This window comes from Dehalogenimonas sp. W, from assembly GCF_037094495.1.
Classification (GTDB): domain Bacteria; phylum Chloroflexota; class Dehalococcoidia; order Dehalococcoidales; family Dehalococcoidaceae; genus Dehalogenimonas; species Dehalogenimonas loeffleri.
Window position 1 is genome coordinate 629,093 of sequence record NZ_CP146612.1, and the last position, 56,528, is coordinate 685,620.

The 56,528-nt window shown below is 53.9% G+C and carries 58 protein-coding genes and 5 tRNA genes; 29 read left to right on the forward strand and 34 right to left on the reverse strand.

Annotated features, from left to right (window positions below; genetic code table 11):
- Window positions 1-85: 85 nt before the first annotated feature.
- The 7 genes from V8247_RS03180 to V8247_RS03210 all read left to right on the forward strand — a co-directional run bounded on the left by V8247_RS03180 (window position 86) and on the right by V8247_RS03210 (window position 2,563).
- A complete protein-coding gene (locus V8247_RS03180) occupies window positions 86-1,072 on the forward strand; it encodes a hypothetical protein (protein WP_338738694.1) in 987 nt (328 codons plus the stop codon).
- Window positions 1,073-1,180: 108 nt separating this feature from the next.
- Window positions 1,181-1,324: a DUF5679 domain-containing protein gene (locus V8247_RS03185; protein ID WP_187286439.1), complete on the forward strand. Its 144-nt coding sequence runs from the start codon at window positions 1,181-1,183 to the stop codon at window positions 1,322-1,324.
- A gap of 111 nt (window positions 1,325-1,435) precedes the next feature.
- Window positions 1,436-2,071, forward strand: a complete 636-nt coding sequence (locus V8247_RS03190) for a TetR/AcrR family transcriptional regulator (protein WP_338738697.1) — start codon at window positions 1,436-1,438, stop codon at window positions 2,069-2,071.
- Window positions 2,072-2,173: 102 nt separating this feature from the next.
- Window positions 2,174-2,249, forward strand: a tRNA-Trp gene (locus tag V8247_RS03195).
- A gap of 3 nt (window positions 2,250-2,252) precedes the next feature.
- Window positions 2,253-2,339, forward strand: a tRNA-Leu gene (locus tag V8247_RS03200).
- A gap of 27 nt (window positions 2,340-2,366) precedes the next feature.
- Window positions 2,367-2,441, forward strand: a tRNA-Gly gene (locus tag V8247_RS03205).
- 47 nt (window positions 2,442-2,488) lie between these two features.
- Window positions 2,489-2,563: transfer RNA gene (locus V8247_RS03210), tRNA-Cys, on the forward strand.
- Window positions 2,564-2,579: 16 nt separating this feature from the next.
- Here V8247_RS03210 and V8247_RS03215 read toward each other — a convergent pair.
- Window positions 2,580-2,990, reverse strand: coding sequence for a hypothetical protein (locus tag V8247_RS03215; protein ID WP_338738699.1), 411 nt, complete (start codon window positions 2,988-2,990; stop codon window positions 2,580-2,582).
- Between the two features lie 61 nt (window positions 2,991-3,051).
- Here V8247_RS03215 and V8247_RS03220 point away from each other — a divergent pair, with 61 nt between their 5' ends.
- Both V8247_RS03220 and V8247_RS03225 read left to right on the forward strand, forming a co-directional pair.
- Window positions 3,052-3,216 carry a hypothetical protein gene (locus tag V8247_RS03220; RefSeq protein ID WP_338738701.1) on the forward strand — a complete coding sequence of 55 codons (165 nt, stop codon included), beginning with the start codon at window positions 3,052-3,054 and terminating at the stop codon, window positions 3,214-3,216.
- Between the two features lie 278 nt (window positions 3,217-3,494).
- Window positions 3,495-3,935 carry a helix-turn-helix domain-containing protein gene (locus V8247_RS03225; protein ID WP_338738703.1) on the forward strand — a complete coding sequence of 147 codons (441 nt, stop codon included), beginning with the start codon at window positions 3,495-3,497 and terminating at the stop codon, window positions 3,933-3,935.
- A gap of 122 nt (window positions 3,936-4,057) precedes the next feature.
- On the opposite strand, the gene V8247_RS03230 is transcribed toward V8247_RS03225, so the two are convergent.
- Window positions 4,058-4,142 (reverse strand) — tRNA-Leu (locus tag V8247_RS03230).
- Between the two features lie 52 nt (window positions 4,143-4,194).
- A complete protein-coding gene (locus V8247_RS03235; RefSeq protein WP_338739302.1) occupies window positions 4,195-4,833 on the reverse strand; it encodes a hemolysin III family protein in 639 nt (212 codons plus the stop codon).
- Window positions 4,834-5,030: 197 nt separating this feature from the next.
- On the opposite strand from V8247_RS03235, the gene V8247_RS03240 reads away from it, so the two are divergent.
- Entirely contained in the window at window positions 5,031-5,420 is a 390-nt protein-coding gene (locus V8247_RS03240) for an FxsA family protein (protein WP_338738705.1), read from the forward strand.
- Window positions 5,421-5,452: 32 nt separating this feature from the next.
- Here V8247_RS03240 and V8247_RS03245 read toward each other — a convergent pair whose 3' ends face one another.
- Window positions 5,453-5,845, reverse strand: coding sequence for a hypothetical protein (locus tag V8247_RS03245; RefSeq protein WP_338738707.1), 393 nt, complete (start codon window positions 5,843-5,845; stop codon window positions 5,453-5,455).
- A gap of 160 nt (window positions 5,846-6,005) precedes the next feature.
- On the opposite strand from V8247_RS03245, the gene V8247_RS03250 reads away from it, so the two are divergent.
- The 3 genes from V8247_RS03250 (at window position 6,006) to V8247_RS03260 (ending at window position 8,979) form a co-directional block, all read left to right on the forward strand.
- On the forward strand, window positions 6,006-6,641 hold the full coding sequence (locus V8247_RS03250; RefSeq protein WP_338738710.1) for a 50S ribosomal protein L25: 636 nt from the start codon (window positions 6,006-6,008) through the stop codon (window positions 6,639-6,641).
- Window positions 6,642-6,859: 218 nt separating this feature from the next.
- The gene (locus tag V8247_RS03255) at window positions 6,860-7,753 is read left to right on the forward strand and encodes an ATP-binding cassette domain-containing protein (protein WP_338738712.1); all 894 of its coding nucleotides are present in this window, start codon (window positions 6,860-6,862) and stop codon (window positions 7,751-7,753) included.
- The gene (locus V8247_RS03260; protein WP_338738714.1) at window positions 7,750-8,979 is read left to right on the forward strand and encodes an ABC transporter permease; all 1,230 of its coding nucleotides are present in this window, start codon (window positions 7,750-7,752) and stop codon (window positions 8,977-8,979) included. The genes V8247_RS03255 and V8247_RS03260 overlap by 4 nt, the downstream gene beginning before the upstream one ends.
- 403 nt (window positions 8,980-9,382) lie before the next feature.
- Here V8247_RS03260 and V8247_RS03265 read toward each other — a convergent pair whose 3' ends face one another.
- The 3 genes from V8247_RS03265 to V8247_RS03275 form a co-directional block, all read right to left on the reverse strand.
- The gene (locus V8247_RS03265) at window positions 9,383-9,994 is read right to left on the reverse strand and encodes a LysE family transporter (protein ID WP_338738716.1); all 612 of its coding nucleotides are present in this window, start codon (window positions 9,992-9,994) and stop codon (window positions 9,383-9,385) included.
- 48 nt (window positions 9,995-10,042) lie between these two features.
- Entirely contained in the window at window positions 10,043-10,663 is a 621-nt protein-coding gene (locus tag V8247_RS03270; protein WP_338738718.1) for a glycerol-3-phosphate acyltransferase, read from the reverse strand.
- A 983-nt stretch (window positions 10,664-11,646) separates the two neighbouring features.
- On the reverse strand, window positions 11,647-12,558 hold the full coding sequence (locus V8247_RS03275) for a branched-chain amino acid transaminase (protein ID WP_338738720.1): 912 nt from the start codon (window positions 12,556-12,558) through the stop codon (window positions 11,647-11,649).
- A gap of 229 nt (window positions 12,559-12,787) precedes the next feature.
- Here V8247_RS03275 and V8247_RS03280 point away from each other — a divergent pair, with 229 nt between their 5' ends.
- Window positions 12,788-13,576, forward strand: a complete 789-nt coding sequence (locus tag V8247_RS03280) for an HNH endonuclease (RefSeq protein WP_338738722.1) — start codon at window positions 12,788-12,790, stop codon at window positions 13,574-13,576.
- A gap of 14 nt (window positions 13,577-13,590) precedes the next feature.
- Here the strand turns inward: V8247_RS03280 and V8247_RS03285 are convergent, their stop codons facing one another.
- Entirely contained in the window at window positions 13,591-14,331 is a 741-nt protein-coding gene (locus V8247_RS03285) for a PmeII family type II restriction endonuclease (RefSeq protein WP_338738724.1), read from the reverse strand.
- A complete protein-coding gene (locus V8247_RS03290; RefSeq protein WP_338738726.1) occupies window positions 14,319-15,152 on the reverse strand; it encodes a site-specific DNA-methyltransferase in 834 nt (277 codons plus the stop codon). The genes V8247_RS03285 and V8247_RS03290 overlap by 13 nt, the downstream gene beginning before the upstream one ends.
- A gap of 216 nt (window positions 15,153-15,368) precedes the next feature.
- Here V8247_RS03290 and V8247_RS03295 point away from each other — a divergent pair, with 216 nt between their 5' ends.
- Window positions 15,369-15,776 carry a hypothetical protein gene (locus V8247_RS03295; protein ID WP_338738728.1) on the forward strand — a complete coding sequence of 136 codons (408 nt, stop codon included), beginning with the start codon at window positions 15,369-15,371 and terminating at the stop codon, window positions 15,774-15,776.
- Window positions 15,777-15,959: 183 nt separating this feature from the next.
- On the opposite strand, the gene V8247_RS03300 is transcribed toward V8247_RS03295, so the two are convergent.
- On the reverse strand, window positions 15,960-17,093 hold the full coding sequence (locus tag V8247_RS03300; protein ID WP_338738730.1) for a Fic family protein: 1,134 nt from the start codon (window positions 17,091-17,093) through the stop codon (window positions 15,960-15,962).
- 154 nt (window positions 17,094-17,247) lie between these two features.
- Between V8247_RS03300 and V8247_RS03305 the strand changes: the two genes are divergently transcribed.
- The gene (locus V8247_RS03305) at window positions 17,248-17,778 is read left to right on the forward strand and encodes a hypothetical protein (protein WP_338738732.1); all 531 of its coding nucleotides are present in this window, start codon (window positions 17,248-17,250) and stop codon (window positions 17,776-17,778) included.
- 142 nt (window positions 17,779-17,920) lie between these two features.
- Here the strand turns inward: V8247_RS03305 and V8247_RS03310 are convergent, their stop codons facing one another.
- From V8247_RS03310 to V8247_RS03375, 14 genes are all read right to left on the reverse strand, one after another.
- On the reverse strand, window positions 17,921-18,256 hold the full coding sequence (locus V8247_RS03310) for a DUF4870 domain-containing protein (protein ID WP_338738734.1): 336 nt from the start codon (window positions 18,254-18,256) through the stop codon (window positions 17,921-17,923).
- 199 nt (window positions 18,257-18,455) lie between these two features.
- The gene (locus V8247_RS03315; protein ID WP_338738736.1) at window positions 18,456-19,025 is read right to left on the reverse strand and encodes an aldolase; all 570 of its coding nucleotides are present in this window, start codon (window positions 19,023-19,025) and stop codon (window positions 18,456-18,458) included.
- Window positions 19,018-19,671 carry a transcriptional repressor LexA gene (gene lexA, locus V8247_RS03320; RefSeq protein WP_338738738.1) on the reverse strand — a complete coding sequence of 218 codons (654 nt, stop codon included), beginning with the start codon at window positions 19,669-19,671 and terminating at the stop codon, window positions 19,018-19,020. The genes V8247_RS03315 and lexA overlap by 8 nt, the downstream gene beginning before the upstream one ends.
- Window positions 19,672-19,769: 98 nt before the next feature.
- Complete coding sequence (gyrA, locus tag V8247_RS03325) at window positions 19,770-22,214, reverse strand: DNA gyrase subunit A (protein ID WP_338738740.1); 2,445 nt, start codon at window positions 22,212-22,214, stop codon at window positions 19,770-19,772.
- A complete protein-coding gene (locus V8247_RS03330; protein ID WP_338738742.1) occupies window positions 22,215-23,045 on the reverse strand; it encodes a tetratricopeptide repeat protein in 831 nt (276 codons plus the stop codon).
- A 199-nt stretch (window positions 23,046-23,244) separates the two neighbouring features.
- Window positions 23,245-24,501, reverse strand: coding sequence for a histidine--tRNA ligase (hisS, locus tag V8247_RS03335; protein ID WP_338738744.1), 1,257 nt, complete (start codon window positions 24,499-24,501; stop codon window positions 23,245-23,247).
- A 76-nt stretch (window positions 24,502-24,577) separates the two neighbouring features.
- Entirely contained in the window at window positions 24,578-25,666 is a 1,089-nt protein-coding gene (gene ychF, locus V8247_RS03340; protein ID WP_338738746.1) for a redox-regulated ATPase YchF, read from the reverse strand.
- Between the two features lie 81 nt (window positions 25,667-25,747).
- On the reverse strand, window positions 25,748-25,972 hold the full coding sequence (locus tag V8247_RS03345) for a hypothetical protein (protein WP_338738750.1): 225 nt from the start codon (window positions 25,970-25,972) through the stop codon (window positions 25,748-25,750).
- Window positions 25,973-26,064: 92 nt separating this feature from the next.
- Window positions 26,065-27,240 carry a tRNA guanosine(34) transglycosylase Tgt gene (tgt, locus tag V8247_RS03350; RefSeq protein WP_338738752.1) on the reverse strand — a complete coding sequence of 392 codons (1,176 nt, stop codon included), beginning with the start codon at window positions 27,238-27,240 and terminating at the stop codon, window positions 26,065-26,067.
- Window positions 27,241-27,247: 7 nt separating this feature from the next.
- Window positions 27,248-27,748 (reverse strand): HPP family protein, encoded by a 501-nt coding sequence (locus V8247_RS03355; protein WP_338738754.1) that lies wholly within the window; start codon window positions 27,746-27,748, stop codon window positions 27,248-27,250.
- A complete protein-coding gene (gene ruvX / locus V8247_RS03360; RefSeq protein WP_338738756.1) occupies window positions 27,739-28,182 on the reverse strand; it encodes a Holliday junction resolvase RuvX in 444 nt (147 codons plus the stop codon). Before ruvX ends, V8247_RS03355 begins: the two co-directional genes overlap by 10 nt.
- 6 nt (window positions 28,183-28,188) lie before the next feature.
- Window positions 28,189-30,759 carry an alanine--tRNA ligase gene (gene alaS / locus V8247_RS03365; RefSeq protein WP_338738758.1) on the reverse strand — a complete coding sequence of 857 codons (2,571 nt, stop codon included), beginning with the start codon at window positions 30,757-30,759 and terminating at the stop codon, window positions 28,189-28,191.
- 108 nt (window positions 30,760-30,867) lie between these two features.
- Window positions 30,868-31,695 (reverse strand): UTP--glucose-1-phosphate uridylyltransferase, encoded by an 828-nt coding sequence (locus V8247_RS03370; protein ID WP_338738760.1) that lies wholly within the window; start codon window positions 31,693-31,695, stop codon window positions 30,868-30,870.
- On the reverse strand, window positions 31,692-32,654 hold the full coding sequence (locus tag V8247_RS03375; protein WP_338738762.1) for an ROK family protein: 963 nt from the start codon (window positions 32,652-32,654) through the stop codon (window positions 31,692-31,694). Before V8247_RS03375 ends, V8247_RS03370 begins: the two co-directional genes overlap by 4 nt.
- A 106-nt stretch (window positions 32,655-32,760) precedes the next feature.
- On the opposite strand from V8247_RS03375, the gene V8247_RS03380 reads away from it, so the two are divergent.
- The 6 genes from V8247_RS03380 (at window position 32,761) to V8247_RS03405 (ending at window position 39,799) form a co-directional block, all read left to right on the forward strand.
- The gene (locus V8247_RS03380) at window positions 32,761-33,903 is read left to right on the forward strand and encodes an iron-containing alcohol dehydrogenase (RefSeq protein ID WP_338738764.1); all 1,143 of its coding nucleotides are present in this window, start codon (window positions 32,761-32,763) and stop codon (window positions 33,901-33,903) included.
- Between the two features lie 72 nt (window positions 33,904-33,975).
- The gene (locus V8247_RS03385) at window positions 33,976-34,314 is read left to right on the forward strand and encodes a hypothetical protein (RefSeq protein ID WP_338738766.1); all 339 of its coding nucleotides are present in this window, start codon (window positions 33,976-33,978) and stop codon (window positions 34,312-34,314) included.
- 314 nt (window positions 34,315-34,628) lie between these two features.
- Window positions 34,629-36,554, forward strand: coding sequence for a DNA topoisomerase (ATP-hydrolyzing) subunit B (gyrB, locus tag V8247_RS03390; protein ID WP_338738767.1), 1,926 nt, complete (start codon window positions 34,629-34,631; stop codon window positions 36,552-36,554).
- Between the two features lie 117 nt (window positions 36,555-36,671).
- Entirely contained in the window at window positions 36,672-37,223 is a 552-nt protein-coding gene (locus tag V8247_RS03395; RefSeq protein ID WP_338738768.1) for a hypothetical protein, read from the forward strand.
- Window position 37,224: 1 nt separating this feature from the next.
- Window positions 37,225-37,497, forward strand: a complete 273-nt coding sequence (locus V8247_RS03400) for a hypothetical protein (protein ID WP_338738770.1) — start codon at window positions 37,225-37,227, stop codon at window positions 37,495-37,497.
- Between the two features lie 97 nt (window positions 37,498-37,594).
- On the forward strand, window positions 37,595-39,799 hold the full coding sequence (locus tag V8247_RS03405; RefSeq protein WP_338738772.1) for a bifunctional (p)ppGpp synthetase/guanosine-3',5'-bis(diphosphate) 3'-pyrophosphohydrolase: 2,205 nt from the start codon (window positions 37,595-37,597) through the stop codon (window positions 39,797-39,799).
- Window positions 39,800-39,818: 19 nt separating this feature from the next.
- On the opposite strand, the gene V8247_RS03410 is transcribed toward V8247_RS03405, so the two are convergent.
- The 4 genes from V8247_RS03410 to V8247_RS03425 all read right to left on the reverse strand — a co-directional run bounded on the left by V8247_RS03410 (window position 39,819) and on the right by V8247_RS03425 (window position 45,611).
- On the reverse strand, window positions 39,819-40,841 hold the full coding sequence (locus V8247_RS03410) for an FAD:protein FMN transferase (RefSeq protein WP_338738774.1): 1,023 nt from the start codon (window positions 40,839-40,841) through the stop codon (window positions 39,819-39,821).
- Between the two features lie 20 nt (window positions 40,842-40,861).
- Complete coding sequence (locus V8247_RS03415; protein WP_338738776.1) at window positions 40,862-42,646, reverse strand: 4Fe-4S binding protein; 1,785 nt, start codon at window positions 42,644-42,646, stop codon at window positions 40,862-40,864.
- A gap of 22 nt (window positions 42,647-42,668) precedes the next feature.
- Window positions 42,669-43,862 (reverse strand): 4Fe-4S binding protein, encoded by a 1,194-nt coding sequence (locus V8247_RS03420; protein WP_338738778.1) that lies wholly within the window; start codon window positions 43,860-43,862, stop codon window positions 42,669-42,671.
- Between the two features lie 243 nt (window positions 43,863-44,105).
- Window positions 44,106-45,611 (reverse strand): reductive dehalogenase, encoded by a 1,506-nt coding sequence (locus V8247_RS03425; protein ID WP_338738780.1) that lies wholly within the window; start codon window positions 45,609-45,611, stop codon window positions 44,106-44,108.
- A gap of 201 nt (window positions 45,612-45,812) precedes the next feature.
- On the opposite strand from V8247_RS03425, the gene V8247_RS03430 reads away from it, so the two are divergent.
- From V8247_RS03430 to V8247_RS03440, 3 genes are all read left to right on the forward strand, one after another.
- On the forward strand, window positions 45,813-47,312 hold the full coding sequence (locus V8247_RS03430; protein ID WP_338738782.1) for a reductive dehalogenase: 1,500 nt from the start codon (window positions 45,813-45,815) through the stop codon (window positions 47,310-47,312).
- A gap of 34 nt (window positions 47,313-47,346) precedes the next feature.
- A complete protein-coding gene (locus V8247_RS03435; RefSeq protein ID WP_338738784.1) occupies window positions 47,347-47,628 on the forward strand; it encodes a dehalogenase in 282 nt (93 codons plus the stop codon).
- A gap of 64 nt (window positions 47,629-47,692) precedes the next feature.
- A complete protein-coding gene (locus V8247_RS03440; RefSeq protein WP_338738786.1) occupies window positions 47,693-49,108 on the forward strand; it encodes a reductive dehalogenase in 1,416 nt (471 codons plus the stop codon).
- A gap of 172 nt (window positions 49,109-49,280) precedes the next feature.
- Here V8247_RS03440 and V8247_RS03445 read toward each other — a convergent pair whose 3' ends face one another.
- The 6 genes from V8247_RS03445 to tatA all read right to left on the reverse strand — a co-directional run bounded on the left by V8247_RS03445 (window position 49,281) and on the right by tatA (window position 52,422).
- A complete protein-coding gene (locus V8247_RS03445; protein WP_338738788.1) occupies window positions 49,281-49,415 on the reverse strand; it encodes a hypothetical protein in 135 nt (44 codons plus the stop codon).
- Window positions 49,361-50,578 carry a 4Fe-4S binding protein gene (locus tag V8247_RS03450; protein WP_338738790.1) on the reverse strand — a complete coding sequence of 406 codons (1,218 nt, stop codon included), beginning with the start codon at window positions 50,576-50,578 and terminating at the stop codon, window positions 49,361-49,363. Before V8247_RS03450 ends, V8247_RS03445 begins: the two co-directional genes overlap by 55 nt.
- A 190-nt stretch (window positions 50,579-50,768) precedes the next feature.
- Window positions 50,769-51,503, reverse strand: a complete 735-nt coding sequence (gene tatC, locus V8247_RS03455) for a twin-arginine translocase subunit TatC (protein WP_338738792.1) — start codon at window positions 51,501-51,503, stop codon at window positions 50,769-50,771.
- A gap of 30 nt (window positions 51,504-51,533) precedes the next feature.
- Window positions 51,534-51,803 (reverse strand): twin-arginine translocase TatA/TatE family subunit, encoded by a 270-nt coding sequence (locus tag V8247_RS03460; protein ID WP_338738794.1) that lies wholly within the window; start codon window positions 51,801-51,803, stop codon window positions 51,534-51,536.
- A 61-nt stretch (window positions 51,804-51,864) separates the two neighbouring features.
- A complete protein-coding gene (locus V8247_RS03465) occupies window positions 51,865-52,095 on the reverse strand; it encodes a twin-arginine translocase TatA/TatE family subunit (RefSeq protein ID WP_338738796.1) in 231 nt (76 codons plus the stop codon).
- 66 nt (window positions 52,096-52,161) lie between these two features.
- Window positions 52,162-52,422, reverse strand: coding sequence for a twin-arginine translocase TatA/TatE family subunit (gene tatA, locus V8247_RS03470; RefSeq protein WP_338738798.1), 261 nt, complete (start codon window positions 52,420-52,422; stop codon window positions 52,162-52,164).
- Between the two features lie 291 nt (window positions 52,423-52,713).
- Here tatA and recA point away from each other — a divergent pair, with 291 nt between their 5' ends.
- The 4 genes from recA to V8247_RS03490 all read left to right on the forward strand — a co-directional run bounded on the left by recA (window position 52,714) and on the right by V8247_RS03490 (window position 56,479).
- Complete coding sequence (recA, locus tag V8247_RS03475) at window positions 52,714-53,742, forward strand: recombinase RecA (protein WP_338738800.1); 1,029 nt, start codon at window positions 52,714-52,716, stop codon at window positions 53,740-53,742.
- A 30-nt stretch (window positions 53,743-53,772) separates the two neighbouring features.
- Window positions 53,773-54,357 (forward strand): regulatory protein RecX, encoded by a 585-nt coding sequence (locus V8247_RS03480; protein ID WP_338738802.1) that lies wholly within the window; start codon window positions 53,773-53,775, stop codon window positions 54,355-54,357.
- A 62-nt stretch (window positions 54,358-54,419) separates the two neighbouring features.
- Window positions 54,420-55,958, forward strand: coding sequence for a ribonuclease Y (gene rny / locus V8247_RS03485; protein ID WP_338738804.1), 1,539 nt, complete (start codon window positions 54,420-54,422; stop codon window positions 55,956-55,958).
- Window positions 55,959-56,071: 113 nt separating this feature from the next.
- Entirely contained in the window at window positions 56,072-56,479 is a 408-nt protein-coding gene (locus V8247_RS03490; RefSeq protein ID WP_338738806.1) for a Fur family transcriptional regulator, read from the forward strand.
- The last annotated feature ends 49 nt before the right edge of the window (window positions 56,480-56,528 follow it).

Sequence of the window (56,528 nt, forward strand, 5' to 3'; positions counted from 1 at the left end):
CCCTTGTCGGCAACCGGCGGCGTTTGACTTTTAGCTTTATGAGCATTATATTGGCGCTGGACGCTGAGATGGAGAAAACCGCCGCATGCGGGCAACCGATGAACCAATCATAATTGAAAGCCTGGGCCGGTTGAATGAATACGGCGCGGATGACCTGTTCATCTGCTGTGCTTCGTTTGAAGAACGCTCAATCTCTGCGGTGGAACGCCTCTCCGGTAACTTCCGGGTCCGTTTTTCCATCATCTTCGTCATTGAAGAGCCGGTCTATCAGCAGCAGATAGACACTAACTTATTCAAGATTCAGGGCATGCTGTCCCGTAAGACTTCGGAGGGCGTCTTCGTCATCCGCTGCCAGCGCGACGACCCGCCAGAAGGCATCTCCCAGCTTAAAGCCGTTTGGAAACGCTGCCGCCCCAAGGACGATGACGAGCCGCACATTACCCTGGACATCAGCGGATTCTCCAAAATTTACCTGCTGGGGCTGATGCACTATCTGGTCGCCGAACTCAACCTGGGCCTGCCGCGCATCCTGCATACCACCCAGACCTATGCCCCGTCGCGCCTGACTCAGGGCGTCCACCAGATTACCACCGTGGCCAATTTCTTTGGTTCCATGTCGCTGGAAAAAGAAACGGTGCTGGTGCTGTTCCTGGGTTTTGAGGCTGAGCGTTCGCAGTCAGTCTGGAAGCAGTTCAATCCGTCACGCACCATCTGCCTGATTACCGTGCCGCGGGACGGCAATGAGGAATACGTGCGCTACGCCGAAAAGAATAATGAACTGCTGCTGGCTCAGCCGAACGTTGAAGTCCGGCACGTCGCCGCGGATTCCCCCTATGAAATCCGTAATACCCTGGAAGCCATCCACGATGAATTCAAGACCACCGCCAATATGATTATCGGCCCCTTCGGCACCAAACCGCAGACAGTGGGGATTTTTGTCTTCTGGCTGGAGCACCCGCGTATCCAGATCGTCTATTCCTTCCCGTCGCAGTACACCAAAAGCTATCTCAACCGCAAGCCGGGCAAGACCCTGATGCTGCCTTTGGCTAACGTGACCCGGGGCGCAGTCTAGTACTTTTGGGCTATATGGACTCCCAGCTTTGAATTTTTCCGCCCAAAGCTCTTGACAATCGCGTCAGCTTGGGCTATCGTATATTCAAATTTACGAAGGAGGTTACTTGTGGAAGGTTATTGCATGAAATGCCGCACCAAGAGGGAAATGAAGGACGCCAAGGCGATTACCATGAAAAACGGCCGTCCCGCCACCCAGGGCGCCTGCCCGGTCTGCGGTACCAAGATGTTCAAAATCGGCAAAGCTGCCTAATTACCCCGATTAGATTTAAACTGATGAGCCGGGTGCAATTGCACCCGGCTCCGGCTTTTTGGACAATAAAGCCCTTGACACCAATTCTGCCCCCACCTATAATCGGCCCGTATGACTGAGCATTCAATTAACCCCTCTGCCCCGAAGCGCGCCACCCAGCGTGATGAGAAAGCCGTGGAACGGCGCACCCAGCTGATTGACACCGCGCTGGAGGTCTTTGCCAAAAAAGGCTTTGACAAGACCAGCGTCCGGGAACTGGCCGCCGCCGCCGGTGTCGCCCAGGGGCTGATGTATCATTATTTCAAGAGCAAGGACCAGTTGCTGGAAGCGGTAGTGGAGCGGCACAGCTTTCTGCCGCAGCTCAAGGCCATGCTGACCACCATGCACAATGAACCGGCGGCTAAGGTGCTCAAGATCACCGGCAATCAGTTCTTTGCTTTGCTGGGCCAGAAAGAAAGCCTGATGAACATCTTCTTTCACGAAACCCAGAGCCATCCCATTGTGCCGCGCATCTGGCGCAATATCCTGAATCAGGGCATCGGCCTGTTCCAGACTTATCTTGACGAGCGGGTCGCCGCCGGCGAGCTGAAACCTCACACCACCGACGTCACCGCCCGCACACTGGCCTATACCATCGTACTGCTGCGGGCTACCAGCGTCGCCTTCCATCACCGCACCCGGCCGGAGGCGTTCATCAACGAAATGGTGGATAACCTGCTGAGCGGCGTAGCCGCCCCCGCCGCCTGAAGAAGGCTCTTTCCGGTCTGCATAATTTTCTCTCCCGCAGGTCTGCCGCCATTGACAATTCCAAACTGCTTGCGCTATGCTATTTACTCGCGCCTGCATTGTAGGAGTGTAGCTCAGTTGGTAGAGCAGTGGTCTCCAAAACCACCGGTCGAGGGTTCGAGTCCTTCCGCTCCTGCCAGTGGCCGAGATGGTGGAATGGTAGACACGCTAGCTTGAGGGGCTAGTGAGTGATGAGCTCGTGGGAGTTCAAATCTCCCTCTCGGCACCATTTTGTGTTAAAATTGCGTTTAAATATGCGGAAGTAGTTCAGTGGTAGAACGCCTCCTTGCCAAGGAGGAGGTCGCGAGTTCGAGCCTCGTCTTCCGCTCCATTAAAGACACCGCGGACTTTCCCCCGAAAGTCCGCTTCAATAACGCCGGCGACGTAGCCAAGTGGCAAGGCGGGGGTCTGCAAAACCCCTATTCACCGGTTCGAATCCGGTCGTCGCCTCCAATTTTCCAACCCCGTATCAGCTGTTCTTGCCCGCCTTCAGATGATAGCCCCAGCTTGCCAGCACCACCGTCACTGTAAAATAACTCAACAGCAGCACATTGCTGTCGGCATTCAGGTTCAGCGGTTCAGCCAGCCCGAATATCAGCACCACGCCCATCACGGCGCCGGCCAGCGCCAGCCAGATGGATCCGGGATACTTGAACACGCGGCCGTAAATCCAAATCCCCAGCACCGCGCCCAGCGGATAGCCAAAAACCATCCCCATGATACCGCCGACCAGGTCGCCGAAGCCGCCGGCATCGTTACCGGATACCAGGGCGGCACCGAGAACGATACCCGGAATCGCTATTAAAAAGCCGGTAAAAGCCCCGGCCAGCAGCATACCGGCGAAGGATTTGAAAGTGCGTTTTGCTATCGGTTTTATCATTGACATCTCCTTGAATCCATTATAGCATTACACAGTTTCAATATTATTACGGGAGGACACAATGAAAAACACCAAATTATGGACCTTAATCACTGCAGGGCTGGCAATTCTGGCCGGCGTCGGCGGTTTCCTGGCGGCGGGTGAAGATGGCAACGCCGAGATTCATGTAATCTTAGGTGTTTTGACGCTTATTTCAGCGTTGATTGCCGCTTACTCAGCCAGATAAACCGGGGAAATGCCACCTGGCAACAGGCAGGAAATTCCTGTCTGCTGTCAGGTGTTGTCTTTCTTCCCCCTAAATCGGAGCCGGGGGTTTTTATCACCATCTTCATCATCGCCGTGTGGGCGGTCTGGCATGCCCAATTCAACTGGCTCAAATTCGGCTGACCGTCCCTTATTTAAAATATTGGTAGTATTTGTTTTTGGTAGTATTGGTATTATTCCGGCTCTGCCGGCCCCTGACCCCTTGACACCCCTTGCCATGATATATAAACTATGGGCACTATGTCTGATACAAGCATGACCATCGCCCAGGCTGCGGAGAAACTCAATGTTTCCACCCGCACCATCCGCCGCTACATCAAGGCCGGCCGGCTCAAGGCTGACCTGATTAACGGCCCCTTTGGTGAAGAATACCGCATCCGGGAACTGCCGGATGACCTGCACAAGACCGAAGGGGTGGACAAGTCCGGACAGACAGCCCTTGACAGCCATGACCCCGCTGCCGGTGCCTCCGGCGACATGCTGGCCGTCTTCCGGGAACTCCAGGAAAAGAATCTGGCGCTGGCGGCTCAGTTAGGCGCCGCTACCGAACGGGTACGGCACCTGGAAGGCCAGCTTAAACAGCTGACCGACGGCAAACCGCCCAAATCCCCGTGGTGGCAGAAATGGTACGCCGATATTAAATCCCGCTTGAACGGCCGTAAAAAAGAAACCGAAGAATAAAATACCGGGCTAACACAAAAAGGCGCTGAAATCAGCGCCTTTTATTATCTCAACTACCCCTGGACAATCCGGTCCGTTTTTTCTACTTGGGCTTGGTTATTTGAGATTTGAAGTCTAGTTAGTGGTGCCGGGAGAGGGGATCGAACCCACATGACCGAAGTCGGCGGATTTTAAGTCCGCTGCGTCTGCCTATTCCGCCATCCCGGCGCCGCCCAGATTATAACACAAGACCCCATCACTTTTGCCAATTCCGCTGCGGTCAGATAACCGAACCCAGCACCACGGCAAAATGAATAGCGGCGCCAATGAGTATCCAGACGTGAAAAATATCGTGAAAGCCAAAGACCCCAGGCAGGGGATTGGGCCGCTTCAAAGCATAAATCACCGCCCCGATGCTGTACGCCACCCCGCCCGCCGCCAGGCCCCAGAAAGCCCACCACGGCATGGCCAGCCACAGTTCCCGCAGCGGTATCAGTGCCAGCCAGCCCATGCCCAGGTAAAGAATGGGCGATAATACCCGCGGCGCCTGCAGCCAGTACAGCTTGAGAAAGACGCCCGCCACCACTATTGACCAGGGGGCAATGATCATCCCCCAGCGCCAGGCCCCTTCCAGGTAGATGTAAACCAGCGGCGTGTAACTGCCGGCGATCATGATGAAAATCGCAATGTGGTCCAGCTTGCGCCAGATGGTAATTTCGTTGTCACGCTTCTTGAGGGCATGATACACGGCGCTGAAAGAAAACAGGGTGGTCACCGCCATCCCGTAAATCAAGGTCACCGCCATGTAATCCCAGCGCCCCCAGGTCAGCACCAGCAGCACCAGCAACCCGATGACCGCCGCGACAGCACCGCCCAGATGGGAGTAATGGGAAAACCGCTCGGTTCTGTTAACTACGATAACTCAGCCTCCGTCAGCACAGGTCTGCCATAGTGAATTATACCAGTTTTCGGCAAACTGAAAGCCAGCTGAAGAACCGGAAATCCGCCGCTGCGCCGCCTGGCGGAGGCATTATTTTTTACCCGTATCCGGTTCAGGTGTTAGAATTAAATGTCCGGCTGTTTTCTGTCGGGCGAGTTAAAGGAGAGGAACAAAAAATGCCCCTCGGTCTGTTGTTCGTCGGCATCCCGCTTATTGAGCTGGCGCTGCTGATTTATATTGGAAATTATCTCGGTGTGTTCAACACCGTACTCCTGGTCATCGTCACCGGCCTGGTGGGAGCCGCGCTGGCCAGAAGTCAGGGTTTCACGGCACTGTCAAAAATCCGCAATAATATGGCCCAGGGCACCCCGCCCGGTGATGACATCCTCCAGGGCGGCCTGATTCTCATCGGCGGCCTGCTGCTGCTGACACCCGGTGTCCTGACCGACCTGATCGGCTTTGCCCTGCTCATTCCGCCGTTCAGAATCCGGGCTGCCGCCGCCCTGAAAGCCTTCATCATGAATAAAATCCGCCGCGGCGATGTCCGCTACCACCGCATCCAATAACGCCCCGCAGTCCCGGTTGTCACCCCTGGCGGTCAGCCGGATACCGCTTTACGCCCGAAATATTCCTTCACTTCCGGCTTCATCAGATAAGCCAGTTGCAGGATACCGATGACCGTACCCACCGGAAACCCCGGCAGCAGCAAGGCTCCCTGAATAATAGCCGTTATCCGGCCGAACTCCCGGCCCCGGAGCAGCCCGACAGCGGAAACCACCGCCAGAGTGATGTAGGCCAGCAGGACAAAGGCCGCGATACTGATGCCGAAGAGCACCCAGATACGATCACCGTCCAGTAGGGGCGTATCCGGATACCACAATGACTCCGGCGCAAAGGCTATCAGCGCCAGCACCAGAATACCGATTGCGGCGAAAAAAGCCGTCGCCAATTCCCAAACCGCGATCAACACCACCAGATCAGGTCTTTTCATTTCTCTGTTCCTCCGAATGATTCTATTCTAAACCTTATGGCAAAAGAATCAATACAGCCGGACCCCGCGTCAATGACTTAACATAATCTTCTTACCCATTGACTAATGGTGTCCGGCTCTGCTTTAATAAACGTTTGTTAAGTTAGAGAGGAAATGAAACATGGACAAGATAGTTCTATCAATCAGCCAGCGTGAGGCCACCGGCCAGAAAAACCGGTTCCTGCGCCGCGACGGGTTCACCCCCTGTCATATTTACGGTCACAACATCGCCTCGGAGACCGTTCAGGCTGATTCCGCCGCCCTGGAGCACGTTATCGCCACCGCCGGCAACACCCGGCTGGTCGCCCTGGAAGAAGCGGGTAAACAACCCCGCATGGTCTTCATCCGGGAGATTCAGCGCACTCCGGTCGGCAGCAATGTACTGCACGTGGATTTTTATCAGGTTAAGATGACGGAAAAACTTACCGCCCGGGTGCCGCTGCATCTGGTCGGCGAAGCCCCGGCGCTCAAGAGCAAAGGCCGCCTCCTGGCCCACCCCATTGATCATGTTGATGTAGAAAGCCTGCCGGCCGACATCCCCGCCAGCATTGCCGTGGACATCTCGGTGCTGGCCACTCTGGACGACGCCATCCACGTCAAAGACCTGCCGCTTAATAAAAAAGTGACCATGCTGACTGACCCCGACGCCCTGGTCGCCAAGGTCAATGAACCCACCGTCAAGGCTGAGGCTGAAGAAGCCGGCGCAACCGCAGAGGCACCTGAAGCCGAGGGTGCCGGAGCTGAGGACAACAGCTAGTTTTTTACAACTCAACCAGCCCATTCATGCGGCTGCAGCGGTAACCATCCTTCGGCTCTCCCTTTACAGGGAGAGCCGAAGTCATTAAATATCCGGAGTTGAAGGATGACAACTGCAAAAACTGGACATCCGGTCAGGTTAAAAACCCACCCGGCGACCGGTGGTTTGCCGGCGGATTTGGTATATTCTTGTCACAAACCTGAAGAAAGGACACAGTCATGCCCACGGTCCAACTAAGTCATATCAACAAGACCTACGGCACCGCCCGGGTGGTTGACGACGTATCGTTTGAAGTTGACGGCGGCGAGATTTTTGCCCTCATCGGCCCCAACGGCGCCGGTAAATCCACTACCATCCGCATGATGATGGACATCATCAAGCCGGACAGCGGTGAGATTCTCATTAACGGTGACCACCTCGGAGAGGCCGCCAAAAACCGTATCGGCTACCTGCCGGAAGAGCGCGGCCTGTACCGTAAGTTAAAGATCATAGATACCATCGTCTACCTGGCCAGTCTGAAGGGCGCCGATACCGCCGCCGCGGTGACGCGGGCGGAGAACATGCTCAGAAAGTTTGACCTTTTTGACCACCGCTTCAAGAAGATTGAAGAACTGTCCAAGGGTATGGGCCAGTTAACCCAGTTTGTGGTTACCGTGGCCCACAATCCCGACCTGATTATTCTGGATGAGCCGTTTGCCGGCCTGGATCCGGTCAATTCCCGCCTGCTCAAGGACACCATCAGAGAGTTGCGGGCTGAAGGCAAGGCCGTCATTCTGTCCACCCACCGCATGAACGAGGTGCAGGAGATGTGTGACCGCCTGTTCATGATTAACAAAGGCCGACGGTTGCTGTACGGCAAACTGGATGACATTCGCCGCCAGTACCGCGCCCATGCCGCCGTGGTGGAAAGCCCGACGCCGCTGCCGGAAAATCTTACCGGCGTGCTCAACCGTCAGGTCAAAGGCAATCTGACCGAACTCCAGCTGGATACCGCCACCTCACCGCAGGCCCTGCTGACGCAACTGGTTTCCGCCGGCGTTGCAGTGGAACGGTTTGAAGTGGTAACCCCCAGTCTGGATGAAATCTTTGTCCGGGTGGTGAAACAGTCATGAACAAAACGATGCTTATCTTCAAACATGAATTCCGCACCCTGGTGCGGCGTACCGGTTTCATCCTCATGACCGTAGCTTTCCCGCTGCTGGGGCTGCTGGCCATCGGCGGCGGCGAACTCATCTCCGGCATCGCCGGCGGCGATGACCCCGGCGAAGTTACCCAGGTCACCATCGGCTATGTTGACGATGCCGGCTTGATCGGTGCTTATGACCAGCAGACCAATTTCACTTTTGAGTCTTTCACCAGTGTTGAAGCCGCCAATCAGGCCCTGGTTGCCGGCGATATCGCCGAATATATCTACATCACCCCGGACTACCTGCAGAACGGTTCGGTCGCCCGCTTCACCGTCTCCCGTGAGCTGGAAACGCCCGGTGACCGCTATGATGCCATCCGTAATTTTGTGTTGCGCAATCTGCTGGGCCCGGAAGCCGACCCGGATATTGTTGACCGGGCGGTTTATCCCCTCAACCTGTCCAACATCGTGATTGATCCGGTCACCGGTCTGCCGGCGGACACTCAGGGCGGCTTTTCGCAGTTCATCCTGCCTTACATCTTCGCCATTTTACTGGTCATGTCCATCTTCACCTCTTCCGGCTACCTGCTCCAGGGCCTGGCCGAGGAGAAGGAAAACCGGGTCATGGAAATCCTGCTGTCGTCGGTCTCCAGTCGCCAGCTCATCACCGGCAAGGTCCTCGGACTGGGGGCCGCCGGACTGTTGCAGATGGCGGTCTGGCTGATTTCGGCGCGTTTCCTGGCCAATATGGCTTCGGAGAATTTCTCCGAAATCCTGGGCACCATTGAGGTGTCCACCACCTTTGTCATCATCGGCCTGGCCTACTTCATCCTGGGCTACCTGCTGTTCGCCATCATCATGGCTGCCGCCGGCAGCATCGGCTCCAACGCCCGGGAAAGCCAGCAGATGGCCACGGTTTTCACCCTGCTGGCGGTGTCGCCGATGTGGGGCATGGTTTTCCTGATTGAAAACCCCGACCACCCGGTCAGTATCTTCCTGACCCTGTTCCCGCTGACCGCGCCGATCACCACCATCGTCCGCATCGGCGTCGCCGACGTGCCGTTGTGGCAGATCGGCCTGAGCATGCTGATCATGGCGTTGTCGGTAGTCGGCTTGCTCTTCCTGGCGGCCAAAATCTTCCGCACCTTCCTGCTGATGTACGGCAAAACACCAAAACTGGGGGAGATTATCCGCCTGATCCGGCAGTCATAGCACCGGCATTGAACCCTTAGCCGAAGAAGAACTAATTGAAAACAACTATTGGAAATTGGTAGTATTTGTAGTATTGGTAGTATTTCTCTGTCTTTGCGAGGATCGCAGCGACGTGGCAATCTAGCAAGAATAGTCCCCCGTTTTCAGTAGGGGAGAGGCATGCCTCTCCCGCCAGGTAAGCTGATGTCTGACTACCGACGGCTGACAGCCCCCCCCCATCGTCATTGCGAGGCCGCCTTGGCGGCCGTGGCAATCTCGGTTCCCCGTTTCGGTCATTTGGTATTGTAATTTTGATATTGTTTAGGATTTAGGTATTAGATATTAGAATTTCCCGCAGGGCAATGCCTGCCCCGCCCGGTATTAAGCTGATGGCTGATGGCTGACCGCTGACAGCTCCGGAGTGTTAGCCTATGGCTAACACTCCGGAAACCACAAACCACCCCCCAAACCCCATCAACAACAACCCGCAAGCCACAAACACCGCCTCATGCAGCGCCGGCGCCCACAACCGGTGCGTTTTATACACCAGCCCCGAAACAATGGAAAGCCATATCAGGTCCACCGCCCAATGCGTCAACACCAGCGCTGTCAGGCCGCCTAAGCCATAATCAGCGATTTTCAGCACCAGCAGGGCCCCGACAGTCGCCCACCAGATAATAAAGAACGGATTTCCCGCTGACAGAATAATGCCGGCAGTAAATGCATTGTAAGGCGTGTCTTTGGTCCCGCCGGCATAAGCCTTGCGGGCGCGCAGCATCCCCAGCCCCATCCAGATAATCATCCCGCCCCCGACGATACCGAGGATGAGATGCGTAATATCGTTCTCAAGGATGGTGGCCGCGCCGAAATAGATCAGCAGGATCAGCGGCACCTCCACCACGGCATGCCCCAGCGATACCTGTGCCCCGGCCCATGGCGATTTATAGCTTTTGGCCAGAACGGTGGCAAACATCGGCCCGGGCATCAGCGCACCGGACATGGAGATAACGAAAACAGAAGCAAGAACAGCCAGCATAATCCGGCATTATAGCACCGCGCCGGGACTCGCCGCACGGCAGGGGAATCACTTTTTTGGCTTGAGGTCGTCCCGTCCCAGAGCGGCCAGCCCCCGCTGCCGGAAATCCACCCGGGCGACCGGGTAATATTTGACGGCAATAACACCGCTGAGAACTGCAGCCAGCCCGGCGACCAGGCCGGAATCGGTAAAATACCAGGTGATAAACGGCAGTAACAGCAGACTGACGGCGTTGCCCAGCACCAGATTGCGGCTCACCAGCCACACTCCCAGAATAACAGCCATCATCGCCGCGATCACCGCCGGATAACCGTAGATGAAAGAAGCCCCGGCCACAGCCCCCACCGCCGCCGCCATCCCCTTGCCGCCGCGGAATCGGAGCCACACCATCCAGTTATGACCCGCCACCGCCGCCACTCCGGCAGCCAATACGAAACCGGTCTCAACATCAAGGACATAGTAAGCCGTCAGCACCGCCGCGGCCCCTTTAGCGACATCAATAAAAGCTACGGCCAGCCCGGCCTTCAGCCCGATGCGCCGGAGGGTGTTCAGCCCGCCGATATTGCCTTCGCCCAGCGCGTCGCCACTGCCGGCAACCTTGCGGGCGATGAGATAAGCGGTCGGAATACTGCCCCAGAGATACCCCAGAAGCAACGCGAGAAATCCCATACCTCAACCTCCAACGGTCAGGTATCCGCCGGCCGAATGATGATTAAGGTAGTTGACGCCGGCCAGGCGGTATCCGGCTATCAGTATAAAACTCCCACCGGCCTTTGTCAGCAAAAAAGAAGCTGAAAGCTGACGGCTGATAGCTGACAGCCCCCCACCAGTCATTGCGAGCCTACGGCGAAGCAATCTCGGTTCCCCTATTCAAATATTGGAAATTGGTAGTATTTGTAGTATTGGTAGTATTTCACTGTCTTTGCGAGGAGCGCAGCGACGTGGCAATCTAAAACCCACTTCCATTCTGTCATCCTCGGCGCAAGCCGGGGATCCACGTCCCTGGTTACTGTCTACTGCCAACTGTTCACTGTAAACTAAAAAGCTGAAAGCTGACCGCTGACAGCTGCCAGCTCGTCCTCCTGCGTCCTTGCGAGCCTACGGCGAAGCAATCTCGGTTTCCCTATTCAAATATTGTAAATTGGTAGTATTTGTAGTATTGGTAGTATTTTCCCGTCTTTGCGAGGAGCGCAGCGACGCGGCAATCTAAAACCCACTTCCATTCTGTCATCCTCGGCGCAAGCCGGGGATCCACGTCCCTGGTTACTGTCTACTGCCAACTGTTCACTGTAAACCAATAAGCTGAAGGCTGACCGCTGATTGCTGACCGCTGCCAGCTCGTCCCCCGTTTCGGTCATTTGGTATTGTAATTTTGAGCTTGTTTGTTATTTGGGTGCTTAGAGCTTGGAATTTCCCCCAGGGCAATGCCTCGCCCCTGCGTCCTTGCGAGCCTACGGCGAAGCAATCTCAGTTCCCCTATTCAAATATTGGAAATTGGTAGTATTTGTAGTATTGGTAGTATTTCACTGTCTTTGCGAGGAGCGCAGCGACGTGGCAATCTAGCAAGAATAGTCCACCGTTTTCAGTAGGGGGCAGGCATGCCTGCCCCGCCTGGTAAGCTGACTGCTGACTGCTGATGGCTGAAAGCTCGCCTAGAAAACGGGCGTGCACCACCCCGCATACTTCGGCAAATTCCCCTTAATCGCCTCAAAATACAGGTCCTTCAACTTCGCCGTAATCGGTCCAACGCCGCCATTCCCCAGCGGATGCCGGTCAATCTCGCACACCGGCGTCAGATGCGCAGCAGTACCGGTCAGGAAGCACTCGTCAGCCACATAAAGCTCATAACGGTCCACCGGCCGTTCCACCACTTCCAGCCCCAGTTCCTGCCGGGCCAGAGTGATGACGGTATCGCGGGTGATGCCGTTCAGTATACTGTTATAAATAGCCGGCGTGATCAGTTTGCCGTTCTGAATCAGGAAGATGTTCTCGCCGCTCCCCTCAGCCACATGGCCGTCCGGTCCCAGCATAATCCCTTCATCAAAGCCGTTCTCAATGGCTTCGGTCTTGGTCAGGGCGTTATTGATATACAGCCCGGTGGCCTTGACGGAAGGCGGGAAGACGTTATCATCCGGTCTGCGCCAGGTAGACACAGCCACCCGACAGGCATCAGTGTCCAGATACCGCCCCCAGGGAATAGCAAACACCAAAAACTCAGACTCCAGATCATGCAGCCGCACCCCCAGCGCTTTGCTGGATTTATAGGCCAGCGGCCGGATATAGGTGTCTTCCTTGAAGCCGCTTCTTTTGGTCACTTCCAGTGTGATCTGCCCCAGTTCAGCAGCCGTCTTCGGAATATTGATCCGCAGCACCTTGGCGCCGTTCTTCATCCGCTCCATATGCTCCTGCAAGCGGAAGATATATACCTGCTGGTGAGCTTCGTTCCAGTTGCCGCGGATGCCTTCAAACAGGGCGGTGCCGTAATGCAGCGCATGAGTCATAACGCTGATCTTGGCGTCCTCCAGGGGAATTATCTGACCCTCAAAATAGCAATATGACGGCATGGCGGCTCTCCTTTTATGGTGGTGTGGCTATGGATTATAGACTGATGGGGGCTAAATTCCAAGTCAATTGGGACAGGCGTTTATCATCAAGGGGCACTGGTTGTTTCTGATTTCAACTTGAATACCTAACCCCGAATTGTTCCAATCGACTGTCCCGAATGTATTACCTGATCTTGAAAACGCGAAGGCCTACCTTTTCCCTTTGAAGTTCCATCTCAATGGGGGTATTATGAACCGCATAATGAATAGTTCAAATTCAAGCTTGAAAAACAAATGGTCAAGAGATGAACTGATTCTCGCTTTTAATCTATATTGCAAAACTCCGTTTGGAAAAATCCATCATAATAACAAGGATATAATTTCCCTTGCCTCGATTATCAAACGTTCTCCGTCAGCGGTATCGTTGAAACTCTCCAATTTTGCACGGCTTGATCCAGCTTTACAAGAGCGAAACATTGCCGGCATGAGTCATGGCAGCAAATCCGAAGTTGATGTGTGGGAGGAGTTTAACAATAATTGGGAAGCACTTGCATATCAAAGCGAAAGTATTCTTGCCCATTACAGAGATATACCTTTAGAAGAATCCGCCAAGATTAACAATACCGATTTGCCACCGGTGGGTAAAGAACGTGAATCCCTGATTAAAATCAGGGTCAATCAAAGCTTTTTCCGCCAAATGGTCATGGCGTCTTACGACAGTAAATGCTGCGTTACAGGTATCTCCGTCCCTGAATTACTGGTCGCCGGCCATATTGTGCCTTGGTCCGTTGATGAATCTAACAGACTGAATCCTTGTAACGGATTATGTTTGAACTCTTTACACGATGCCGCTTTTGATAAAGGCTTAATGACCATCACTCCTGAATACCGGATCAAACTGTCCAGTGTGTTAAAGGAAGATAAGAACACAAGCCTATGGTTCAATCGTTTCGACGGTGCAAAAATAACACTGCCTAAAAAGTTCGTACCTTCCACTGAGTTCATTGAATACCACCACGATCATGTTTTCAAAGGTTGAACGTTCCTGGTTGATTACTTTGAAGAATTAAACCTCACCAGGCATTCCCAATCGATCTTCCCGTCATCAGCGCAGAAATCCTTTTGAAATTCGGCGGTGAATCGGTTGACAACACCAGCATATTCTTCGGCGAATTCATGGTTCTTTTCTTTGGCCTTATGCCCTAATGGTTTGATTAACTTAGTGTATAAATCCGGGTCGCCGGAAATAAACTCCCAAAAAGCCTGTCCACAGTATTTATAATACTCACCTTTGTCAGGCTTAGTTTCCTTCCCGTAAGCACAGCCATTGACCGCAACAATATTATTTGGGGCATCCGTCGTTCTCAAGATACGTTTAGTCCTGGTAAAATCATCTTTCATCTTGCGTATTTGGCTACTGTTGCCCCAGTTCGGACCGGATTTGATGGCCACGATATACCAAATCCCGTCCTTTTCAAATTCCAGGTCAACGCCTTCAGCCCCGGACTTCTTACCGCTGAATACTGCCCCGTTGATATAAATCGCCAATCCTTCCAGAAAACGGCCGAATATCGCTTCTTCCTGTGAAGATAAGTAGGCATCTAGAAGTATTTTCACCAGATCCTGAGCCAGAAGGACATTTTTCGCCTTGAAGAGATAAGGGTTTTTTCTTTTGAGGATATTGCCAAGTTTAAGTTTCCTGATGCTTTGAAGCCGGTTTTGGTGAAAAGTACCGATGTTATTCTCAATGTAGGCGGTAACATCAACGATAGCCAAGGCATTTATTTCTGCCATTCGGTTTCCTCCTCCAACAAGTAACCTGCCGTCTGTGAGAGCGCCAACTCGTAATATTCAGGCTGGATCTCAATGCCGATGGCGTCGCGCCCCATCAGATGCGCAACTTTTAGAGTAGTGCCAGAGCCGGCAAACGGATCCAGAACAGTATCGTTCTCTTTCGTGAATAAATTGATAAACCACCGGGGTAATGATTCCGGGAATACCGCGCTATGGTTTTTATTACTGCATTCAGTTGCCATTCGTAGTACGTTGGTCGGATACACCATGTCTCTACCGACCCAGTTAGAAATGTTTTTACCAAAACCGCTTTTGACCTTGGATTCATCGCGAACCTTGTCAGTGGGGCTTAACTTGGACAAGCGGGTTTTAGCCCAATCTCCCACCGGTACCATCGCCGCGTCCTGATACATGTTGAATTTGGTGTTTTTATTGAACTGAAGCAGTCTCTCCCAGGCATCCCGGAAGCGGTTCGGCCATTTACCTGGATAACAATTCTTTTTATCCCAGATAAACTCTTCCGTCCATAACCAGCCCTGTTTTCTCATTTCCAGAATAAGCTCAAGGACATAGGTGTGACGTTCGCCTGCCACAACCCGTTCTTTGATATTGAGGATAAACGTCCCGGTTGGTTTAAGAACTCTCAACAATTCTGCCGATATCGGCAGAAACCACTCAACGTATTTATCAGGAGCAACTCCCCCATAAGTATGTTGCCGCTGGTCAGCGTAGGGCGGAGATGTTACCACCAGGTCAATACTGTCGGTGGGTATTTCTTTCAGCTTCTCCGCGCAATCGCCTAAAATCACTTTAACTGTCATAGCTATCCTATAAATCTAATACCGTTATTATACCTGTTGATTACCCCTGATACCATGATTTTATATATTCTTGCGCATCCCCGCCGGTGTTAAAGGTAATTTAAATCTACTTACCATAATAGTTTGTGTAAAGTCATTCGCTTTCCAGATACTAACCTTTTACCTCCCGTTACCGTTTTAACCTGTGAAGTAAGAAAAAGGAGAATGGTAACACTAGTGACAAACAGATTTATTGGAAAATTGCTGGTCCCGTTGTTGATTGTAACAGCCTTGACCGCCGTGGGTTGCTCCGCAGCCGCCAGCGGCGCACAGGATGAATTTACCGAAAGTAAGGCGCTGCAACAGGCGGAATTGTATGTTGAATACAGCCCGACTTTTATCTATGACGGCATTGACCAAAGCCTGAAACTGGTAGAGACGCTTTATCCTGACACTGAAAACACCTGGCAGTTTGTATTTCAGTTTGAAAGCCGCCACTCCGGTTACGGAGACAGGGACGGCCAGATACTGCTTCAGGTTATTACCCCGCATGAGGTCATAATTACCATCCAGGACGGCGAGGTGACGACAGCCATCATGGATTCTGTATGGGATATGGTCAACCAGGATCTGATTGACGGATAGTCAGAATCTATCGTACTGGTAACAATAGACTTAAAACTGACATACGGGCTGGGAAATAGATTCCCAGCCCGTATTGTTTTGATGGTATTGGTTAAATAATCACCGAACCTGTCAAACCCGTTGCCCCGTCCATTTTCACATCCCTCCTCAAAAAAACCACTTGTCCACCATCGCCATTCCAAATCATCTGAACAATCTCAAATACTCCTCAAAACTGAAAACACGGTTACGCTGGTAGCCGGTCTTTTCCTTCAGAATATCAGCCTCCACAAAAGCAGATACCAAATCATTTGCGGCTTTAGGTGACAAACCGGTTATTGTTCCGACATCGGTGATCGTGATCCGTGGCTGTGAGAAAAGCGCCGAAAATAAAATAGTGGCATTTTTCTGTCTTTTCCCCATTCTGGGTATTTTCTGGCGTTCAATCTCGTTCATCAGACCGATGATTTTATGCAGGTTTGAGGTGGCATTCTTGGCGGTCTCGATGACACCGGCAAGAAAGAACTTGAACCATTGCCCCAGATCGTTGTTGACTCTTACCCGTTCCAGATTGTCGTAATAAAGTGTCCGGTTCCGGTCGAAGAATTCAGATAGATACAGCAGGGGCAGATCCAGCACGCCATTACTGACAAGATACAGAGTTATCAAAAGGCGTCCGGTTCTACCGTTGCCATCATCGAACGGGTGGATGGTTTCAAATTGATAATGGGCTATCGCAATGCGTATCAGGTGTGGTAGACGGACTTCATCATTGTTCAGAAACCTTTCCAGATCACCCAGTAACTCCGGTAACTCATGGGGCGCCGGGGGAACGAATACGGCATCGTCCAGCGTTGCCCCGCCGATCCAGTTCTGCCCGGTCCTGAACTCACCCGGGTTTTTGTTTTGCCCCCGACCGCTGGACAACAATCTCCGATGAACGTTCTTGATCAGCCTGTTCGACAACGGCAGTCGGTCCAGTTCAGAGATGGCATAGTTCATTGCTTCCACATAATTATTGACCTCTTGCCAGTCTTCTCTCCTTTCAGGGGCAAGGTCTTTTTGTGAAACCACGGCTTCATCGATGCTCGTCATGGTGCCTTCGATATGGCTGGACATGACCGCTTCTTTGAGTACATGCATCTTGATGAACATATCCGAGTCAGGCACGAACCGGGCGAAGGAATTCAGTTCCCCCAGTCTCAACGATGCTTTCTCCACCATTTCGTTAATGATATCGTCTTCCCAATAGAAGGAATGGTTTATCTTCTCTGGAAGGAAGTATTTATATCCGGTGGTTCGTCGCCATGTCCCGGATTTGAATTCGGCAATATCCATGAAAATATCCTTGGCAAATTCTTATTTTACTTTAATACCTTAAAGTAAAATATACTCTCGCATATTTTACTTTGTCAATACCTTTGCCGGGATGGCTGGCCGATACTATGCCTCCTCCCCCAAAAATAAACCTCCGAAATGAGACATCTGCCTATTGACAATTTTGGAACTATATAGTATCTTTATCAGTATGATTTTTGAGAACACTAGTACACATCCAACGCCGCCGAATGAATCTGGCGAAGCGCCAAACCCGGAGCCGTTGCGCCGGAAGCGCGGCGGCCAGGCGGGAAATCAGAACGCCCGCAAGCACGGTTTCTATGCCCAGTACCACCGCTGCCTCCGGGAAACCAAAGAAGCCAGAATACGCAAAGTCCGGGCAATGCCGGCTATTGACCGGGAGATCGCCGAGGCCCGGGCCAAACTGGCTGACATTGTCAGCAAGACCCCTGACAATTACCGCGTCTTTCTGCTGGCCGTGGCTTCGCTGGGGCGCTTAGTGTCGGAAAGGGAGAAGCTGGACCGTGAGCAATTAAACGATAAGCTGCGGCGAATACTGGCAGACTTGCCTGTTTCGGCCGAACTGGAAGCCGCCGGCCTGAATGTTGCTGCAGCCGGATTGACATTCGTCTCAAATATTGAATCCCACGAAGGGCCCAAAGCTGAAGAAAATGATTCGTCTTGAAAAAGTATTTCGCTGATTTTGCACAAAACAATGTTTGCCGGCGTGCCGGAGAGCAAAAAGATACCCGAACCGGGTAAAACCTTACCCTGATCCGGGTATCGTCAGCATAAAAAGGCCGTCAGTGCCGGCGGGAACTCCGGTGTTAAACCTTCTTCGCCGCCCACTGCTCCGCCAGATCACCGGCGATGGGCAGTTTATACTTCTCTCCCTGGTAGGCCTTAACCATCAGCACCAGCCACAGGACAAAAGCCACGATACCGAGAAAAGCGTTAATCACCCAGCCAATGAAAGGGATGACCGTAAATATCGCGGTAACAATACTCAGACCGCCGAAGACAATAATTGACTGGGCGGCGTGAAACCGCACGAACTGGCTCTTGGTCTCAACCAGATAGAAGATTAACCCGCTGACCCAGGCCGCCAGATAGCAGAGCAAACCGGCGACATTGCTTTTTAGCCCGGTAGAACTATCATCCATAAACCGCCTCCAACTCTCAGTTTCAATTGAATATAAGAATATACTTGGTGACTGCCGGGGTCAAGACATTATTTGAAAAAAGAAAAGCCCCGTCAATGCGGGGCATTTACCTGGCGCTGATTTGAGTTATTCCAAATTTATTCAGTCAGGGCTAAAACTGCCCTGTCGCTACTGATAGCTGATAGCTGATGGCTGACAGCTACTTGGTCCGGAGCGTCTTCACCAGCCACAACACCTGACAGGCCTCTTCCAGACCGGCGGTGTACTTGCAGGCTTCTTCCAGGTCGGCGCCGATGGCGAAGGTGCCGTGGCCGTACACCAGGGCCAGCTTCTGGGTTTTAAGCGTCTCGGCGATGGCCTCGGCCATGGCTCCGGGTTTGACGTTCTCATTCCAGCCCAGCACCTTGATGGTGCCCAGTTCATAAAGCTCCGCCTGTTCGGAGACAATCTCCGGCTCGGTCATGGACAGGGCGATAGCGTGGGGCGGGTGGGCATGGACAATAGCGCCGGCGCCGGTGGCTTCCAGAATGGCGCGGTGTACCGGCAGTTCCACCGAGGCCAGTTGCGTCTGGTCATCATCGGTGCTGATACCGGTAACAATGATATCCTGGTCCCGGAGCGCGCCGAGTTGAGAACCCCGCCGGGTGATGGCCATGCGACCGCCGTCCAGCCGGACCGACAGATTGCCGCTGTGAGAGGACACCAGACCGCGGGTGAACAGGGACTTACCGATTTTTTTAAACTGGGCGTTAGGAACAGATCTACTCAACTTTTCGCAGCACTCCGATAACCCGCCCCTGGATGACCACGTTCTTGGCATTTTCGTACATCGGGGTCATCAGCGCATTAGCCGGCTGCAGGCGAATCTTGCCGTCATCCTGCTTGAAAACGCGCTTGAGCGTGGCTTCCTTTTCGGATTTCAGCCACACCGCCGCCATCTGGCCATTTTCCACATCATTGGCGGCCTGCATGATGACGATGTCGCCGTCATTGACCAGGGCATCAATCATGGAATTGCCGCGCACCTTAAGGGCAAAGACGTTCTTGCGGTGGCCGATCATGGTTTCCGGCACATCCACGTTTTCGGCGGCCAGTTCCGGCTTCCAGGTGTCAACATCAGGCACCGGTATCGGCCGGCCGGCGGCGATTTTACCCAGCAGCGGCACCAGCTGGCGGGGACGGCCTTCGGCCCCCAGCAGTTCAATACCGCGGGAGACATCCTTGTGGCGGCGGATATAGCCGGCGCGCTCCAGATGTTTCAGATTATAGTCGGCCACCGAAGTGGAGCTGATTTTGCACCCGGTCACGATGTCCCGGATGCTGGGAGGGATGCCGAAGTCATTAAAATACCCCCGGATGAAATCCAGCATTTTGAGCTGTCTCTCGGACATGGTTTTTCTGGCTGTTCTAGGCATAATTCCCCCCTGTCTGGACATTTGTTCTTTATAACTCTACTCTACGGCACGATGGTTGTCAAGAGGTACCGCGAATAATCCGAACTAACGGCGTTTTTTTATTCTACCATGGTGGCAAAAGTGACCACACGGTCGTTCTCATCCGGCCGGATAACAATGACTCCCTGGGTACTGCGCCCCATGACGATAATACCTTTTTCTTCGTCCTCGGTACCCACCGGGGTGCGGATAACCACTCCTTCGGCGGTGGCAATCATCACCTGGTGTTCACGGTCCACGACCTTGCCGGCCACGACCTTGCCGGTCTTGTCCACCACTTTGAAGGTCAGCACGCCGGAACCGGCGCGGTGCTGCAACGGATATTCTTCTACCGGCGTCAGCTTGCCGTACCCGCCGGCAGTGACCACCAGCACGAAGTGATCCGGTCGGGCCACATCCAGGCCGACCACCCGGTCGTCCACTTCCAGAGTCATACCCTTGACGCCGCCGGAAGCCCGCTGGGAAACCCGCAGGTCCTCGGCCGGGAAGTGAATGGACTGGCCGTTGTGGGTGATAAGGAGAATATTCTGATCGGCATTGACCAGGACGGCGCCGATAAGTTCGTCGTTCTTGGGCAGGTCCATGGCGATTAAACCGCTGGAACGTACCGCGGCGAAGTCAGCCACCAGAGTACGCTTGACCTCACCGCCGGCGGTTGCCATGACCAGCGAGGTGTTTTCGCTGAATTCAGACACCGCAATCATGGAGGTAATCCGTTCGTTTTCCGCCAGCGGCACCAGATTGATAATGGCCAGGCCCTTGGCGGTCCGCAGCATGTCGCAGGGGATCTCATGGCAGCGGATGGAGAAGATCTTGCCGCGGTTGGTGAAGAGCAGCACGCTGTCGTGGGTGTCAGCCACCATGATGAAGCGCACCGAATCCTCTTCGCGGGTCTTGATGATGCTCTTGCCGCGGCCGGCGCGGTGTTGTAGCCGATAGACATCGGACGGCACCCGCTTGATGAAGCCGCGCTCGGTCAGGGTCACCACCATGCTCTCGTGAGGGATCAGGTCTTCCTCACGGAACTCAATGACCCCCTGAGACTGGATCTCAGTCCGGCGGGCGTCGCCGTATTTGGTTTTGATTTCGCTGATATCGGATTTGACCAGCGCCAGCACCTTGCGCGGATTGGCCAGCAAATCCTCAAGGTAGGAAATCTGCTTGAGCACCTCGGCGTATTCGTCCAGAATCTTCTGGCGTTCCAGATTGGCCAGGCGACGCAGCTGGAGGTCCAGAATGGCCTGAGCCTGAAGCTGGGACAGCTCAAATTTGGTCATCAGGTCACGACGGGCGGAGTCGCCGCTCTCGGCGTGGCGGATGAGTTTAATAATTGCGTCAAGATTATCCAGGGCGATCTTGAGACCTTCCAAAATATGAGCCCTGGCTTTGGCCGCCTTGAGTTCAAACTTAGAGCGGCGGGTAATGATCTCCTGGCGGAATTCAATGTAGTGGACCAGCGCTTCCTTGAGGTTGAGCACCACCGGGCGGTTGTCCACCAGCGCCAGCATATTGATGAAGAAAGAGGTCTGAAGGTTAGTATGCTTATAGAGGTTATTGAGAATCTGCTGCGGTTCGCCGTCGCGCTTGAGTTCAATGACCATCCGCATGCCCTGACGGTCGGATTCGTCCCGGACTTCGGCAATACCGTTGACCTTGCGCTCGCGGGCCAGGGTCACAATGCGCTTGACCAGGTCGGCCTTATTCACCTGGTAAGGCAGTTCGCTGATGATGATCTGACGCCGGCCGCCGGTTTCCGCCACGTCGGCCACGTGGGCCCGGGCGCGGATAACCACCTTGCCGTGGCCGGTGGCATAGGCGCTGCGGATGCCGTCCCGGCCCAGAATCAAGCCGCCGGTGGGGAAGTCGGGTCCCTTGACGAACTGCAACAGGTCGTCAAGACCGCATTCAGGGTTATCAATCAGATAGGAGATGGCGTCACAGAGTTCAGTCAGATTGTGGGGCGGAATATTGGTCGCCATACCCACGGCGATACCGGACGCGCCGTTCATCAGCAGGACCGGCAAACGCGACGGCAGCACCGTCGGTTCCTTGAGCGAGGCGTCAAAGTTGGGCATGAACTCAACGGTTTCTTTGTCAATATCCACCAGCAGTTCACCGGCCAGCCGCATCAAGCGCGCCTCGGTGTAACGCATGGCAGCCGGGGGATCGCCGTCAACGGAACCGAAGTTACCCTGACCGTCCACCAGCATATAACGCAGGGAGAAGTTCTGGGCCATGCGCACCATGGCGTCATAAACCGAGGTGTCGCCGTGGGGATGATATTTACCGAGGACTTCACCGACGATACGGGCGCTTTTCTTGTACGACGTGTTGTAGTGCATGCCCAGATCGCTCATGGCGTAGAGAATCCGCCGGTGTACCGGTTTCAACCCGTCCCGAACATCAGGCAGCGCCCGGGATACGATTACGCTCATGGCGTAATCCAGGTACGAGCTTTTCATCTCGTCCTCAATGTTTATGGGACGGATATTACCGATTACCATCTAGACCTCCAGTTCGTCGTCATCGTCGTCGTCATCATCGTCATCGTTATCTTCATCATCTTCAGCGAAGGCTTCCCCGTCGGCTACGGCCGGTTTTTCAGTTCCTTCCACGCTGTGGTCAACTTCTTCCTCATCCGCCAGGGAATCATCCAGGTCCGGTTTGCGGGCGGCGGTGGCGGAAAGGCGGGCCGGGAAGGATATTTGTCCCGCCTGAGACGGGTGCTGATAGATTTCCCGGATCATGATCGCCAGCTTATTGTCATCAGAGCTGACTACGGTCGCCGAATAACGGTTGCCGCCCTTCATCAGCTTGAGTAGGCGCAGTGCGGTGCGGGTATCCACAACGCCGAGGTATTCTCCGTTCAGGCTGTCCACGAACAAAACACCGGGGCCGGGACGCAGGCTGACGTTATCGCCGGCATCCACCCGGGCCAGGACTTCCCGGGCGGCCAGCTTGGACAACACCGCCACGCCGGCCTTGCCGATTTCCTCAATAAAGGCCTGCGCCGGCACTCCCTGGCCGTCGCCCCGGGTCGGCCGGACACCGGAAGCCATCAGAACTTCCAGCCGCTTCAAATTGCGGTCGGCAATGCTGTTATAAGGGTCCAGATCCCGGGACCTGGTGTAGGCCTTGCGGGCTTCTTCGTATTCACCCAGTTCCATCTGCGCCCGCCCGAGACGGTTCAAGGCTTCCAGGTCATTGGAGAAGATTTCCAGGATAGCCTGATTGGCTTCCGCTGCCTCTTTCCAGCGCCCGGATATGGCGAATTCAATGGCCGCCTGGGCATTGCTCTTCTTGAGCTTGGCCTGTTCATCGTCGTTGTAAGCCATCAATCGCTCCTGTTACCAGATTTAGATGTGAGATTTTACTTGATTGGCGCAACGCGGGCAAATTGAGGCACCAACGACGTCTAACATAATGCCCTATTATAGCATTTTTGGTCTTCAAACGTCAGCCGAAAACGGCGAACCGGGGACTGGTTTCAGGTCCGGGCAAGAACGGACAGGCGGTGTCAGGTGAAGTGCCGGGCTATAATGCTGACAGCGTCGCAGCCAGGCCGTCCAGCGGCAACGGCCGTTGTTCGGAGTTGCCCATGTCCCGCAGAATGATGGTCCCCTCAGCCAGTTCTGATTCACCCAGAATCAGCGTATAGCTGACGCCGAGGGCAGAGGCCTGGCGCAGTTGGGCCTTTAAGCTGCGGCTGCCGAGCGACTGGGCCAGCGGTACGCCGGCGCGCCGGAGTTCGGCGCCAAGCGTGAAAGCCGGGACAGCGGCGGCCTCGCCCAGCCAGGCTAAAAAGAAACGGGGTGCACTCAGCGGCGGCACGGCAATCTCCTGCCGCTTGAGATTCAGGATGATTCGCTCAATGCCGGTAGCGAAACCGACCGCCGGGGTAGCCTCACCGCCGAGTTGGCCTATCAGGCCGTCATAGCGGCCGCCGCCGCCGATGGTGGACTGGGCGCCCTCTTCCAGCGGCTGAATCTCAAAGACCGTGCGGCGGTAATAGTCCAGACCGCGCACCAGCCGGTGATTGACGGCAAAGGGGATGTTCACCGCCCCCAGCAACGCTTTCAGGCGTTCAAAATGCGTCAGACAGTCCGGACAGAGGTAATCAGCGGAATGAGGCGCACCGGCGGCCGCAGCGCTGCAATCCGGTTTCTTACAGTCCAGCAGCCGCAGCGGGTTGTTGTCATAACGGGTACGGCAATCCTGACACTGGCCGGCGACACCGGCGGCATAATAATCCTTGAGCGCGGTCGTGTAGGCTTTGCGGCAGTCCGGACAACCGATAGAATTGAGCTGCACCGGCAGGGTCGTCAATCCCAGTTCCCGGTAGAAGCTCCAGGCCATATCAATCACCTCGGCATCCGCTGCGGCATCGGCATCACCGATCAGCTCAAAACCGAACTGATGATGCTCCCGGTAACGGCCGGCCTGAGGCCGGTCATAACGGAAAATATTGGCCAGATAATACAGTTTGACCGGCTTGGGACGTGACCCCATGCCGTGCTCAATATAAGCGCGGGCCACCGGAGCGGTGCCTTCCGGACGCAGCGTCAGGTCCGAGCCGCCGCGGTCGGCAAAGGTATACATTTCCTTGCTGACAATATCAGTCTCCTCACCCACGGTGCGGGTGAAAAGACGGGCATCCTCAAAGGTGGGGGTATCAATGCGGGCGTAACCGTAACGGGCGGCGATATCCGCCGCCTTGTCCTGGATAAAGCGCCAGTACGGCTGCTCCTCCGGCAGGATGTCCTGGGTACCCCGGGGTGACTGATAATCCATGCGGCTCCTTTAACGCCTGATAATACTATTGCAGCGGGCTTGCTGTAAACAGGAGCTTGTTTTCACCGGTCCGGCCTTAAACGTTAAACAGGAAGTGCGCGATATCGCCGTCTTTCACGATATAGGTCTTGCCTTCCAGCCGCAGGACGCCCTGTTTCTTAGCCTCGGCCATGGAGCCGGTGCGGATGAGGTCATCATAGGCCACCACCTCGGCGCGAATAAAGCCGCGTTCAATATCCGAGTGGATCTTGCCGGCTGCCTGTTGGGCCGGCAAGCCGGCCGAGATACTCCAGGCCCGGACTTCGTCCGGCCCGACGGTAAAGAAAGAAATCAGCTCCAGCAGCTCATAGGAAGCCCGGACGGTCCGCGCCAGACCGGTCTCTACCAGCCCGTAATCGGAACGGAACTCCGCGGCGGAGTCTGCGTCCATGGCTGCCAGTTCGGCCTCCAGCCGGCCGCACATGGCGATAACCCGGCAGCCTTTGCCTGAAAAGCGCGCTGACAGGTCTTGTTCTATCTCCGCAACGCGGGCGAGGTCTTCCTCGCCGATATTAACCACAATAAGCAGCGGTTTAGCCGACAGGAACTGATAACCGGAAATGGTTCGTTCCTCCTCGGCATCCAGCGGGACATCCCGCAGCGGAATATCCTTTTCCAGCTCACCCTTGAGGCGGGCTAAAAGGTCCTGTTCCGCGATGAACTTGGGACGTTCAATGGCCTTGGCGCTTTTGAGCGACTGCTCAATGCGGCCGAGGCGGCGTTCCAGGATGGCCAGGTCGGAAAAGGTGAGTTCCAGATTCATGGCTTCAATGTCCCGCGCCGCATCTACGGTGATCTGAGGATGGGGCACGGTTTCATCTTCAAAGGCCCGCACCACGTTGATGAGTTCATCCATGTTGGACAGTTCCCTTAGTGCCTCACCGCCGACACCGGACTGCGCCAGACTTTTGACCGAGGCGCCCAGGTCCAGATACTTCACTTCAGCGAAGGTGGTTTTTTTGGGATTGAACATCCCCGTCAGCTTATCTATGCGGGCGTCAGGCACCCGGGCCACCCCCACGTGGGCTGCCTCGCCTGATTTCGCCGCCGCGCCGCCGGTGGCGGCTTGAAAGATGGTGGTCCGGCCGCTCTGGGCCAGTCCGATGATACCGATATCTAAGGACATGGTTTCCCCTTTTGTAAATAGTCAACGGTGAAAAGAAAGATGTGATATCCGATGGCGGTGCCGGCAGCCGCCCGGCCGGGATTATTTTTCGTTGCTGATGATGTCCCGGGCACTCACCAGAGCCTGGTCCCGTATCTCGTAGTCCGCGTCCTTGTTCGCGGCAATATCCAGCAAAGCCAGGAACGCCTGACGGCTGCCGAGGCGGGCGATGTCGGCGATAGCCTGAGAGCGCATCCCGGCGGACAGGCCGGTGTCCTGGGCGATATTCATCAATTTCTTAAGTTCCGGGCTGAACGTCTCCGCCATAACCGGCCTCCTAGTATTACTGGGGATTATTGTTACACAACCCCGCGGCGAGTTCAATACACCGGTTTTTTGATCCGCGCCCACCGCCGCGTTTAAGCACTGTCCGCGGCCTTGTTCCGGTCATTCAGCCACTGGCGCTTCTGACTGAGGCGCACTGTTTCATCGGTCGGCCGGTAGTCGGCAAGGAAATCCCGGGCAAAATCGCCGTAGCGGCCGGCCACAATAGCCTGCCGGATATCAGCCATCAAACGGCTCATGAAATACAGATTATGCAGCGTCGCCAGACGATGGCCCAGCAATTCCTTAGCCCGGAACAGATGATGGACGTAGCCGGCGGAAAAAGACGTACAGGCCGGACAGGCGCAGCCGGTCTCAATGGGATTTTTGTCACCCTGGTAGCGGGCATTGACGATATCAATGCGCCCCTGCCGGGTGAATAACGCTCCGTTGCGGGCCACCCGCGTCGGCAGCGCCGAGTCAAACATGTCAACGCCGGCTGCTACCGCCCGGATAATATCTTCGGGTGAGCCGACGCCCATCAGGTAGCGCGGTTTGTCCACCGGTAAAACATCAGTAACCGCCGCGGTGATTTCTATGGTCTGGTCTTTGCTTTCACCGATCGCCAGCCCGCCGACGGCATAGCCGGGAAAATCCAGGGCCACCAGCCCTTCCGCCGAACGAAGCCGCAAGTCGGTATGCAAGCCGCCCTGGATAATGGGGAACAGCGCCTGGTCAGTGCGGGTTTTGGCTTTTAAACAACGTTCCGCCCAGTCGTGGGTGCGGGCCACGGCGGCAGTAATAACGTCACGGGACCCTTCCACCGGCGGGCACTCGTCCAGCGCCATGATGATATCGGCCCCGAATGATTCCTGGTATTTAATCGCCAGTTCGGGACTGAAAAAGTGTTCCGAACCGTCAATATGCGAGCGAAAGGTAACGCCGGCATCAGTCACCTTCCGGAGCGGCGACAGGGAAAATACCTGGTAGCCGCCGGAATCGGTCAGCAGCGCACCGTCCCAACCCATGAATTGGTGCAGTCCGCCGTAACCTTCAACGACTTCGGTGCCGGGGCGCAGGTACAGGTGGTAATTATTGGCCAGAATCAGTTTATAACCGATTGCCGCCACCTCATCCGGCGTCAGTGTCTTGATGGTAGCCTGGGAGCCGACGGGCATGAAACAGGGCGTCTCCACTTCAGCATGAGGCAGACGCAAACGGCCGGTCCTGGCGGAGCCTGATTTTTCCAGTTTAAAAGATAGTGCGGTCATAAATTCCTCAAAATAAGTCTACCAGATAGCGCCCCAACGCCCGGCGGGTCAAGGCCAGAGCAACGGCGAAAATAATAATAGCCGGTATGGCTAAAAGAGCTCCGTCATAAATCAGCATCCCCAGCGCCGTCGCCGCAGCCGGCGGGTGTTCCGTATTGGTGGCCGCCATCAGAAACATCGCTACAGCCACCGACGCGGCGTAGGTGAAAACTGTCAACACCAGCGGCGCATCACCGGCTATTAAACCCGTCTGATAAAAGATAAATTGGCAGCCGGTGCCGGCGATAATGCCGACAATATGTCCGCCTACCAGCCGTCGCGGCTGAGCAGTAATGGAGTGCGGCATGGAAAATACCACAAAGGTGGAAGCCCCCAAGGCTGCCACAATAACGGCCTGAGTCAGGCTTTCCACAAAGAACAGGATGACAAACAAAGCGGCCAGCGCCATCAAACTCTGGACAATGTATGGCCGGGGATTTTTCTTGAAATGAGGGTCTATTATTTCCATGGTAAAGTCATCGGCCGGTTTTCGTCCAGCCAGTCCTGCAGAATCACCGCCGCCGCCACCGCGTCGTCCCGCTCCCGGGAATAAAAACCCTTTTTCCGCTTGCGGTTAGCCTTCATGATTTCCTGGGCACCGGCGGTAGAAAACCGTTCATCCTGAAAAAGCACCGGCGTATCGGTCAGCGAGGCCAGCCGTTGGGCAAAGCCCTGCACCCGTTCGGCCTGCGTGCCGACAACCCCGGTCAATAACCGCGGCAGACCGACGATGACTTTAGCGGCCTGATACTGGCTGATGATTTTGACAACCGCCTCAGCATCAGTCAGTTCGTCGCAGCGCTCCAGAATCGTCAGCGGGCGGGCAATGATGCCCATCGGATCCGACAAAGCCACCCCGACCCATTTATCCCCGACGTCCAGACCAATGACGCGCTCAAGCACGGTATCCTACCTGACGAACTCGCTGACGGCATCCAGGGCTTCCTGGAGTTTGTCTTTATCGCGCCCGCCGCCCTGGGCCAGATTAGGTTTACCGCCGCCGCCGCCGCCGGCAATCTGAGATAATCGCTTGATGATGTTACCGGCGTGATAGCCCCTGGTCACCAGTTCGGGACTGACCGCGGCCAGAAAAACCGGCTTATCCGCCCAGACCGAACCCAAAACGATAACCGCGGCACCAAGTTTAGGCCGCAGTTCATCAATCATGTCCCGCAGCGTGTCCATGTTGACTTCATGCACCGCCGCCGCCAATAGTTTACCGCCATCAATTTCCCGCGCACTGCTGATAAGGGCAGCCGCGTCCTGCCGGGCCAATTCCCGTTCCAGCGCGGTCACAGTATGCCGGCCGGCATCAATTTCTGCCTGAAAACGGGCGGTTTTTTCTTCAAATGCCTTGAACTGCTCCCGGAGCCAGGCTTCAGCCCCGCGGCCGGTGACCGCTTCAATGCGCCGGAGTCCGGCGCCGACGCTGGATTCACTGATAATCTTGAAATACCCGATTTCACCAGTCGTCTTGATGTGAGTGCCGCCGCACAGCTCAGCAGACACTGGTTCGTCGCCGCCAATCGCCAGCACCCGCACCGTCTCACCGTACTTTTCACCGAACAGCGCAGTGACGCCGGATTTCAGGGCCTCCTGGTAACCGGTTTCGGCAGCAGTGACGGGATGATTCTCGCGAATACGCTCATTAACGATATCCTCAACCCGGGCGAGCTCTTCCGGCGCAACCGCCTTCAGATGGGAAAAGTCAAAACGCAATCGCTCCGGCGCCACTACCGAACCCCGTTGCTGGACGTGTTCACCCAGCACTTCTCTCAGAGCCGCCTGCAGTAAATGGGTAGCTGTGTGGTTACGGGCAGTGTCGTAGCGACGGGATGGGTCCACACTGGTCAGCGCCTCGTCGCCGATACCGAAGCCGCCCTGACTGACATAACCCTGATGCAGCGTCACTCCTGGTGACAGCAGCACCGTACCGGTCACTACAAAGATGTTGTCACCGGCGGTAATGCGGCCAGTATCTCCGGTCTGGCCGCCCATCTCAGCATAGAAGGCGGTTTTGTCCAGTATCAAGCCGCCCTGCTCACCGTCGGCAATGGCATCAGCCTGGTTATTGTGCTTGATGATACCGTTAACCGTGCCGTATTGTGCCAACTGGTCGTAACCGGTAAAGCAGGTGGCGTTGAACGAGTGACTGCCATGACCGGCCTTGTCCAGCACAAATTTAGCTCCGGCCCGGGCCTTCTCCCGCTGCCGCTCCATTTCCTGCTGGAAACCTGCCGCGTCAACTTCAAAGCCATTGCCGGCGGCTATTTCAACGGTCAGATCCAGCGGAAAACCGAAGGTATCATACAACTTGAAGGCCTGTTCGCCGGTAATACGGCGGTCGCCGGCAGCCGCCGCCATCATGTCCTCCAGCAACTGCATGCCGGTTTGAAGCGTTTCTGCAAAGCGGGACTCTTCCCGCGCCACCAGTTCAATGATGAAATCCCGGCGGCTTTTAAGTTCGGGGTAAACCTGCCCCATATGAGCTATAACCGCCTCCACCAGCGGCACCATAAAGGGCTTTTCCAGACCCAGCATCCGGCCGAAAAGGGCTGTCCGGCGCAACAGCCGCCGCAGCACATAGCCCCGGCTTTCGTTGGACGGTATAACGCCGTCAGCGATGAGGAAGGTGATGCCGCGTGAATGCTCGGCGACAATGCGCATGGCGCGGTCGGTTTCAACGTCGGCCCCGTATTTTTTCCCGGACACTTCAGCCACTTTATTCAAGAGGTAGTCAAACCGGTCAGTCTGATAAACGGTGGATTTGCCCTGCATGATGGCCGACAGTCGTTCCAGGCCCATGCCGGTATCAATATTGGGCCGGGGCAGCGGCGTACGGGCGCCGCCGGTATCCTGATTAAACTGCATAAACACCAGATTCCAGATTTCGCAGAAGCGGCCGCAGGAACAGGCCGGGCCGCAGTCAGGCTTACCGCAACCCACTGCCTCACCGAAGTCATAATGAATCTCGGAGCAGGGGCCGCAGGGACCAGAATCTCCGGCCGGGCCCCAGAAATTATCCTTCTCTCCCAGCCGCACGATACGCTCCGCCGGGACCCCCTTGTCACGCCAGAAACGGATGGCTTCATCGTCATCCAGAAAAACCGTGACCCACAAACGCTCTTCCGGCAGCCGGAGACGGTCGGTCACGAATTCCCAGGCGAAGTCAATGGCCTCTTTCTTAAAATAATCCCCAACCGAGAAATTGCCCAGCATTTCAAAGAAGGTCAGATGGGAAGAGTCCCCGACCGAGTCAATATCGGTGGTGCGGAAGCATTTCTGCGTGGTGGTCAGTCGGGTCGCCGGAGGCTTTTCCTTGCCCAGAAAATAGGGCTTAAACTGCACCATGCCCGCCGTGGTTAACAGCAGGGTCGGGTCGCCATGGGGAATAAGCGACGCGGAAGGCATGACCTTATGGCCTTTCTCCGCGAAATAATCCAGAAAAAGTCTGCGTAACTCATCACCATTCATGGGCATGATAATCTAACACCTGTCTTGAATAATATAGCTTTAGATTGTAGGCGAGGGGTATGGGGATGTCAATTCATCCATCGGGCGGAATGTCCGTTGAAAAGCCAACTGTTATCAGTGCGGTTTTAACTTATCAGCCCAGGCATTATTGGCCGCCAGCCAGCCCTCCGGGGTACCGGTGTCATAACGGGTGCCTTCAAATTCACAGGCGAAGACCGGCTGGTCTTCCAGAAGCAATTGAATGGCGTCAGTCAATTGAATCTCGCCGCCTTTGCCCGGCTTGACCCTGGAGAGCGCCTCAAATATCTGCGGCATCAGCAGGTAGCGGCCGACAATAGCCAGGTTGGAAGGCGCGTCCTGCGGCCTGGGTTTCTCCACCAAACCTTTCACCCGGTATACCCCCGGCGCCGTTGTTTCGGCATCAATAATACCGTAATGCCCAGTATCTTCCGGACGGCACTTTTCCACCAGCAGAATATTGCCGGGGTGCCTTTTGTACACTTCCAGCATCTGCTTGAGCACCGGCTCTTTGGCGTCAATAACATCATCGGGCAGCACCAGAGCGAATGGCTCGTCACCCACCGTCTCCGCCGCCAACCCGGCGGCATGACCCAGCCCCAGCGGTGCTGACTGATACACCCGGCTGAAATGCGCCATCCGGGACAGGCCACGAACCTGTCGCAGGCTTGAGGCGTCACCCCGAGCCACCAGTAAGGTTTCCAGCCCCGGGTCCGGGCTGAAATAGTCCACGACAGACTCCTTGCCGTGAGCGATGACAAAAGTAATATCTTTAATGCCGGACGCTGTTATTTCCTCCACCGCGTATTGGACTACCGGCTTGGCCGCCAGTGGCAGCATTTCCTTGGGAACACTTTTGGTAATCGGCAGGAACCGGGTGCCGGCGCCGCCGGCGGCAATGACCGCTTTCTTGAAATGACTCATAAACCGAGCTCCTCCCTGGCGAACAGCGCCGCGCCGACTGCGCCAGCTTCATCGCCTAAAGCGGCCGGCACAATCTTCACCCGTGACGCCGGCAGCTTGTAGGCGTGTTCGGCCACCGCCCGGCGCACCGGCGCAAAGAGCTGCTCCCCGGTCTGGCTGACGCCGCCGCCGATAACAATTAGCTCCGGATTAAAGACATTGACAATACTGATAATACCTGTACCCAGTGCCCGCATAGCGGCGTCAAAAACCTCTTTGGCCAGCGGGTCGCCGCTCAAAGCCGCGGCAGCCACATCCGCCGCGGTAATCCGGCCCTGTCGCGCCAGCACATCAGCCAGACTGGACGCCACGCCGGAATTGAGTAAATTGACCGCCTTCCGCGCTATGGCGGTGCCGGAAGCGTATTGTTCCAGACAACCGTAGCCGCCGCAGGTATCTGCCGGGCCGTTAAGATCAATGATCGTATGGCCGAATTCACCGGCGGTGCCGTCCGCGCCCTGATAAAGCTTATTATCTACGATAATGCCGCCGCCGATACCGGTGGACACTGTCAGAAAAATCATGTCGCGGCTACCCCGCCCGGCACCCAGATGGTGTTCCGCCAGCGCCGCGGCGCTGGCGTCATTAAGCATCACCGCCGGGATACCGTAGCGCTGAGATAAGAGTTCCCGCAGCGGGGCACCATTCACCGCCATCATATTGGGCGAATGGGTGACAACGCCCTTTTTCAGGTCAATCGCCCCGGCAGAGGCCAGTGCCACCGCCGCCGGAGATGAAGCCGCAGCGGCCAGCACGTCATCAAGGGCGGCGTAGAGGTTGGCGAGAATGTCTTTCAGCTCGCCGTCACCCGCCGATTCCCGTTTGCGCCGGTGTTGCAGCTTGCCGTCACCGCTCACAATACCGGCCAGCACCTTGGTTCCGCCCAGGTCGGCCACCAAAATCTTCGGCACTTCTTTCATCGCTTAAAATTATAAGCCCCACCTTCGGCACCGCGCAAACCTGCATCATTGACTCATCCGGCGCCTCAGGCATATATTGGTAGGCAATACGCAATTGGAGGCTGACATGGCTGTATCGGAATTCAATCTACCCACCAAAGTAATCTTCGGCGAGGGCTCATTCAACCGCCTTGCCGATGAGGCGGCAGGGCTGGGCCAGCGTGCGGTGATTGTTTCCGGCATGAAAAACCTGCGCCGTCTTGGTGTTTTGGATAAGGCAGCCGATATGCTGGAGCGCGCCGGAGTCCAGGCTTTTCTGTTTGATAAAATTGAGCCTAACCCGCGGGCGGCCACCATTGATGAAGGTGCAGCGCTGGTCCGCAGTGAGCATATAGACCTGGTTATTGCCCTGGGCGGCGGTAGTGCCATGGACGCCGCCAAAGGCATCGCCCTTGCCGGCGCCGACACCCACCCGGTCTGGCACTATATCACTACCCATGACAATCCCGCCGGTAAGGTGCCGCCGCTGTTGACGGTGCCGACAGTGGCCGCCTCCGGCTCCGAAGTCAATTCCGGAGCTGTCATCACCGATTGGGAGAGTCACCAGAAACGGGTATTATCCCGCCCTTCATTACAACCCCGGACCGCCATTATTGACCCCGAACTGACACTGTCTTTACCGCTGAAACCGACCCTCCAGGGCGGCGTAGATATTTTCTGCCACGCCCTTGAGCCATACATCACGGCATCCGAACCTGAAGACCTCAACGACGGGTGGCGTGAGGCCATGATGCGCAACGTGGTCAAGTATTTGCCGATACTTTGCGATAATCTACATGACCTTGAAGCCCGGCGCGCTCTGGCCTGGACTTCCACCATGGCTTGTTCCGCCTTTTCCGGCCTGGGCGGGGGCAACGGCGCCATGACCCTGCACGGTATGGAACATCCGGTTTCCGGGCTGTATGATATCGCCCACGGCGATGGTCTGGCCGCCATGCTGCCGGCCTGGCTGGCTGATGTTGCCCGGGTTAAGGCTGACCGGATAAACCTGCTTGGTGAGCGCGTCTTCGGCGCCGGTAATGGACTCAGTGCCGTTGAAGACTGGCTGAAAGGCATCGGCATGCGGCTGCGGCTGGAAGGTTTGGGGGTGGCCAAAAGCGCCATTCCGGAACTTGCCCGGCTGGCGCCGGTCTCCTCGCCATGGATTGTCAATAACCCCACTGAAGTCAGTAAGGCTGATTTGGAACGCCTCTACCGCATGGCGTGGTAACGTCAACCGTTGTTTTTTGTACGGGGGGGGGTAAAATAGCCCGATACTATGAATCGGGGAAAGGTTAATATTATGGCGGCTAAAAAAACACCCACCAAAGGGGACCTTCAGTCCCTGCTGCTAATAAATATCCTGGCTACCGTCGTTTTCATCGGAATCATCATCGCCGTAGGACACTACCGCCATTTTGAGTTCTGGCTGGTAGCCGCCGCTTACATCGCCTTCGCCTACATCGTTGCCCGGATTCCTGCTCGGTGGGGCAACTGGCGATGGGTACTGATCGTTGCTGGTTATCTTGCTGCCATGTTGATGGGGCAGTATATTCCCATTGAACCCGATATTTCTTCGGTCAACATCATCTTGCTGCTGGCGCTGTTCTGGCTGCCGTTCATGAACGGCTATCGTCAGTAAAAGACCGCTTAAGGTTGAGCACAAGTGCCTTTCTCACCCTTGCGTGGTGAATTGTGGCATCCAGGAGGAGATGTTGCCTCCTTCGCCGCACTGCCGCTAAGGCGATACCAACCGCACATCACCAACGCGAAGCAGGCTGTTAATTACTGTTACGGCTCCCTCTTTCTTTGCCCCTTACGTTCCTAAAATGTTATAATACTCGGGCTTGAAGCACATGATTTACGAACATTCATCCCCTCTGACATTCCTGCCCGGCGCGGTTTTCGCCCGGTGCTTCCCGGCCAGACCGTCAAATTTCGTTTTAAGGTAGAACTATGGCTGAAGAAAAGCTCACTGATACTCAAAAAGCAGACAGCTACACCGCTGAAGATATCCAGGTTCTCGGCGGACGGGAAGCCGTACGCAAACGCCCGGGCATGTACATCGGCTCCACCGATTACCGCGGTCTGCACCACCTGGTCTATGAAGTAGTCTATAACTCCGTTGATGAGTCCATGGCCGGCTATTGCGACAAAATCAACGTCATTATCCACAGTGATGAATCCATTTCCGTTGAGGATAACGGCCGCGGCATCCCGGTTGATATCCAGAAGAAAACCGGGGTTTCAGCGCTGGAAACGGTGATGACCGTGCTGCACGCCGGGGCTAAATTCGGCGGTAAGACCTACCAGGTATCCGGCGGCTTGCACGGCGTCGGCGCCTCAGTGGTTAATGCGCTGTCGGAATGGGTTTCGGTGGAAGTCCGCCGCGATGGCAATCTCTATCGCCAGCAGTACCGGGAAGGTATCCCGGAGGCCCCGGTGGCGATTGTCGGCGAATCCTGCGGCACCGGCACCACCACCACGTTCAAATTTGACCCCAAGATTTTTAATGATGCCAGCTACGATTTCAAGACCCTGACCGAGCGGATGCGGGAAATCGCCTACCTCAATAAAGGGTTGGAGATTTCCATCACCGATCGCCGGGTTGATAAGGAACAAACTTATTACTTTGAGGGCGGCATCACCGGTTTCGTACGCCACCTTAATCACAACCGTATAACCATCCACCGGTTGCCCATCGCCATCTACAAGAAAGTAGATTCCTCCATGGTAGAAGTGGCCATCCAATACAATGACGGCTACTCCGAGACCAATTTCAGCTTTGCCAATTGTATCAATACTCAGGATGGCGGCACCCACCTGACCGGCTTCCGTTCGGCTATGACCCGCGTCATCAACGACTATGCTTATAAGAATAAAATGGTCAAGGATTCCGACCCCAGCATCATGGGCGATGACTGCCGCGAGGGTCTGGTCAGTATCGTGTCGGTTAAACTGCCGGAGCCGCAGTTTGAAGGCCAGACCAAGGGCAAACTGGGCAATGCGGAGATGAAGAGTATGGTGGAAAGCGTGGTCGTTGACCAGCTGGCGCTGTACTTTGAAGAGCATCCGGACGAAGCCAAGAAAATTATTGATAAAGTACTGACCTCCGCCCGCGCCCGGGATGCGGCCCGCAAAGCGCGCGACCTGATCATCAAGAAGAACTCACTGGACGGCGGTTCACTGCCGGGCAAACTGGCCGAGTGTTCAGAAAAAGAGCCGTCACTGTGTGAGCTTTTCCTGGTTGAGGGTGACTCTGCCGGCGGCTCGGCCAAGCAGGGGCGCAACCGCCGCTTTCAGGCAATCCTACCGCTCCGCGGTAAGATTCTGAACGTGGAAAAGGCTGCCCCGGACAAGATGTTGTCCCACGAGGAAATCCGGGCCATCATCACCGCCCTCGGGGCCGGCATTGACGATGATTTTGATTTCAATCGGTTGCGTTACCACCGGGTGGTACTAATGACCGATGCCGATGTTGATGGTTCTCACATCCGCACGCTGCTGTTGACCTTCTTCTTCCGTCACATGAGTAAGCTCATCGCCAACGGCGGGCTTTACATCGCTCAGCCGCCGCTGTATCGCATCAAGCAGGGGCAAAATGAACGCTGGGTCTACAACGACGCGGAAAAAGAGGAAGTCCTTAAGGAGTTCAAAGGCAAAAGCGTTGACATCCAGCGGTACAAAGGTCTGGGTGAAATGTCCGCCGAACAGCTCTGGAACACCACTATGAACCCGGCCACCCGCACCATGCTGACCGTTGAGGTAGAGGATGCCGTCGGTGCCGACGCCACTTTCAACCTGCTGATGGGCGACCAGGTCCCACCGCGCAAGGCCTTTATTCAGGCTCACGCCAAGCAGGTTAAAAATCTGGATATATAATTCATCGTAACGCTTTATGACAAATAAAAGGGGCTTACAGCCCCTTTTATTGTATCGCCCGACCGGCGGTGACCCATTGAAATAACCACCCCCTTGGAGTATGCTGGAAGCCGTAATATGACTGCTATTGAAACCGAAAATAAAGACGCCCCGCCTGACAAGGAAGAGCATCAGGAGCTGCCGAGTTTAGAGCTGGTTTACACTGAGGTCAAGGACCGGCTGGAGGTACAGCTGGCGCAGATTGACGCCCTGGACGGCAAGTTCGGCACGCTGATGTTTGTCTCCAGTGTCGTTATCGGTATGGGGGCTGCGGCTCAGGCGGCCATTCTGGGCACCATTCATGAAACTATTCCGATGGTGCTGTTCTCGGTTCCGATTATCTTTTACGTGATTACGGTTATTTTGGCGATGCAAAGCTGGGTCAGACGGCCTTATTTTCGGGACCCGGAGCCCCGGCCATTGCGTGACTATTATATATCCCAGCCTTATGAGTTCACAAAACGGCGGCTGACCACTCACTTCATTTCGTCGTATGAGTGGAATGCGGTGGTAATGAGAAAAAAGGTGAACGGCCTGCGCATTGCAGTCTGGTTCTTCCTGCTTCAGGTGGTCTCGCTGACTCTGGTGCTGGCCAGCCGCCCGTGGATAAGTCAAATATTTGGAGACTAACATGCCCAACGATAAAGCGGATTTCCCTCAGCAAAAGTCGGAAACCGAAAACCAGACTGATAAATCAACGAAATCGGAAGATAAAGAAGCCCCGGGCGAAATCCATCCGGAAACCGATAATCCGGATGAACTGGATCCGCGGCTTTTCAGCCCGTTGCAGGCTGCCGATGCGGCGCCGCCTGAAGAACGTATTCCGGAAATTGTGCCAACCGAAGAGCCTTCCACCGATAATGAAAGTGAAGAGGAAACCGATCAGCCACCAAGTGGATCCTGACCTGTCGACCACGAAACATTCCTAACGATTAGACTGACGGCTGACAGGAGTCAGCCGTTTTGTTATACTTAAGAATCAACCATTTTATGGTAAATACATGGAAATAACCGTCCTTCTTGATGCCTGTGCCCGCTACCTGCCGCCTGAGAAACTGGAAATTATCCAGGCGGCCTATGATTTTGCGGCCGAAGCGCACCTGGGACAAACCCGCCGCTCCGGCGAACCCTACATTGAACACCCCCTGGCCGTCGCCCTGGAACTGGCCGATCTTCAGTTGGACACCACCGCTATCGCCGCCGCCCTGCTGCACGACGTCCCGGAAGATTCCAATGTTACACTGGCCAAAATTGAGGCGAGTTTCGGCCCGGACGTCGCCCGGTTGGTTGACGGGGTAACCAAGCTGGCCAAGCTGTCATTGGCCGCCCCCGGTGAAACCCGATTTTCCGGCAATACCACCTACGAACGCCAGGCGGAAAACCTGCGTAAAATGCTGGTGGCGATGGCCGAAGACCTGCGGGTAGTGTTTATCAAGCTGTCTGACCGTCTCCATAATATGCGCACACTGGATGCCATGCCGCCGGACAAACAGAAGGACATCGCCCGGGAAACGATGGAAATATACGCCCCGCTGGCCCATCGGCTGGGTATCTGGGAGATCAAGTGGCAGCTTGAAGACCTTTCTTTCCGCTTTCTGGAGCCGGTACGCTATAAACAATTGGCCCGCCTCATCGCCGGCAAACGCGGGCAGCGCGAAGAGTTTATCGCCAAAGTTATTGATATCTTAAAGGCCGAATTTGAAAATTCCGGCCTCAAGCCGGAAGTCAACGGCCGGGCTAAGCACATCTTCTCGCTACACCAGAAAGCCGAAAAATACGCCGCTCAGGGACGGCATTTTGACGAAATTTATGACCTGTCGGCCATCCGGGTGCTGGTGAACTCCGTCCACGAATGTTATTCCGCCCTGGGCGCCGTTCATAATCTGTGGCATCCCATTCCCGGTTCTTTTGATGACTATATCGCCAACCCCAAACCCAACGGCTACCAGTCGCTCCACACCGCCGTACTTTCCCTTAACGGCACGCCGCTGGAGATTCAGATCCGCACTTATGAGATGCACCGGCTGGCTGAATACGGTGTGGCTGCACACTGGCGCTATAAGGCCAATGAACGCTCCGCCAGCCATAATGAAGACCGTATTTCCTGGTTGCGACAGTTGGTAGACTGGCACCGTGACTTGTCCGGCGCCGAGGAGTTTCTGGAATCGGTCAAGACCGACATCTTCAATGACCAGGTATTTGTCTTTACCCCGGGCGGTGAGATCAAGGACATGCCGAAAGGGGCAACCCCGCTGGATTTCGCCTACCGGGTACATACCGAACTGGGCAACCGTTGCATCGGGGCTAAAGTCAACGGTAAACTGGTCAGCCTGGACTATCAGCTCAAAAACGGTGAGGTCGTGGAGATTGTCACCACCCGCAAAAATAAGGGGCCGTCACGAGACTGGCTCAATCCAAATCTGGGCTATGTCAAGACCTCGCACGCCATTACCAAGATACGCCAGTGGTTTAAAAAACAGGAACGCACCGAAAACATAGAAAAAGGCAAGGAGATACTGGAGAAAGAGTTCCGCCACATGGGACTCAAGTTTCCGGAACTCAAGTCTCTGGCCGCCGGATATAACTACGATACCACCGATGATTTTCTGGCAGCCATCGGTTACGGCGGTCTTTCCGCCCATTCGGTGGCACTGACCCAGGTGCCGGTAGTTGACACGCCGAAAACAACCACACCGGAGGTGACCCAGCCGGTTAACCCACCGCCGGGGAAAGTGATTGATACCGGTATCTCTGTCATGGGCCTGGGTGACATTCTGACCAGGATGGCCGGGTGTTGCCAGCCGCTGCCGGGGGACGACATTGTGGGTTACGTCACCCGTTCTCAGGGCGTAACCATCCACCGGGCGGACTGTCATAACGTGACCAAGGAAGACGAGCCGGAACGCCTGATTCGGGTAGCCTGGGGCAGGAATGACCGCCTGTACCCGGCGCGCCTTCAGATTACGGCCTGGGACCGGGTTGGCCTGGTACGTGATATTTCCACGCTGATCGCCGATGAAAAGGTTAACATCACCAGCATGACCGTCTCAGAAAGCCCGGACCACGTCACCACCGTCGTGTTGTTCATTGAAACCAAGAGTCTTTCCCAGGTTGCCCGCCTGATTTCCAAGACAGAAGGCATCAAAGGCGTAACCAGTGTCATCCGGTTGGGAGAAGACGTAAAACGGCCTAAAGCCGATAGTTAACCGGCTCTGAGCCTTGAGGCTAACCTACCACTGCTCCGAAATTACTGGTGGCGTGCCGTTTCATGCCTTTATCAATGAGTAAGGCTTGAACACCCGGCAGCGTCTCAAATAGTGCCAGCGACTCCGAAACACCCATGACCATGGCGGCAGTAGCCAGGGCATCGGCATAGGCAGTATCGGCGGCAATGACAGTGGCGGAAGCCACTTCCCGCGGTGAATGTCCGACTCTGGGGTCAATTATATGGTGCCAGGAATAATCAGCAGTAAAAGCGTTCTCGTAATCACCGGATGTCGCCAGGCAGTCATTGGATGTTTGGATAACTTCATAGTAACCAGCCAGCGCCCGCGGATGAGTCAGACCAATCTTCCAAGCCTGACCATCCTCTCGCATCCCCCGTAGCGACATATCGCCCCCGGCTTCAACCATCACCTGGGTCAGGCCCCGGGCTTTCAACAGCGCCGCAGCCTGGTCAACCACATAGCCCTTGGCGATACCGTCAAGGGTCAGTCCCATGCCCGGCGCGGCCAGTGTAATACTCCGGTCTTTGGTTTCAATCAAACGGTAATCAACCGCTGCCCGGGTTGCTTCAATGTCACGTTCAGCCGGCGGGGAGCCGCCCTCAGCGAAACTCTGCGAGTAGAGTTTCAGCAAAGGCAGAACACTCACATCAAAGGCACCGGAACTTAGTTCAGAAAACGCCCGGGCTTTTTGAATAACCCCCACCAGTTCCGGGGAGGCATTGGCGATGGCGCCGGTTTTATTCAGAATGGACAGTTCACTTGCCGGGTCATGCCGTGACAGAATAAGTGACAAGCGCTGGATCTCGGCAAAAGCGTCTTCAATGGCACCGTTGGCCCGCTCAGCTTCGGTCTCAATCAGTTTGATGGTGATGAAAGTGCCCAACAAGGGCCTGGTTTCGGCAAACTCCCGAGCGCTTCCGGATTCAATGAGTTCCTTTATTCCGAACCCGCCGAGTGCCAGAACCCCGGCACCGACAGCGGTAATACGGACGAAATCCCTGCGGTTGATATTATTCTTCATATTCCAGACTCCCGATGGTATTAGGCTAGTATATCAGTCAATTTCATAAAAGTAACGGCCGCAATCAACACCACGCCGATTGCCACCAGTACCGTCAAAACAGTAGCAAAGCGTTTGTCCTTGGCGGAAACCGCCTCAGCGACCTGCCGGGCTTGTTCATAGCCGGCACCCGGCGTGATGGCGTTCCAATAGCAGGCCTCAATACAGCGGCCGCAATACACACAGACACCGGTTTCCAGCTGGTAATCCTTGAGATTATAACTCAAATCACACTTGAGGCACCGCTTGGCGTCAGCTACCGCCGCGGCATCAGGCAGAGTCTGTTCCGAGGCCGCCTGACTGCCGTCCGCAGCCCGAACATATTTTACCGGTACCGGGGAGGGGAACTTGCTTTTCAGGTCTTTGAGCGGCGTCACCGCTGCGTCTGACTCCGGCACGGCCAGCGTCTGGGTTAAATCGCCGGAACCGCCCAGATACCGGTCAACCGCCGCAGCCACCCACCGCGCAGCGGCGATGGATTCAATAACTGAGCGTTGCTCGTTAACGGCATCGCCGGCGGCAAAAACCCCCGGGCTGACCCCCATCGGCTCGCGGGAAATATCCTCACTGCTGATGGTTGATACCACACTGTCAGCCTCAAAGAATTGCTCGTCAAGCGGCAACGGGTCATAACAGGCCTGATTATCGCTGTCATATCCCAAAGCACGAATCTTCAAACCCGCCACACCCTGAACCTTGCCATCCGCCGATACTACCCGGTAGAACAGCGATGAGGAATGAACGGTGACCCCCTCAGCTAGGGCCTGGTCAACTTCCCAGGCGTCGGCGTCCGTACCGCCTGTGTGTTCCTGCCCGAAGATATGGACCTCGGCTCCTTCACGAGCGGCAGCCAGAGCAATGCGGAACGCATCAGTCCCGCCGCCCAACACCATAACCCTGCTGCCCAGTTCCAGCGGCCATTCAGCCGCTATTTTCTTTAGCAGTTCCGACCCGGCGACAACCCCCTCGGCATCACACCCCGGAATCGGCAGTTTGATGGATTTGCCCCAGCCCTTGACCCCGATGGCCAGCGCTACGGCCTCAAACCCCTGGGCGAACAAGCTCGCTGTTGAATCAACGCTGGAGTTGGTTTTCACCTCAACCCCCAGGCTTTCAATAATACCGATTTCGGCAGCCACAACATCTTTAGGCAGTTGATAATCCGGGATGCTGGAGAGCATCTTACCGCCCTTATCTGGTAAGGATTCAAAAACGGTGACATCATGCCCCAGTATTTTCAAGAAGTAAGCGATAGACATACCGGCCGGACCAGAGCCGACCACGGCAACCTTTTTTCCCGAATCCGGCGCAATATTCAGCCGCTCCCGCCACACCCCATCATCTTTGGCCGCGGCAAAGCGCTTCAACGCACGGAGTTGCAATGAACCTTCATATTTACCGCGCTGACACTCTGATTCACAGGGACGTTTGCAGATATGCCCCAGCACCAGTGGCAGGGGCGCCCGTTCCCTGATAACCGCCGCCGCTTCAGAATACTTGCCTTCTCCGATAAAGCGGGCATAGCGGGATCCGTCAAGCCCGGCGGGACAAGCCTGCGAGCAGGGCGCGGCACGCATCCGCTTGGTCAGTTCGTCCGTACGATCAATCGTGATAGCGTCAACCGGACAGATACGGCTGCAACGACCGCAGGCCGTACAATGGCTTTCCGTCCATTTAAATTCTTCCTGACGTCCAAAAGTTTTAGCCCTGCGGCTGACCTGGTCTTCAGTTACTATCGTGATGTTTTTCATTTTTTGCTTCGTCATTTCTGCTATCCTTTCCAGCGGCCTAACGAGAGGTCAGCCGCCCGAAAGCGCCGGCAAACCAGGCTCTGATTTTCAACACTATGTCCATGGTAGCGCCTACCGGGCACAGGTAGTGGCACCAAAAGTCGTGGATAAACATGGCAATCCCAATCGTGACCGCAACCAGCAGCCACTGAATTACACTACCTTCAAGACTAAACAGCGTATTCCACGGTTCAAACACCGCCAGTTGCGGCTGACGGAAGATCAGCACCATCAGCACCACCACCCAAAGGATAATGTATCTGGTATTCCGCAGCATCAATTGACGCCGGGTAACCGGACGGGCCTTACTGCCGCCGATAAAATGAGCTGTCTCCTGAACAGCGCAGTAAGGACAGATCCAAAAACACCAGAAGTTCTTTCCGAAAATCAGTGCGAGTCCGATGATACCGAAGACGATGAGATAAAGGTATAGATTAGTTATCGGAGATGGTGCATAGCCGATAGGGAAGAGAATAAAATTGATGAGTGAGAGCATTCCGGAGAGTGCAATACCGAAGATGATGAAACCAAAGGCCAGCATAACTCCCCGGGTCCATCGCAATTTCCGTAAGGCCGGCACCAGTCGGAACAACATCACCAGTCCAAGACCGACCAGCAATAAGATTTCCGGGGAACCAAATTTGATCGGCACCTTAGGCCCAACATAGGGCTGCCCCAGATGTTCAGCCAAGAGCAATCGGGAATTATAGACACCCTGCGCCACCCCGGTTGATGACCTGGTGGCCCCGCTGACCTTATCAATATCTTCACCAAGAGTGAACGGCTCAGAAAAAGTGCGTCCGATATACTGAATAAAATGTTCATTTTCAGCTAGGCGCCCATACCACGCCTCAGTTTCCTGATGCTCCGGCACCAGCACATTCAGAATAGTGCCATCCATGCCCCAGGCCACCTCAATCAGCATTGGACCGCCGTAGCCCTGCCCCTGACCGGTGGTAATAAAACCCACCTGGGTACCGTCGGCACTGGCGGAGTAAAGGTATTGATTTTCCGAGGGAGCACTGGCTATAAGTTCAAATGTTGTCGCTTCCGGCATGACTTCTGGAAAATACTGTTCAACATCAGTACTGAGGTTAATCTCCCCGTATGTCCAAGCACCAATCAGGCTTAAAATAACGCCAATGACCAGAACTTTTTTTCCATGCAATTGCCAAAATGCGTTTTTTACCAATTATGCGCCCTCGCTTTCCATTCAATGGCAACCCGGCAACTAAAGCGTCCGATCATCCTTAGGTCAGGTGAATATTTATCACTATACCCGGGACAATTTTAAGATTTAAGGGGAATATTACCGCTAACTCAATTTTTGTGCAAGGTAAGAACTGGAGCTAAACCTGAATCCTTATTATGATTATACAGTCAGGAGGGGCTTTTTACAGCCCCTCCCAACCCTAATCTCTACAAAAGCCGTAACTTACCACCAGCGCCCGGATGTAGCGTCATATTTAAACGGAATTTCTCGGTTCCACCAATCATCCGTATCGTAATTATTGTATCCGAAAGCATCATCCATATTTCGGAAGAACCCATTGAATATTGTTGTCGTTCCCACTACTCCTTTAACCACTTCATGCACACTTGCAGCATCCAATTTCGAGAACACACATATTCCCTGGCAGTTACCACACAAGCCTGGATATCTCATGTTCCTATATGGCAGACATGTTTTCCAATTTGCATACCAGGTTCGTACGCCACCAGCATTCCAAGGTCCCGCCGTATCCCAACTCGGCTCTTTTTCAGTGCTTATTGAACCGCTGGGACAGGTGTCAGCACACTTCATGCAGGTTTCGCAGAACTTGAAGGCTCCGAAATCAATCGGCTTTTCATTCGGCACCGGCAAATCGGTGAGCAACATATTTGGTACCCGCCCGACCATCCCATACACCGGATGAATCATAATATTTGCACGCCCCAGCTCACCCTGACCACCCAGTACTGCAAATCCATTCACGTGTCCTGGGTTACTCCCTACGCCGGTATACCCTAGGGTACGCACAAAGGTCATAACCCGCCCCTGCAAAAAGTTCAATTCTGAATAAGCTTTAGCGACTGCCGCCCCACCAATATAGCTATCCCAGCTTTGGCCCACTTTATTTGAATAAAGGTTCTGGACAACGAGATAACTTATAACGTATTTACACTTCTTGGGAATAACGTACTTTTCCGGAGTAGCATAAGGCTGTTCAACATCCTCAAAAACATAGGGCCGACCGCCGCTGTCGTTGGCATAAATCAATTTCAAGGTATTGTCGTCAAGTTCTTGAAAGGATACATGCGCTGCTCCAAAATAATGAAATGCAGCTCTAATCATCCTCGCATTTTCTTCCGCGGAACCCTGATGCTTTGGAATTCCCACTTCCTGTGGTGTTTGAAAACCGCCTGGTAAGACTACCGGGAAATTTGAATCAGTAAAAAAACTATAGTAGCGATGAGCTTCGTGAATCCAACCCCATTGGGAACCCAATGCTATTCCCAAATCTTTCAGTTCAGCGCCTTTTTTGCCTGATTTTGCGTAGTCGATCATGCTGGCACGTTGTTCAGCCGCCCACTTTGCGGCAACATTCGGATACCCCTCAGCGCCCTCGGTATCTGCACCAGGATTGTATTGCTTCCTCAGGTCATACCTGGACATGGCGCTCCAGTCAATTTCTGCCGTAGGTGTATCCTTCTGTTTAACATACCACGGCAGCTTGTGACCGGCCTTTTGACTCGCCGCCAACTCATCTAAATCATGAAAAGATGGACCGACCGCTGAAGCGACTCCTAACCCAACACCCGTTACACCGAGTGCTTTCATGAAATCCCTCCGGGAAACTGTGTTGTGGAATTGAGACATGAACTTCACTCCTAAAAATAAAGAATGGTCATATATTACCATCTGAATACTTATCTGACATCGTACTAATAGCCTAATCATATATAGTCCTTTGGTATACTTTTATATACTTCTGTATATATACTTTCGTATATATACCTTATATACTAAATGCTTAGTCAAACTAGTCCTTTAGTACGATGTTATTTTTCGCAACTTAGCGCATAATTCCTCTCGTACCATCCATCATCTTGATGAAAACAGGAGGGCCTTTGGTTTTTGACCTCCGGGAGAGACCGGAAATTGTTTGCCGTAGTACCTTTGAAGTTTTTTAAAAATGGAGGTCGTTCGATGTCAAATTTTCACAGTACATTAAGCCGCCGTGAGTTTATGAAGGGATTGGGATTGGCAGGGGCTGGTTTGGGTGCGGTGGCTGCGGTTGCCCCACAATTCCAAGACTTGGATGAAGCAACCGGCTCAGAGAAAGCTGGCTGGAAAAGAGCATGGTGGGTTAAAAGTGTTGATGAGCCTTCAAACCCCATTGATTGGTCGCTGATGCAGCGATTAGACCAACGCCAGGTCAATGACTGGATGCCAGGCGGAAAATTCAATGACTCCCCAGAAATGAAGGCTATCCGCGAAAACAATACTGAGTATGTGGAAAAGTGGAGTACTGAGCGGTTTTATCCCGAGTACAAAGGTACGTCAACCAGAGACAACGCGATGAATCTGGTAGCCGGCGTGTCTACATCCATATATTCCACCGGTTACACCACACCATTCGATGGGATACAAATAGTCAAAACACCAGAACAACTTGGAATCCCTAAATGGGAGGGTACACCAGAAGAAAATCTGAAAACCCTCAGAGCCGCGTTCCGCACTTTCGGAGCTGCCGACGTCGCATGTATTGAAATAACGCCTGAAAAAACCAGGAAAATTATATTTAGCTACCAGCAACAATGCGCTGAACGACCCTACCCATATAAGGTAGCTAGGAACAAAAGATACGACTTTGAAAATATTGATCAGGCGTATTACACGGATGAAAAAATGGTAATTCCAGAAAAATGTCGCTATTTGATCGTATGGACCACTCTGATGCCACCGGAATTAACACTGAGAGAAGGTGTCCCGCTGGGAAAATCAAGCACTAGTCTGGCTTATGCGCGGTCTCAAACGATCAATACCAATGTCATGGAATTCATCAGAGCCCTTGGATACCAGACTTTAAGTGCATTCCGCGCAACCATGACACCGGCTGCCCCTAGGGGCATTCTATCTGGGATTGGTGAACACAATCGTATGTGCTTGCCAACCATGAGCCCGGAATACGGCATGTTTATCAGGACGGTAAACGGGATTTTAACCGATATGCCGATAGAAACCACCAAACCGATAGACGCTGGCATGTATCGTTTCTGCGAAAAATGCGGTATTTGCTCTGTCTCTTGCCCTTACGGCGCGCTACCGCAGGGTGATCCCTCTTGGGATACTGAATTTACCGGTCGCAACCCAGATCATCATATTTTCAACGGTAATACCCCCGGCTATGAAGGCTATCGAATGTATGTCAGTTTGTGTACCAAATGTGGTGTTTGCCAGGGCAATTGTCCGTTCAACACAATTAACCAGTCTTGGGTGCATAGTCTGGTAAAGGCTACAACAAGTACAACTTCATTATTTAATAGTTTCTTCCATTCAATGCAGAACAACATGGGATACGGAATCAAAAATCCGGCCGAATGGTGGGACCTTAAGGAGCATTGGAGTTGGGGATATCCCCCTAATTTCGTTGGATAAACCCTGAAACAAATTAATCGTGAGAGGTTTTTTTATGGAGTGGATAATATTTGCATTTATATTTGGCGCAGCGCTTGTATGGTTCATCGTCTGGCTAAGAAACAAACAATTATCATTGAAATGGTATGAATGGCTGGTTGGTGGGTTGGGAATTTTGTTGTTGATAGGCTCTGTTCAGCATTACTTGGGATCGCTTCGCGAGGATTATGCAACTCCAGGGGCTATCGGTGCCTTAATATTTGGACTGCCCGCATTGATTTTGTTAGCTCTGGCTTGGCAACTGGTTGTTAGACGAACCAAAACTCAACCAAACTAAACCACCAAGCGGTTGTGTGAATAAACCGAAACGTCCAGACAAAATAATGAGAGGAAGCAATAAAATGTCAAAATTTCACAGTAGTGTAAGCAGAAGGGATTTCATGAAAGGTCTTGGCCTCGCAGGAGCAAGTATCGGGGCTTTATCAGCAGTGGCGCCCATGTTTAGTGATATGGATGAGGTGATGGGAGCTCCCGCCGGGGATCTCAAACGACCTTGGTACGTAAAAGAAAAGGATACGCCAGCTGTTGAAATTGATTGGTCGCTAATGAAACGTTATGACAAAAGGATTTTTAGCACCGGTGATTTTCAAAAAATCAATGACGCATCAAAGGATTTGGTTCTCAAGCTTGAAGGCACGACTGACATAAATGAAGCCCATAGTAAATGGGCCAAAGCCAATACCCCAGGGATGACACTGAGAGACCAGGCTTTATGGAACGGGACTCAAATCAGTCGCAGCTTTGAACCTCCATATACTTTCTTAGGCCCCCAGAAATCAAAAACCCCGGAAATCCTCGGAGTACCGAAATGGTCTGCAACACCCGAGGAAAACACGCGTATTTTGAGAGTAGCCGGAAGATTGTTTGGCGCCTTCACCGTGGGCGTTGCCGAACTCAATGAACAAAACATCAAAATCATTTGGTCAAACAATGGCAAACAAGACATTGTGTTCGAAGATGTTGACGAACCGTATACTACGGCAACAAAATATGTAGTTCCCCGTAAGTGTAAATATGTCTTTGTTGCCGATACTCGTCATGGAGAACATGCGACCAAGACAGCTCCCGGAGCAATAATCAATTCCGCCCAACAGATAGCATATTTTACCGCGGCCCATATGGATTCAAGATTCCAGGAATTCTTGCGGACACTTGGTTACTCCTGCCTGGGTACCAGCCCTGCAGGCTCGGCATCATGGCCTGTGATGACAGGCGTAGGTGAGCTAGGGCGTGGAGCCAATGTTATTACACCCGAGCATGGGGCAATGCACCGGAAATTCAACTTCTTTTTCACCGACATGCCTCTGGCGCCCACTAAACCAATCGACGCAGGAATGAATCGTTTTTGTTATACATGTAAAAAATGCGGTATTCAATGCCCAACCAGTACCATTCCTATTGAGACAGAACCTACCTGGGAAGGTCATGGAGCATGGAATAATTCCGGCGTAAAGGCTTGGTTCCTCAATTACCCAACTTGTGGTGGTAAATTTGACTACAAGAGTACTTGGGGGCCAGGATACTGCGGTATGTGTATGGCCAATTGTGTCTTCTCAAAATTCGATGATGCCAACGTTCATGAGATTGTAAAGGCAGTCGCGTCCACCACCTCAGTATTTAATGCCTTCTTCAATAACATGGACGATACCTTCCAATATGGACAAAATTGGCGGGCGCATCAAATGGGCGACACATATATTGAGGACTGGTGGAATACTATGGGACCTGAATTCGGTTATCTCACTAGAACCGGATAAAATAATAAATTCCGACTAATAAGGGAAGAGGGGGTTAACCCCCTCTTCCCTTATTTAAACCAAAGTATTTCAAATCAGCCACCCAACCTCAATATCACGAGAAAATCAATATCGGGTGGTTCTTTGAAACGCGCTAAAATTAATATAAATGAGCTTGATCATTTTTTGATTGCTACACCTGTCCCAGCACCTCAGCCATCTTGTTAATAATAACAATCATGACCATGACGGCGCCGGTCAGCACCAGCAACCCTACAAAGATGTTGGAGGCGTAACGCGGTTTTGGACTGGTTTGTTTTTTGACCATTTTTCAACAATCCCCCGGCGGACTTTCAGAATAATATCCATTACGGCGCCGATTGGGCACAGATAATGGCACCAGAAATCGTATACAAACATGGAACCAGCCAGCGCAAAGAACATCAACACCCACTGGTCTTGAGTGCCCTTGAGGCTGAACAATACATTCCAGGGTTCAAACACCGATACGGACGGGTTCTTCAACGCAAGCACCAGAAACAGTGCTATGAACAACAGGACATAGCGCATATTCCTAAAGACCTTAAACCACTTTGCATCCGGCTGGATGCGCATGCGGAAGACCGTATGGATGAACTCCTGTACAGCCACGTAAGGGCAGAGCCAGAAACAGTAGAAGTTCTTGCCCAGTATTACCGCCAGGCCTAAAAAGCCAAAAACGACAATATATATGATAATAAATGTTTCCAGGTGCGGTGAATACCCGATTAGCCATGAAGCAATGTTGGTCAGACTGAGCGGAACGGAAAGCCAGATGCCGAAAACGATCAAGCCATAGGCCAAGCTGTAATTACGCAACCAGGTATAGCGCCGCAACCGGGGCGTCAGCCGCAGCAGTACCACCGAGAGAATGCCGAAGACAACCGCGATTTCTGGCCAGCCGAATTGGATGGGATCACCCGGTCCGGTATACGGCTGGCCCAGATATGATGCCATTATGGCACGGCCGTCACGAATACCGACCGCCACGCCGTTGGACGAAACCGTTGACCCGGTTACATTGTCTATGTCATCAAAAAGCCGCAGCGGCTCGCTGAAGCTTCGCCCAACATACTGCCCGAAGAAGTTATTGCGCTCCAACGCCCGCCACCAGGGCAGGTCCTCATGGTGTTGGGGAATGTTGACGGCAGTAATCGTGCCTTCCAGTGTCCAGTTTACCAGCACCGCCATCGGCCCGCCGTACCCGGGTCCTTCGGAGGCGGTGATATAACCAATTTCCTGACCTTCGGCATCTTTAGCCGCATAGACAGTCGCGCCACCGCTTGAGCGCACTGCGCTGAAGCTGTCAGCTTCGGGCATCGCATCGGGCAGAAACTGCTCATAACCGGTCAGCCCATGGCTGGCCTGACCATATATAGCCGCGCCAATAAGAGCAATCACCGCCAGGCCTAAAAATACCCGGGAAGTGTGCTTTCTAAAATAATTATTCAAGGATGACGCAACTTTCCGGATAGCGGCACGCGTTCAGCCTCAAGCCTGCTAATATGGTACTTCCGATACATAACCTGCTAATCACCGGTTTGTTTTCTCAATGTTTGCTCACAATAAAAATCCCGGCCTGCCCGCACGGGTAAGCCGGGACCACGGCGATATTATATGCTCCGGATTGACAGCTTACAAATCAGCTTTTGGCCTTTTTGCCCTTTTTGACAATCTTAGTCAGCCAGATACTGAGTTCATACAGAACAATCAGCGGTCCGGCTACAATTGCCTGATTGATGGGATCCATGGTCGGTGTGATAAAGGCAGCCAATACAAAAGCCATTACTAACCATATTTTCCGTTTTGAAGCCAACCATTTTGATGTAACAATCCCCACCGCCGAGAGAGCAGTCAAAATAATTGGCAGTTCAAAAGCCAGGCCAATACCTACCAGCAAGCGGAGTACCACATCAATATAATTAGAAACCCGCGGCATTACTTCAATTGTCTCGGCACCAAACCCAAAGAGAAATTGCACCGCTGGAGGCATTGCCACCCAATACGCAAAAGCAACACCGGAGAGGAACATGATGACAATAAAGGGGAAGAAAGTGAAAATGAACCGCTTCTCTTTTTGAGTGAAGGCAGGCATCAGGAAAGCGAAGAACTGATACAGCACCCATGGCATAGCCAAGATGAAACCGGCGGTCAAAGAAACCCGAAAATACAGGCTGATCATTTCCAGCATCTCGATAGCCACAAGCTGACCAGCGAGATCCCCTGCGGGACCTTTCAAGACTTCAATAATGTCAAACCCAAAGAAAATAGCGATTGCTGTACCAACGCCAATACCCGCAAGAGAACGAATGAAGCGTTGCCGCATCTCGGTAAAATGCTGGGTGATGGGCAAACGATGTTCTTCTGCGGTGGTCATGTTTTCGGTTTAATCCTTCTGTTCAGCTGGTTATTTTTTATCGCTGCCGCTCAGGAAATTATCCAGTGTTTTACTGCCGGTAGAAGTACTTGATGGCTTTGAGGTGCTGGAAGGTTTGGTGGGGGAACTGTCAATGGCCTTGGTAAATTCCTTGGTCATGTCAGAAGTGACCTTACGGAAACCACGCAGGAACTCACCCGCCTTCTTGGCAAATTCCGGAATTCTGTTGGGACCAAAAATGAGAGTGGCGACAATGAGTATCGTAATGATCTCAAATGTACCCATACCGAAAAAATTCATCTAGCTACCTTACGCCTCAGCACTTGATTGATTTTACCACAATTGGCTGACATCAGCCGGATTATGAACTACTCTTACCCTTGGCCCGGCGGTTGATTTCTTGAGCGGCTTCACCATCCTCAAGTTTGGTGATCACCTTCGGGCTGTCATCGTTCTCTTTGCCGCCAAGGGCCTGCCGTAACTGCCGCACACCCTTGCCCAGATTCTTACTCACCGCGGGAACAAAGGCCGCCCCGGTGATCAGTAATATAATAACGACAACCAGTATGATTTCTAAAACACCAAACCGCATCTGTCACCCCCTGGGTTGGGGAGATACCTCCCCTTAAGAAAGAGATTACCGGTTAATACCGGACTATCAGGCCTTCTCGGAAGATTCCGGCTTGGGGGCTTCAGCTTCGGGCTTTGCCTCAATAACCTCAGCCTTGGGGGCTTCCGCCGGCTTTTCAGCCTTAACTTCTTCCTTTTTCTCTTCTTCTTCATCCTCACCGGAAGAGGCCTTCTGGAAGGATTTCAAGCCTTTGCCCAGCGCCTCACCGACCTGCGGCAATTTGCCGACACCGAAAATCAAGAGAACTATCACCAGGATAATGATCAGCTCCATTGGTCCTAAACGCATTTCTAACCTCCTGAGTTAGTGCAGGTAATTTCTGCTAACTGAGAATAAATGATACCCCGCCACCCGGACTCCTGTCAATCGTCACCGGACATAAAACCGCCCAAAACGGCCATAAATTAGCAAACTCTTACTTTGACTGCTAATTTTGACTGCCGCGCCACATCGGGTGATAATTACAGTGGTTAAACCCATGGGTTATACTAGAACACTTGTGTAATTAGCCGGGCTGTGATATTATGCCGGTAGCCACCCTGATTGAAACTATATAATATAAAGGAACGAATTGAATTTATGAGTACGGAAAAACAAAACGCGGAAAGGGATAAAGCCCTGGAGGTTGCCTTCGGACTGATTGAGAAACAGTTCGGCAAAGGCGCCATCATGAAGCTTACGGATGCCGCCTCAACCGTGGCCGTTGACGTTATCCCCACCGGCTCACTGGCGCTGGATCTGGCGTTGGGCGTCGGCGGCATCCCCCGTGGCCGGGTCACCGAAATCTACGGTCCGGAAGGCTCCGGCAAAACGACGCTGGCCCAGCACATCATCGCCGAATGCCAGAAAGCCGGCGGCAAGGCGTTCTACATTGACGTTGAACACGCCTTTGATCCCAAATACGCCAAAATCTGCGGCATCAATCTGGATGAGTTCTTCATCGCCCAACCCGACGCCGGTGAAGAAGCGCTGGATATCTGTGAAAAACTGGTCAGAAGCGGCGGGGCAGACCTGGTGGTCGTAGACAGCGTCGCTGCCCTGGTACCCAAAGCTGAATTGGAAGGGGACATGGGTGATTCTCATGTCGGCCTGCAAGCCCGCCTGATGAGTCAGGCCCTGCGTAAGCTGACAGCTACCATCGGCAACACCGGGACCGCTGTTATCTTCATCAACCAGTTGCGGGAAAAAGTGGGCGTCATGTTCGGTAATCCGGAAGTCACTCCCGGCGGCCGGGCACTCAAGTTCTATTCATCGGTGCGCCTGGATATCCGCCGGATGGAAACACTGAAAGCCGGCAACGTGGCCATCGGCAGCCATGTCAAGGCCAGAGTAGTAAAAAACAAAGTAGCACCGCCGTTCCGTGTGGCTGAATTTGATATCATGTTTGATTCCGGCATTTCCAAGGAAGGCAATCTGCTGGATCTGGGAGTGGAAAGCGGAATCGTTAAAAAATCCGGTGCCTTTTTCTCCTGGGGCGAAACCCGCCTGGGTCAGGGCCGGGAAGCTGCCCGGACTTTCCTGTCGCAGAATAAAGATATCGCCGAAACCATTGAACAGGAAATCAGGGCTAACGCCGGCGGCTGCAAGCTGGACACAGACATAGACTAACCAGTCGGTAAAAACAAAGGCAGATTAACTATGCCGAAACGGCAGACAGGCGCCAGGCCGCTTGCCGATGGCGCTGAAGACAATATTAACTCACCTGCGGGTGAATCCGGGCAGCGGGCAAAGTCTGAAACAGATAATGCCTGTTTCCAGGCAGCTGTCAGGCTCCTGGCTCACCGGGCGCGTACTGAGACCGAAATGCGACAGCGCCTGACTCGAAAGAAGTTTGAACCTGAGACTGTCGACCGAGTCATAGACCGTCTGAAGCAATCAGGGCTAATTGACGATGCCGCTTTTGCCCGGGCCTGGAGTGACAGCCGGTCATTCGCCAGCCCGCGCTCAACCTACGTTATTAAACAGGAATTGCGGTTGAAAGGCATCCCTGTTGATACCGCAGAAGCCGCCGTTGAAGACCTGGATGACGCAGCATCAGCCATGAAGGCCGCCGCCGGGCGGGCAGGGCGGCTGGCCAATTTACCGGCAGAGGAAGCCAAACAGAAACTGGCTGATTTTCTGCGCCGCCGCGGCTTCGGCTGGGAACTGACCCGCCAAACACTGGAACAACTGGAGTCCGAAGGACTGCTGGGGCAGGTTGACACTACAGAGGGAACACCTTAGTATAAGCCGGCTACCCCCAGGTAACGGCAGCCAATTAAATATATATCGGGGGTTTTTTATATATGGGTCTTGACAACGTACTGGCAATCTTTTTTAGTTTTGTAATCGGCGCCATCTTCGGCGGCATGGCCATTTTCATTTCCCGGGGCACCATGATTTCCCGTCAATTGAAAGTTGCCCAACGCAAGGCGTCCCACACCATTGCCGAATCCCGTTCTGAATCCAGAAACATCATTCAGGAAGCCCGGGACGAGGCCGACAAACTGCGGCAGACCGCGGAGGGAGAACTTCGCGAACGCCGCACCGAACTGGTCAAACAGGAAAACCGGGTTACTCAGAAGGTAGAAACCCTGGAGCGTAAGCTGGAGAATCTGGATCAGCGCGAACGCGCCCTGCTTAACCGTGAAAAGTCCATTGAGGAAGAGCTGGAGAAGGTTGAAGATCTCCGCTCTCAGGAACAACAGAAACTGGAAGCAGTCGCCGGCCTGACTACTCAGGAAGCCAAAGATCACCTGCTTGAGATGGTTGAATCTGAAATGCAGCAGGAGACTTCCCGCCGCATCCGTCAGTGGGAACAGAAAATCAAAGAAGAGTCAGATGAAAAAGCGCGGGAAATTATCATTCAGGCGATTCAGCGCTGCGCCTCTGATGTCGTCGCCGAAACTACCGTCAGCGTCGTGCCCATCCCTTCGGATGAAATGAAGGGCCGCCTGATCGGCCGGGAAGGCCGCAATATCCGCGCCCTGGAACAGGCTACCGGCGTTGACCTGATTATTGACGATACCCCGGAAGCGGTGACCGTCAGCAGCTTTGACCCGGTGCGGCGCGAAATCGCCCGTTTGGCCCTGTCCAAACTGGTCCTTGACGGCCGCATTCACCCGGCCCGCATTGAGGAAGTGGTAGTTAAAGCCAAGGAAGAGGTGGACGTGGCTATTCAGGCTGCCGGTGAACAGGCTGCTTATGCCGCCGGAGTCCACGGGTTGCGTCCGGAATTGATTAAGATTATGGGTCGGTTGAAATACCGCACCAGTTACGGGCAAAACGTGTTGCAGCACAGCGTTGAAGTTGCCCAGTTGGCCGGTCTGGTCGCCACTGAGTTAGGTGTTAACGTCAATATCGCCAAACGCGCCGGCTTCCTGCATGACATCGGCAAGGCGGTTGACCGTGAAGTTGAGGGCACCCACGCCGCCCTCGGTGCTGATTTGGTCAAACAGTGGGATAAATCTGCTGACGTCGTCCGCGGTGTCGCCGAACATCATTTGGACATGCCTGACACCTCCATCTGGGGTTTCATCATTTCCGCCACCGATGCCATCTCCAGCGCCAGACCCGGCGCCCGCCGCGAATCACTGGAAAATTACATCAAGCGGCTTAAAGCGCTGGAGGAAATCGCCAACAGCTTTGAAGGTGTGGAACGCTCTTATGCCATTCAAGCGGGCCGCGAGGTCCGCATCATGGTCAAACCGGAGGTCGTGGATGACCTGGGTGCCATGCGCCTGGCCCGTGACATCGTCAAGAAGATTGAGGACGGCCTGGACTACCCCGGCCAGATCAAGGTGACGGTACTCCGGGAGACCCGGGCCACCGACTACGCCAGATAAGCGTCGCTAATCACAAATAAAAGGGGAGAGGCTTCCGGCCTCTCCCCTTTTTTGTTATCCCTTGACCTCGCCGTTCTCGCATGTCATAATTATTGCAAAAGGTCGCAATAACAATGAGTTGCAATACCATACTTAAAGCCAAAGGCTACCGCCTGACGCCGCAGCGCCGGGTGATTCTGGACATTCTCCATGGCGGAGATGCCCACTTAACCGCCGACATCATCTATGAACAGGTCAGGGACAAGGTGGCCGGTGTCAACCGCTCCACGGTTTACCGTACTCTGGAACTTATGGAAAGCCTGGGGCTGGTCGTCAAAGCGGAACTCCATGGTACTCATGTATACCACCATTCCGAAGAAGGCCACCATCATCATCTCAAGTGCCGCCAATGCGGCCGGGTGGTGGAACTGCCGGAAGAGTCAATGTCACTGCTCAGAGAAACTTTACTGGAAAAGCAGGGTTTTGCCGCCGACCTGAACCACCACGTTATCACCGGTTTGTGCCGGGAGTGCCGGGAATAACCCTTTAAGAATCGGAGATTGCCCATTTGTTTTATCTGGAAATTGGAAT

Coding starts and splice junctions, on each gene's coding strand:
- V8247_RS03285 (WP_338738724.1), bottom strand. CDS start 14,331: ATGGCAGAAATAAATGCCTTGGCTATCGTTGATGTTACCGCCTACATT.
- V8247_RS03480 (WP_338738802.1), top strand. CDS start 53,773: ATGCCGAAACGGCAGACAGGCGCCAGGCCGCTTGCCGATGGCGCTGAA.
- tatC (WP_338738792.1), bottom strand. CDS start 51,503: ATGACCACCGCAGAAGAACATCGTTTGCCCATCACCCAGCATTTTACC.
- V8247_RS03215 (WP_338738699.1), bottom strand. CDS start 2,990: ATGATAAAACCGATAGCAAAACGCACTTTCAAATCCTTCGCCGGTATG.
- V8247_RS03240 (WP_338738705.1), top strand. CDS start 5,031: ATGCCCCTCGGTCTGTTGTTCGTCGGCATCCCGCTTATTGAGCTGGCG.
- hisS (WP_338738744.1), bottom strand. CDS start 24,501: ATGGATTATCAGTCACCCCGGGGTACCCAGGACATCCTGCCGGAGGAG.
- tgt (WP_338738752.1), bottom strand. CDS start 27,240: ATGACCGCACTATCTTTTAAACTGGAAAAATCAGGCTCCGCCAGGACC.
- V8247_RS03300 (WP_338738730.1), bottom strand. CDS start 17,093: ATGGATATTGCCGAATTCAAATCCGGGACATGGCGACGAACCACCGGA.
- tatA (WP_338738798.1), bottom strand. CDS start 52,422: ATGCGTTTAGGACCAATGGAGCTGATCATTATCCTGGTGATAGTTCTC.
- ychF (WP_338738746.1), bottom strand. CDS start 25,666: ATGTCCTTAGATATCGGTATCATCGGACTGGCCCAGAGCGGCCGGACC.
- V8247_RS03380 (WP_338738764.1), top strand. CDS start 32,761: ATGGCTGTATCGGAATTCAATCTACCCACCAAAGTAATCTTCGGCGAG.
- recA (WP_338738800.1), top strand. CDS start 52,714: ATGAGTACGGAAAAACAAAACGCGGAAAGGGATAAAGCCCTGGAGGTT.
- V8247_RS03275 (WP_338738720.1), bottom strand. CDS start 12,558: ATGCCGTCATATTGCTATTTTGAGGGTCAGATAATTCCCCTGGAGGAC.
- V8247_RS03375 (WP_338738762.1), bottom strand. CDS start 32,654: ATGAAAGAAGTGCCGAAGATTTTGGTGGCCGACCTGGGCGGAACCAAG.
- V8247_RS03250 (WP_338738710.1), top strand. CDS start 6,006: ATGGACAAGATAGTTCTATCAATCAGCCAGCGTGAGGCCACCGGCCAG.
- V8247_RS03345 (WP_338738750.1), bottom strand. CDS start 25,972: ATGGCGGAGACGTTCAGCCCGGAACTTAAGAAATTGATGAATATCGCC.
- V8247_RS03190 (WP_338738697.1), top strand. CDS start 1,436: ATGACTGAGCATTCAATTAACCCCTCTGCCCCGAAGCGCGCCACCCAG.
- lexA (WP_338738738.1), bottom strand. CDS start 19,671: ATGCCTAGAACAGCCAGAAAAACCATGTCCGAGAGACAGCTCAAAATG.
- V8247_RS03445 (WP_338738788.1), bottom strand. CDS start 49,415: ATGGTCAAAAAACAAACCAGTCCAAAACCGCGTTACGCCTCCAACATC.
- V8247_RS03460 (WP_338738794.1), bottom strand. CDS start 51,803: ATGAATTTTTTCGGTATGGGTACATTTGAGATCATTACGATACTCATT.
- V8247_RS03385 (WP_338738766.1), top strand. CDS start 33,976: ATGGCGGCTAAAAAAACACCCACCAAAGGGGACCTTCAGTCCCTGCTG.
- V8247_RS03435 (WP_338738784.1), top strand. CDS start 47,347: ATGGAGTGGATAATATTTGCATTTATATTTGGCGCAGCGCTTGTATGG.
- V8247_RS03255 (WP_338738712.1), top strand. CDS start 6,860: ATGCCCACGGTCCAACTAAGTCATATCAACAAGACCTACGGCACCGCC.
- V8247_RS03415 (WP_338738776.1), bottom strand. CDS start 42,646: ATGACGAAGCAAAAAATGAAAAACATCACGATAGTAACTGAAGACCAG.
- V8247_RS03355 (WP_338738754.1), bottom strand. CDS start 27,748: ATGGAAATAATAGACCCTCATTTCAAGAAAAATCCCCGGCCATACATT.
- V8247_RS03180 (WP_338738694.1), top strand. CDS start 86: ATGCGGGCAACCGATGAACCAATCATAATTGAAAGCCTGGGCCGGTTG.
- V8247_RS03220 (WP_338738701.1), top strand. CDS start 3,052: ATGAAAAACACCAAATTATGGACCTTAATCACTGCAGGGCTGGCAATT.
- V8247_RS03410 (WP_338738774.1), bottom strand. CDS start 40,841: ATGAAGAATAATATCAACCGCAGGGATTTCGTCCGTATTACCGCTGTC.
- V8247_RS03330 (WP_338738742.1), bottom strand. CDS start 23,045: ATGGCTTACAACGACGATGAACAGGCCAAGCTCAAGAAGAGCAATGCC.
- V8247_RS03405 (WP_338738772.1), top strand. CDS start 37,595: ATGGAAATAACCGTCCTTCTTGATGCCTGTGCCCGCTACCTGCCGCCT.
- rny (WP_338738804.1), top strand. CDS start 54,420: ATGGGTCTTGACAACGTACTGGCAATCTTTTTTAGTTTTGTAATCGGC.
- V8247_RS03490 (WP_338738806.1), top strand. CDS start 56,072: ATGAGTTGCAATACCATACTTAAAGCCAAAGGCTACCGCCTGACGCCG.
- V8247_RS03290 (WP_338738726.1), bottom strand. CDS start 15,152: ATGACAGTTAAAGTGATTTTAGGCGATTGCGCGGAGAAGCTGAAAGAA.
- V8247_RS03265 (WP_338738716.1), bottom strand. CDS start 9,994: ATGCTGGCTGTTCTTGCTTCTGTTTTCGTTATCTCCATGTCCGGTGCG.
- gyrB (WP_338738767.1), top strand. CDS start 34,629: ATGGCTGAAGAAAAGCTCACTGATACTCAAAAAGCAGACAGCTACACC.
- V8247_RS03370 (WP_338738760.1), bottom strand. CDS start 31,695: ATGAGTCATTTCAAGAAAGCGGTCATTGCCGCCGGCGGCGCCGGCACC.
- V8247_RS03440 (WP_338738786.1), top strand. CDS start 47,693: ATGTCAAAATTTCACAGTAGTGTAAGCAGAAGGGATTTCATGAAAGGT.
- V8247_RS03310 (WP_338738734.1), bottom strand. CDS start 18,256: ATGGATGATAGTTCTACCGGGCTAAAAAGCAATGTCGCCGGTTTGCTC.
- V8247_RS03425 (WP_338738780.1), bottom strand. CDS start 45,611: ATGATTAGGCTATTAGTACGATGTCAGATAAGTATTCAGATGGTAATA.
- V8247_RS03280 (WP_338738722.1), top strand. CDS start 12,788: ATGAACCGCATAATGAATAGTTCAAATTCAAGCTTGAAAAACAAATGG.
- V8247_RS03270 (WP_338738718.1), bottom strand. CDS start 10,663: ATGGGATTTCTCGCGTTGCTTCTGGGGTATCTCTGGGGCAGTATTCCG.
- V8247_RS03465 (WP_338738796.1), bottom strand. CDS start 52,095: ATGCGGTTTGGTGTTTTAGAAATCATACTGGTTGTCGTTATTATATTA.
- V8247_RS03245 (WP_338738707.1), bottom strand. CDS start 5,845: ATGAAAAGACCTGATCTGGTGGTGTTGATCGCGGTTTGGGAATTGGCG.
- V8247_RS03260 (WP_338738714.1), top strand. CDS start 7,750: ATGAACAAAACGATGCTTATCTTCAAACATGAATTCCGCACCCTGGTG.
- V8247_RS03400 (WP_338738770.1), top strand. CDS start 37,225: ATGCCCAACGATAAAGCGGATTTCCCTCAGCAAAAGTCGGAAACCGAA.
- V8247_RS03395 (WP_338738768.1), top strand. CDS start 36,672: ATGACTGCTATTGAAACCGAAAATAAAGACGCCCCGCCTGACAAGGAA.
- gyrA (WP_338738740.1), bottom strand. CDS start 22,214: ATGGTAATCGGTAATATCCGTCCCATAAACATTGAGGACGAGATGAAA.
- alaS (WP_338738758.1), bottom strand. CDS start 30,759: ATGCCCATGAATGGTGATGAGTTACGCAGACTTTTTCTGGATTATTTC.
- V8247_RS03225 (WP_338738703.1), top strand. CDS start 3,495: ATGTCTGATACAAGCATGACCATCGCCCAGGCTGCGGAGAAACTCAAT.